The organism is Gordonibacter faecis, assembly GCF_030077735.1.
GTDB classification, from domain to species: domain Bacteria; phylum Actinomycetota; class Coriobacteriia; order Coriobacteriales; family Eggerthellaceae; genus Gordonibacter; species Gordonibacter faecis.
This window is the reverse complement of the sequence record NZ_JASJEU010000003.1, coordinates 1-56,247: the sequence shown is the minus strand read 5'-3', so window position 1 is coordinate 56,247 and position 56,247 is coordinate 1. Positions and strand designations below refer to the sequence as shown.

Annotated in this window: 51 protein-coding genes, 5 tRNA genes and 1 pseudogene (1 of these 57 only partly in view); 22 read left to right on the top strand and 35 right to left on the bottom strand. The window is 59.5% G+C overall.

Going from position 1 to position 56,247, the window contains the following annotated elements:
- Positions 1-179, bottom strand: partial view of a PadR family transcriptional regulator gene (locus tag QNJ86_RS00495; RefSeq protein WP_283830601.1) — the 5' portion only. Its footprint begins 139 nt before the window's first position; the window shows 179 of its 318 coding nt (coding positions 1-179); its start codon is at positions 177-179; its stop codon lies beyond the left edge, outside the window.
- 200 nt (positions 180-379) lie between these two features.
- Positions 380-1,228 carry an SAM-dependent methyltransferase gene (locus QNJ86_RS00490; protein ID WP_283830600.1) on the bottom strand — a complete coding sequence of 283 codons (849 nt, stop codon included), beginning with the start codon at positions 1,226-1,228 and terminating at the stop codon, positions 380-382.
- Between the two features lie 166 nt (positions 1,229-1,394).
- Here QNJ86_RS00490 and QNJ86_RS00485 point away from each other — a divergent pair, with 166 nt between their 5' ends.
- The 5 genes from QNJ86_RS00485 (at position 1,395) to QNJ86_RS00465 (ending at position 5,496) form a co-directional block, all read left to right on the top strand.
- A complete protein-coding gene (locus tag QNJ86_RS00485) occupies positions 1,395-2,294 on the top strand; it encodes a helix-turn-helix domain-containing protein (protein WP_283830599.1) in 900 nt (299 codons plus the stop codon).
- The gene (locus tag QNJ86_RS00480) at positions 2,291-3,307 is read left to right on the top strand and encodes a CPBP family intramembrane glutamic endopeptidase (protein ID WP_283830598.1); all 1,017 of its coding nucleotides are present in this window, start codon (positions 2,291-2,293) and stop codon (positions 3,305-3,307) included. Before QNJ86_RS00485 ends, QNJ86_RS00480 begins: the two co-directional genes overlap by 4 nt.
- Positions 3,285-3,752: a hypothetical protein gene (locus tag QNJ86_RS00475; RefSeq protein WP_283830597.1), complete on the top strand. Its 468-nt coding sequence runs from the start codon at positions 3,285-3,287 to the stop codon at positions 3,750-3,752. Before QNJ86_RS00480 ends, QNJ86_RS00475 begins: the two co-directional genes overlap by 23 nt.
- A 363-nt stretch (positions 3,753-4,115) precedes the next feature.
- Positions 4,116-4,730, top strand: coding sequence for a Type 1 glutamine amidotransferase-like domain-containing protein (locus QNJ86_RS00470; protein ID WP_283830596.1), 615 nt, complete (start codon positions 4,116-4,118; stop codon positions 4,728-4,730).
- Positions 4,731-4,770: 40 nt separating this feature from the next.
- Positions 4,771-5,496 carry an AAA family ATPase gene (locus QNJ86_RS00465; protein WP_283830595.1) on the top strand — a complete coding sequence of 242 codons (726 nt, stop codon included), beginning with the start codon at positions 4,771-4,773 and terminating at the stop codon, positions 5,494-5,496.
- A gap of 39 nt (positions 5,497-5,535) precedes the next feature.
- On the opposite strand, the gene QNJ86_RS00460 is transcribed toward QNJ86_RS00465, so the two are convergent.
- The 5 genes from QNJ86_RS00460 to QNJ86_RS00440 form a co-directional block, all read right to left on the bottom strand.
- Positions 5,536-5,871 carry a type II toxin-antitoxin system PemK/MazF family toxin gene (locus QNJ86_RS00460; RefSeq protein ID WP_283830594.1) on the bottom strand — a complete coding sequence of 112 codons (336 nt, stop codon included), beginning with the start codon at positions 5,869-5,871 and terminating at the stop codon, positions 5,536-5,538.
- Positions 5,871-6,170 carry an AbrB/MazE/SpoVT family DNA-binding domain-containing protein gene (locus QNJ86_RS00455; protein ID WP_283830593.1) on the bottom strand — a complete coding sequence of 100 codons (300 nt, stop codon included), beginning with the start codon at positions 6,168-6,170 and terminating at the stop codon, positions 5,871-5,873. Before QNJ86_RS00455 ends, QNJ86_RS00460 begins: the two co-directional genes overlap by 1 nt.
- A gap of 138 nt (positions 6,171-6,308) precedes the next feature.
- Positions 6,309-9,554 (bottom strand): carbamoyl-phosphate synthase large subunit, encoded by a 3,246-nt coding sequence (gene carB, locus QNJ86_RS00450; protein WP_283830592.1) that lies wholly within the window; start codon positions 9,552-9,554, stop codon positions 6,309-6,311.
- 2 nt (positions 9,555-9,556) lie between these two features.
- A complete protein-coding gene (gene carA, locus QNJ86_RS00445; protein ID WP_283830591.1) occupies positions 9,557-10,933 on the bottom strand; it encodes a glutamine-hydrolyzing carbamoyl-phosphate synthase small subunit in 1,377 nt (458 codons plus the stop codon).
- A gap of 240 nt (positions 10,934-11,173) precedes the next feature.
- Positions 11,174-11,992, bottom strand: a complete 819-nt coding sequence (locus QNJ86_RS00440; protein WP_283830589.1) for a hypothetical protein — start codon at positions 11,990-11,992, stop codon at positions 11,174-11,176.
- Between the two features lie 166 nt (positions 11,993-12,158).
- Between QNJ86_RS00440 and QNJ86_RS00435 the strand changes: the two genes are divergently transcribed.
- Complete coding sequence (locus QNJ86_RS00435) at positions 12,159-13,136, top strand: hypothetical protein (protein WP_283830588.1); 978 nt, start codon at positions 12,159-12,161, stop codon at positions 13,134-13,136.
- 123 nt (positions 13,137-13,259) lie between these two features.
- Here the strand turns inward: QNJ86_RS00435 and QNJ86_RS00430 are convergent, their stop codons facing one another.
- From QNJ86_RS00430 to QNJ86_RS00410, 5 genes are all read right to left on the bottom strand, one after another.
- The gene (locus tag QNJ86_RS00430) at positions 13,260-14,552 is read right to left on the bottom strand and encodes a dihydroorotase (protein ID WP_283830587.1); all 1,293 of its coding nucleotides are present in this window, start codon (positions 14,550-14,552) and stop codon (positions 13,260-13,262) included.
- Positions 14,536-15,480: an aspartate carbamoyltransferase catalytic subunit gene (locus QNJ86_RS00425; protein WP_283830586.1), complete on the bottom strand. Its 945-nt coding sequence runs from the start codon at positions 15,478-15,480 to the stop codon at positions 14,536-14,538. Before QNJ86_RS00425 ends, QNJ86_RS00430 begins: the two co-directional genes overlap by 17 nt.
- Positions 15,481-15,482: 2 nt before the next feature.
- Entirely contained in the window at positions 15,483-16,070 is a 588-nt protein-coding gene (pyrR, locus tag QNJ86_RS00420; RefSeq protein WP_283830585.1) for a bifunctional pyr operon transcriptional regulator/uracil phosphoribosyltransferase PyrR, read from the bottom strand.
- Positions 16,071-16,401: 331 nt separating this feature from the next.
- Positions 16,402-17,328, bottom strand: a complete 927-nt coding sequence (gene murB, locus QNJ86_RS00415; RefSeq protein ID WP_283830584.1) for a UDP-N-acetylmuramate dehydrogenase — start codon at positions 17,326-17,328, stop codon at positions 16,402-16,404.
- 27 nt (positions 17,329-17,355) lie between these two features.
- On the bottom strand, positions 17,356-18,177 hold the full coding sequence (locus tag QNJ86_RS00410) for a type III pantothenate kinase (protein ID WP_283830583.1): 822 nt from the start codon (positions 18,175-18,177) through the stop codon (positions 17,356-17,358).
- Positions 18,178-18,352: 175 nt separating this feature from the next.
- Between QNJ86_RS00410 and QNJ86_RS00405 the strand changes: the two genes are divergently transcribed.
- Entirely contained in the window at positions 18,353-20,080 is a 1,728-nt protein-coding gene (locus QNJ86_RS00405; protein WP_283830582.1) for an OPT/YSL family transporter, read from the top strand.
- A 793-nt stretch (positions 20,081-20,873) separates the two neighbouring features.
- Here the strand turns inward: QNJ86_RS00405 and QNJ86_RS00400 are convergent.
- From QNJ86_RS00400 to glf, 7 genes and pseudogenes are all read right to left on the bottom strand, one after another.
- Positions 20,874-22,022, bottom strand: coding sequence for an InlB B-repeat-containing protein (locus QNJ86_RS00400; protein WP_283830581.1), 1,149 nt, complete (start codon positions 22,020-22,022; stop codon positions 20,874-20,876).
- Positions 22,023-22,304: 282 nt separating this feature from the next.
- Positions 22,305-24,953 carry a leucine-rich repeat protein gene (locus QNJ86_RS00395; protein ID WP_283830580.1) on the bottom strand — a complete coding sequence of 883 codons (2,649 nt, stop codon included), beginning with the start codon at positions 24,951-24,953 and terminating at the stop codon, positions 22,305-22,307.
- A 33-nt stretch (positions 24,954-24,986) separates the two neighbouring features.
- A pseudogene (locus QNJ86_RS13855) lies at positions 24,987-25,085 on the bottom strand (hypothetical protein); the annotation flags it as partial.
- 898 nt (positions 25,086-25,983) lie between these two features.
- The gene (gene brnA / locus QNJ86_RS00390) at positions 25,984-26,247 is read right to left on the bottom strand and encodes a type II toxin-antitoxin system BrnA family antitoxin (RefSeq protein ID WP_283830579.1); all 264 of its coding nucleotides are present in this window, start codon (positions 26,245-26,247) and stop codon (positions 25,984-25,986) included.
- Positions 26,225-26,497: a BrnT family toxin gene (locus QNJ86_RS00385; protein ID WP_283830578.1), complete on the bottom strand. Its 273-nt coding sequence runs from the start codon at positions 26,495-26,497 to the stop codon at positions 26,225-26,227. The genes brnA and QNJ86_RS00385 overlap by 23 nt, the downstream gene beginning before the upstream one ends.
- Before the next feature lie 439 nt (positions 26,498-26,936).
- A complete protein-coding gene (locus QNJ86_RS00380; protein WP_283830577.1) occupies positions 26,937-27,959 on the bottom strand; it encodes a glycosyltransferase family 2 protein in 1,023 nt (340 codons plus the stop codon).
- Positions 27,960-27,970: 11 nt separating this feature from the next.
- Complete coding sequence (gene glf, locus QNJ86_RS00375; protein ID WP_283830576.1) at positions 27,971-29,185, bottom strand: UDP-galactopyranose mutase; 1,215 nt, start codon at positions 29,183-29,185, stop codon at positions 27,971-27,973.
- Positions 29,186-29,331: 146 nt separating this feature from the next.
- Here glf and pta point away from each other — a divergent pair, with 146 nt between their 5' ends.
- The gene (gene pta, locus QNJ86_RS00370; protein ID WP_283830575.1) at positions 29,332-30,327 is read left to right on the top strand and encodes a phosphate acetyltransferase; all 996 of its coding nucleotides are present in this window, start codon (positions 29,332-29,334) and stop codon (positions 30,325-30,327) included.
- A 153-nt stretch (positions 30,328-30,480) separates the two neighbouring features.
- Here the strand turns inward: pta and QNJ86_RS00365 are convergent, their stop codons facing one another.
- From QNJ86_RS00365 to rnd, 6 genes are all read right to left on the bottom strand, one after another.
- Positions 30,481-31,701 carry an acetate/propionate family kinase gene (locus QNJ86_RS00365; protein ID WP_283830574.1) on the bottom strand — a complete coding sequence of 407 codons (1,221 nt, stop codon included), beginning with the start codon at positions 31,699-31,701 and terminating at the stop codon, positions 30,481-30,483.
- A 135-nt stretch (positions 31,702-31,836) separates the two neighbouring features.
- Positions 31,837-32,187 carry a histidine triad nucleotide-binding protein gene (locus QNJ86_RS00360; protein WP_283830573.1) on the bottom strand — a complete coding sequence of 117 codons (351 nt, stop codon included), beginning with the start codon at positions 32,185-32,187 and terminating at the stop codon, positions 31,837-31,839.
- 14 nt (positions 32,188-32,201) lie between these two features.
- On the bottom strand, positions 32,202-32,450 hold the full coding sequence (gene xseB, locus QNJ86_RS00355; protein ID WP_283830572.1) for an exodeoxyribonuclease VII small subunit: 249 nt from the start codon (positions 32,448-32,450) through the stop codon (positions 32,202-32,204).
- Positions 32,447-33,898 (bottom strand): exodeoxyribonuclease VII large subunit, encoded by a 1,452-nt coding sequence (gene xseA / locus QNJ86_RS00350; RefSeq protein ID WP_283830571.1) that lies wholly within the window; start codon positions 33,896-33,898, stop codon positions 32,447-32,449. The genes xseB and xseA overlap by 4 nt, the downstream gene beginning before the upstream one ends.
- Positions 33,899-33,907: 9 nt before the next feature.
- Positions 33,908-34,582, bottom strand: a complete 675-nt coding sequence (locus QNJ86_RS00345) for a zinc metallopeptidase (RefSeq protein WP_283830570.1) — start codon at positions 34,580-34,582, stop codon at positions 33,908-33,910.
- A gap of 199 nt (positions 34,583-34,781) precedes the next feature.
- Positions 34,782-35,933, bottom strand: a complete 1,152-nt coding sequence (rnd, locus tag QNJ86_RS00340; RefSeq protein ID WP_283830569.1) for a ribonuclease D — start codon at positions 35,931-35,933, stop codon at positions 34,782-34,784.
- A gap of 77 nt (positions 35,934-36,010) precedes the next feature.
- On the opposite strand from rnd, the gene QNJ86_RS00335 reads away from it, so the two are divergent.
- Positions 36,011-36,934: a diacylglycerol/lipid kinase family protein gene (locus tag QNJ86_RS00335; protein WP_283830568.1), complete on the top strand. Its 924-nt coding sequence runs from the start codon at positions 36,011-36,013 to the stop codon at positions 36,932-36,934.
- A 382-nt stretch (positions 36,935-37,316) separates the two neighbouring features.
- On the opposite strand, the gene QNJ86_RS00330 is transcribed toward QNJ86_RS00335, so the two are convergent.
- Together QNJ86_RS00330 and QNJ86_RS00325 are read right to left on the bottom strand one after the other, a co-directional pair.
- Positions 37,317-37,694, bottom strand: a complete 378-nt coding sequence (locus QNJ86_RS00330) for a transposase (protein WP_283830567.1) — start codon at positions 37,692-37,694, stop codon at positions 37,317-37,319.
- Between the two features lie 573 nt (positions 37,695-38,267).
- Complete coding sequence (locus QNJ86_RS00325) at positions 38,268-39,380, bottom strand: TerC family protein (RefSeq protein ID WP_283830566.1); 1,113 nt, start codon at positions 39,378-39,380, stop codon at positions 38,268-38,270.
- Between the two features lie 290 nt (positions 39,381-39,670).
- Between QNJ86_RS00325 and QNJ86_RS00320 the strand changes: the two genes are divergently transcribed.
- The 6 genes from QNJ86_RS00320 to QNJ86_RS00295 all read left to right on the top strand — a co-directional run bounded on the left by QNJ86_RS00320 (position 39,671) and on the right by QNJ86_RS00295 (position 45,448).
- Positions 39,671-40,450: a teichoic acid transporter gene (locus QNJ86_RS00320; RefSeq protein ID WP_283830565.1), complete on the top strand. Its 780-nt coding sequence runs from the start codon at positions 39,671-39,673 to the stop codon at positions 40,448-40,450.
- Between the two features lie 142 nt (positions 40,451-40,592).
- Complete coding sequence (locus QNJ86_RS00315; protein ID WP_283830564.1) at positions 40,593-41,201, top strand: 4Fe-4S dicluster domain-containing protein; 609 nt, start codon at positions 40,593-40,595, stop codon at positions 41,199-41,201.
- Positions 41,202-41,304: 103 nt separating this feature from the next.
- A complete protein-coding gene (locus QNJ86_RS00310; RefSeq protein ID WP_283830563.1) occupies positions 41,305-43,869 on the top strand; it encodes a molybdopterin-dependent oxidoreductase in 2,565 nt (854 codons plus the stop codon).
- A 5-nt stretch (positions 43,870-43,874) separates the two neighbouring features.
- Complete coding sequence (locus tag QNJ86_RS00305) at positions 43,875-44,207, top strand: nitrate reductase cytochrome c-type subunit (RefSeq protein WP_283830562.1); 333 nt, start codon at positions 43,875-43,877, stop codon at positions 44,205-44,207.
- Between the two features lie 78 nt (positions 44,208-44,285).
- Positions 44,286-44,543 (top strand): chaperone NapD, encoded by a 258-nt coding sequence (locus tag QNJ86_RS00300; protein WP_283830561.1) that lies wholly within the window; start codon positions 44,286-44,288, stop codon positions 44,541-44,543.
- Entirely contained in the window at positions 44,540-45,448 is a 909-nt protein-coding gene (locus tag QNJ86_RS00295) for a 4Fe-4S binding protein (RefSeq protein WP_283830560.1), read from the top strand. Before QNJ86_RS00300 ends, QNJ86_RS00295 begins: the two co-directional genes overlap by 4 nt.
- A 38-nt stretch (positions 45,449-45,486) precedes the next feature.
- Here the strand turns inward: QNJ86_RS00295 and QNJ86_RS00290 are convergent, their stop codons facing one another.
- Both QNJ86_RS00290 and QNJ86_RS00285 read right to left on the bottom strand, forming a co-directional pair.
- Positions 45,487-46,131 carry a response regulator gene (locus tag QNJ86_RS00290; RefSeq protein WP_347278103.1) on the bottom strand — a complete coding sequence of 215 codons (645 nt, stop codon included), beginning with the start codon at positions 46,129-46,131 and terminating at the stop codon, positions 45,487-45,489.
- Positions 46,128-47,330 (bottom strand): GAF domain-containing sensor histidine kinase, encoded by a 1,203-nt coding sequence (locus tag QNJ86_RS00285; RefSeq protein WP_283830559.1) that lies wholly within the window; start codon positions 47,328-47,330, stop codon positions 46,128-46,130. Before QNJ86_RS00285 ends, QNJ86_RS00290 begins: the two co-directional genes overlap by 4 nt.
- A gap of 244 nt (positions 47,331-47,574) precedes the next feature.
- Here QNJ86_RS00285 and QNJ86_RS00280 point away from each other — a divergent pair, with 244 nt between their 5' ends.
- Both QNJ86_RS00280 and QNJ86_RS00275 read left to right on the top strand, forming a co-directional pair.
- Positions 47,575-47,727 (top strand): zinc ribbon-containing protein, encoded by a 153-nt coding sequence (locus QNJ86_RS00280; RefSeq protein ID WP_283830558.1) that lies wholly within the window; start codon positions 47,575-47,577, stop codon positions 47,725-47,727.
- A gap of 214 nt (positions 47,728-47,941) precedes the next feature.
- Positions 47,942-48,016: transfer RNA gene (locus QNJ86_RS00275), tRNA-Val, on the top strand.
- 60 nt (positions 48,017-48,076) lie between these two features.
- Here the strand turns inward: QNJ86_RS00275 and QNJ86_RS00270 are convergent.
- Together QNJ86_RS00270 and QNJ86_RS00265 are read right to left on the bottom strand one after the other, a co-directional pair.
- Positions 48,077-49,429 (bottom strand): ABC transporter substrate-binding protein, encoded by a 1,353-nt coding sequence (locus QNJ86_RS00270; RefSeq protein WP_283830557.1) that lies wholly within the window; start codon positions 49,427-49,429, stop codon positions 48,077-48,079.
- A complete protein-coding gene (locus QNJ86_RS00265; protein ID WP_283830556.1) occupies positions 49,416-51,584 on the bottom strand; it encodes a hybrid sensor histidine kinase/response regulator in 2,169 nt (722 codons plus the stop codon). Before QNJ86_RS00265 ends, QNJ86_RS00270 begins: the two co-directional genes overlap by 14 nt.
- Positions 51,585-52,125: 541 nt before the next feature.
- On the opposite strand from QNJ86_RS00265, the gene QNJ86_RS00260 reads away from it, so the two are divergent.
- The 3 genes from QNJ86_RS00260 (at position 52,126) to QNJ86_RS00250 (ending at position 52,451) form a co-directional block, all read left to right on the top strand.
- Positions 52,126-52,201 (top strand) — tRNA-Gly (locus QNJ86_RS00260).
- Between the two features lie 66 nt (positions 52,202-52,267).
- Positions 52,268-52,341, top strand: a tRNA-Cys gene (locus tag QNJ86_RS00255).
- Positions 52,342-52,375: 34 nt separating this feature from the next.
- A tRNA-Gly gene (locus tag QNJ86_RS00250) sits at positions 52,376-52,451 on the top strand.
- A 62-nt stretch (positions 52,452-52,513) separates the two neighbouring features.
- Here the strand turns inward: QNJ86_RS00250 and QNJ86_RS00245 are convergent.
- From QNJ86_RS00245 to secG, 4 genes are all read right to left on the bottom strand, one after another.
- A complete protein-coding gene (locus tag QNJ86_RS00245) occupies positions 52,514-53,206 on the bottom strand; it encodes an HAD family hydrolase (protein ID WP_283830555.1) in 693 nt (230 codons plus the stop codon).
- A 9-nt stretch (positions 53,207-53,215) separates the two neighbouring features.
- Positions 53,216-54,121: a cation diffusion facilitator family transporter gene (locus tag QNJ86_RS00240; RefSeq protein ID WP_283830554.1), complete on the bottom strand. Its 906-nt coding sequence runs from the start codon at positions 54,119-54,121 to the stop codon at positions 53,216-53,218.
- A gap of 284 nt (positions 54,122-54,405) precedes the next feature.
- Positions 54,406-54,493, bottom strand: a tRNA-Leu gene (locus tag QNJ86_RS00235).
- 70 nt (positions 54,494-54,563) lie between these two features.
- Positions 54,564-54,821 carry a preprotein translocase subunit SecG gene (gene secG, locus QNJ86_RS00230; protein WP_283830553.1) on the bottom strand — a complete coding sequence of 86 codons (258 nt, stop codon included), beginning with the start codon at positions 54,819-54,821 and terminating at the stop codon, positions 54,564-54,566.
- 210 nt (positions 54,822-55,031) lie between these two features.
- Between secG and QNJ86_RS00225 the strand changes: the two genes are divergently transcribed.
- Positions 55,032-55,808, top strand: coding sequence for an AzlC family ABC transporter permease (locus tag QNJ86_RS00225; RefSeq protein ID WP_283830552.1), 777 nt, complete (start codon positions 55,032-55,034; stop codon positions 55,806-55,808).
- Positions 55,805-56,134 (top strand): branched-chain amino acid transporter permease, encoded by a 330-nt coding sequence (locus QNJ86_RS00220; protein ID WP_283830551.1) that lies wholly within the window; start codon positions 55,805-55,807, stop codon positions 56,132-56,134. Before QNJ86_RS00225 ends, QNJ86_RS00220 begins: the two co-directional genes overlap by 4 nt.
- The last annotated feature ends 113 nt before the right edge of the window (positions 56,135-56,247 follow it).

Sequence of the window (56,247 nt, the reverse complement as noted above, 5' to 3'; positions counted from 1 at the left end):
TCCTCGATCCAGCCCTTGTCCACCAGCGTGCCGAGCGCGCCGTATAGCGTGCCCGCCGCCAAGCGCACGCGGCCGTTGCTGAGTGCCTCGGCGTTTTGCATGATGCCGTAGCCGTGCAGTGGCTCGCCGAGCGAAAGCAGGATGTAGAACACCGCCTCCGTAAGCGCAATAGGCTCCATGGCGCTCCCCTTTCTTTTGTATCTTCATCCGTTATATCGTGTGCCGATATATTTATATCGGAAGCCGATATACTTGTCAAGGAGCTGTGCCTGATATGATGGAATCTATATCCGAGCGAAGTTACACGAAGGGGAATCCGAGCATGGAAGAGATTATTGCTTTTATCATGTCGGTGGAGGAATAGGCTGCGAGCCTTGCGTTAAGCCTGGTTATGGGCTTGCGCTACGACGGCGAGGGTTTGACTGTCGCTTGAGGCAGAGGCTCCGGCCACGTCGCCAGCGAAGACGAGAGTATCGAAGCCAGCCGCAGCAAGTTCCGCGCTAAGCATCTCAGGCGTGAAGTAGGTGTTCCAAAGGTGATAGGCAGATGCGCCGTCGCAGTCGGCTACCACGATCTGTTCAAGCGTGGCCACATCCTCATACTTGAGGCGGTGCTGCATCTCGAGGTAGGGGCCTGGGCGCCAGAAGCCACCGTGCGGGTGATCCTCCCAGATGCGGCCTTCCTCGAACGCATCGAAGGCGCGCCGCGAGAACACGTCGAGTACGAGCAGGCCACCCGGACGCAGGTGCGCGCGGGCGCGGTCGAGCAGCGTGCGACGATCCGCGGCGGACAACGCGCCGTAATCGCAGTAGATCATGATGGCAACGTCGAACTGCTGCCCCAGGTCAAGCGCAAGGTAGTTTTCGCAGCAATAGTCGATGGCAAGCCCCTGCTGCTCGGCGGCGTCGCGCGCGTGGGCAATCGAGCGGCGCGAGAAGTCCACGCCGGTCACACGGTAGCCCGCACGCGCAAGGCGCTCGGCGTAGAGGCCGGGGCCGCAGCCCAGGTCGACCAGGCGCTGATACTCGGCGACGGGTGCCACGCGCGCAATCCACGCAACGGAGCGGTCGATGAACGTGTGATTCCTGCTGGCTCCCTCGAAGTTGGGGTCGAGATGCGCGGCCAGCATCTGCGCCGAGATGTGCTCGTCGTCCCAGAACGGCTCATCCGTGAATTCGTAGAGCGCGGGCGGTTCGAGCAGAGAGAGCAGCGTGTCGCAGGAGATCATGGGCTATCCTTCGATCATAAGGGGTACTTCGCTGTGACATTCTACCATTCGCCCTCAAAATGCCACGGAGCGTAGCATTTTAGAGGCGAATGCTATGCTCGGTTGCTTGCGTCGGCGAGCGCGCGTTGCCATGATGGGGCGGTCGAAACGAACAAAGGAGGCCATTATGTTGGCGGAGAATATCAAAGGACGGCGCGTGCAGGCAGGTCTCTCACAGGAGCAGCTGGCCGAGCAGCTGCAGGTATCGCGACAGGCGGTGACGAAGTGGGAAACGGGCGCGGGCATTCCGGACATTGAGAACTTGCGGGCCATCGCGGTGCTGTTCGGCATCACGCTTGATGAGTTGCTGGGCGACGTGAGCGAGGACGCGGCGGCACGCGGACATTTGCATGAGAGTGTGACCGAATACGACATCGACGGCGAGAAACGCTTCGACATCACCTTCGCGGGTGCCGCCTCCGTGGTGGTCGAAGGCTGCGACAGCGAGAAAGTGCGCGTTGAGCTGGCCTCCGACACCATCCCCGACGTGCAACGCGTCTGCAAGGTGAAGATAGACGACATCCGCAAGCGCATCGACATCGACGTGAAGCGACTTGAAGGACTGTCGGAGACGAAGGCGAAGGAGGGGCTGCGTCTGACCGTACGCCTCCCCCAGCGCTACGTAGACGAGGTTGAGCTTGCTGGCAATGCGGTGTCACTTGCTGTGCGTCACCTCGCGGCCGAGCGCTTCGAGTTCTCGGGCAGGCTGAGCGCGGTGGAGCTGGACGACGTGTCTGGACACGTCGAGTTGAACTGCAACGATGATCTGGACATTCGTTGTGTCGCGCTCGATGGCCGCTTGGACGTGAACCAGCTTTCTGCCACCTCGAAACTACGCATTGCCGAAGGCACGCCCTTCGAGAGCATCGTGCGCGGCATCGGCAACCACATTCTGTACCAGCGCGCGGGCGCGCCCTGCGACGACTTCTCACTCCACGGCGACGAGGCAACCGCGTGCACCACGGTCATTGAACTGAACGGCATGCGAAGCGAACTCACCATCAGCGTCGACGCACCAGGCGCGTGAGCTTCGTGATAGCCATGACCCCCACTGCTTCCAAGACCTCCGCTGCCCCTTACCGCTACCGACCCTTCCGCTACTACATCCTTGTGTTCGCCCTCACCTGGGCGTTCTGGATAGCTGCTATCTTCGCGAACACAAGCACAGATACAATGGCGGAGGGCTCCGATGGCGGCGCGGGTCTGTCGCTCACGCTTATGTTTCTTGGCCTGTGCGTGCCGGCTGTCACGTCAATCATCTTCGTGCTGGCCTCTAAAAGCCCAGAACTCAAGCGTGACCTGAAACGTAAGATCATCGGATTCCACCGCATCAAACCCCTCGTCATTATGCAGGCCATTGCACTGTTCGGCGGGATTATCGCAGTTTCTATTCTTGCATCGACGCTGATAGGGCAGCCGCTTTCGCAGTTTTCATTCACGGAAGGGTTCTCGTTTTCTATCGCGGGAACCTCGGCGCTGCTGACCATTCTCGTTGCGTCGGTGATTGAGGAAGTGGGTTGGCGCGGCTACGGCGAGGATGCCATCGCGCAGTACCATCCATGGTTTCGTGAGTCGCTCATCTTCGGCGTCGTGTGGGCGTGCTGGCATCTGCCGCTGTTCTTCATCCCCGGTACCTATCATGCAGGACTGCTCGACTTCGGGTACGGCTACGCACTGAACTTCCTTGTCAGCGTCGTGCCGCTGGGGTTTCTCACCACCTGGGTCTACACGAAGAATAACCGCAGCATGCTTGCGTGCATCGTGTTTCACCTGTTCGTGAACTTCTTTCAGGAGAAGATCGCGCTCACCCCGGAGACGAAATGTATTGAGACGGTAGTGATTACCGTGGCGGCGGTGCTCGTAGTACTGGCGAACCGCGACCTGTTCTTCGAAACGCGCCATGTGGGCAGACTACTTGCGTACCGTACGGGCGAGGCAAGGGCGGAAGCGGAATCGTTCCTTGCATGCGACGTGCCGATGAGGCACCATAGGGACAGGCCGCAATCGGAGGAGCCCCATGGAGAAACTGCCACCCCTTGAGAAAGTGTACGAAGCCTGGAGCGCGCTGGCTGACGGGCGCGTGAGCGTGTGCGCAGATGAGCGGCGCGCGACCGTCGCGTCGTCGAACGGGCAGAAGGAGTACACGGTTGCGTGGGACGCTGACGGGCATGTGTACTCATCGAATGACAACGCCACATACTGGCAGGGCTACGCAGGCTACCCTGTGCTCGCCGTGCTCATGGAGCAGGGGCAACTGCCGCTTGACCACGCGGCCGCCGAAGCGTTCACAGGCGTGAACTGGACCGAACTCAACGAACGCTTCAAGCGCAACTATGCTGCCGCCGTTGCGCACGTCACTAATGAACGCGATCTCGACGCCACACAGCTCGACGCCTCGGCGCACGCCGTCATGGACGCGCTTGCCGCCCTCGATCTCACCATCAAGCGCGGCCCCACGCGCCCGCCAAAGTCGAAGAAGGCGTAACAGCATCAACACTACGTTCGATGCACTCAAACAATGCTCTGAATCACTGTTTTCACCGCTGTGAAGCCCTGCACGGCGAAAACTTGCAAGAAGACTTTCTGCGACCTGGAAAAACGCCGAAACCCGCACCGCAAAAACCCACCGAACGACCGCCCAAAGACTTCACAGCGGTTGAAACGGTGACTTTCCGAAGGCAATCGACGCATGCTCCTACCGCAAAGGCCGAACAGACGCCATGCGAAAGCCAATGCAGCGATCCCTCTATTCGAAAAGCGCATTGCATTCAAGGAGGAGTTGTGCTGCAATGAATCCCAGCTTCAACTCGTGTTTTACTTGCGGAGCCGCGCCTGAAAGGAGTGTGCCGTGACCAAGTTGTTTCTGGTGTCGATGTTTCAGAACGTGGCGAAGCTACTGAGAACAGTTGAGCCGAATTTGCAGCACAAGACCGTGACCTACATCCCAACCGCCAGTAACGTCGAGAAGCTGGGCTTTTTTACCAAGATAGGCAAATGGCATCTGAAGCGCCTGGGGCTTGCCGTCGAGGAACTCGACATCTCAACCGCCTCGCCCGAGGTCATCGCAAGCACGCTGACGAGCAACGACTTCATATTCGTTGCAGGCGGCAACACGTTCTATCTCCTGCAGGAGCTGAGAAAAACCGGAGCCGACAAAATCCTGGTCAACGAGGTGAGAAACGGCAAGCTTTACATCGGCGAGTCTGCCGGGGCGATTGTCACAGCGCCCAACATCGCGTACTCTGCCGACATGGACTGTCCTGAAAAGGCGCCCGACTTGAAAGACTGCGCCGGTTTGAGACTGGTGGACTTCTTCGTCGTGCCACATGACAAGAACTGGGAGATGGGAAAGGCCGCGCAGACAATACGGGACACGTTCTCAGAAACCCTGGACTTGAGAGTGATCAGCGACAACCAAGCCATCGTGGTTAGCGGGGACGAGGTTAGGATTCTGGAGAGATAAGCGTTCGCACTGCGCCGAGAACAAGCGGAGGGAGGACACCATGCGCGACGATGTGTATGTGAACTCGGTTGCTATTGACTGGGAGTCGGTCACAAGCAGGGGCGAGTACCCCTTCGCTATTCCGGCCATCGCGAGCATCGACGTACTTGATCTTGGGCAGTCGGTCACCTTCTTCTGCGGGGAAAACGGCACGGGGAAATCTACCCTGCTTGAGGCGCTGAGTGTAGCATACGGCCTCAACGCCGAGGGCGGGACGAAGAACCACCGCTTTTCCACGGTGGACGCACCGAGCGAATTGGCTGAGCACCTCGTGCTGATGAAGAGCATCTTCAAGCCAAGCGACAGCTTCCTTGTACGCTCCGACACTATGTTCAACCTCATCACGGAAATGGACCGCTTGGGTGACGGCGACCTCTACCGCGAAGGCCGCGCGCTGCACACACGGTCGCACGGCGAGGGCGTGCTTGCGCTCGTGTCGCAGCGGTTCCACGGACGCGGTTTCTATGTGCTTGACGAACCGGAGTCCGGCCTCTCGCAATGCGGCCAGGTGGCGCTGTTGGCGCAGATCATACGGCTGGCACGCGAAGGCGCGCAGTTCATCGTTGCCACGCACTCGCCCATCTTGCTCACGGCACCGGGCGCGACCATCTACCAGTTCGACGACGAGGTGCGCAAAGTGACAGTTGAAGACACCATGGAATGGATCATGCTCCACCGCTTCCTTGAAAACCCCGCCCACGAACTGGCATTCTTTTTGGAAAAGTGATCATTCGCAATGTCGAAAATCACAGCACTACCTACTGCACTACCGCAACTCCAGCATGCCGCGGATGGTGCTGAGGATGGAGCGCATGGTGGCGTCGTCGGCGGTTCCTTTGAAGTGGCAGCCACGATGTGCGAGGTCGATGTTACGCAGTTGCTCGACGCAGGCGAAGCCAACAACTCCTTTCGACCCTGTTACGGGTATGTGCAGCGGGTAACCGTTATCTTTGCTGGTCACCGGCACGACAGACACCATACTTGAACGGGAATTGAAGCCATAACCACTCACGATGACGGCCGGTCTCACCTTTGCCGGCTCATGCCCGACGGAGGGACTAAAGTCAACTTCAACGATGTCTCCTTGCTCGTATGCACGCATTAGTCGATCACCTCGCCACCGACGTCTTTGCCCCAGTCGGGCTCGGTGGGCCGATAATCGCCCTCGTACTCGGCAAACAGTTCATCCATTGAACGATAGGACACGTCACGCACCATTCGGTGAGACTGTTCCTCGGGGCGAATAAGGATAAAGGAACCGCGCTCATCATGGCCAACAAGCATATTGAGCATCGACCCTACATCCACCCCCAAGCGCTCACACACCTCACGAGGCACACGAACCGCACGCGAAGTCCCCCACGAGCAAAGCCGCGTCAGTTTCTTTATCACTTCAGGCATGGTGTCACCTCCTAGATATCTCAATAGATATCTTAATGCGGAAAGCAACAAAAAGCAAGAGAACTCGCAGGTTGGTGGTGGGTTGGGGCGAAAGTTTGCCCTTAACCTACGGGTGACCTGCGAGTTCTTGAGGTTAGGTTATGCTTCGGCAGTCGTCGGTTCCCATTGGGGGAGATCTTGCAGGGCTACTACCGTGAGGCCGCTGCCGCGGGCTACTTCCATGCCGGCTACCATGGCTTGGGCGCCGGCGAGATTGGTTACGTGGGTGACGCCGTGCTTGACGGCCTCAAGGCGCAGCTCGTAGCCGTCGGCGCGGGTGGCGTGGCCAAATGGGGTGTTAATCATGAGCGCAATCTCGCCGGCGGCGATGCGATCCACCACGTTCGGCGTGCCCTCGTGCACCTTCTTCACGTCCTCGCAGTCCACACCGGCGGCACGCAGGGCGCGAGCGGTGCCAGCTGTCGCTACCACGTGGAAGCCCAGGCGTACGATGTCGCGCGCGATGCTCACAATGGCGCGCTTGTCGCGGTCACACACGCTGATGAACACCGTGCCGCCTTCAGGCAGCGCGTAACTGATAGCCAGCTGGGTCTTCGCGAACGCCGCGGGGAAGTTGCGTGCAATGCCCATGACCTCGCCCGTTGACTTCATCTCGGGGCCGAGCACCGTGTCGGCACCGGGGAAGCGGCCGAAGGGCATGACGGCTTCCTTCACGCTGTAGTGCTCCAAGCGGCGATCATCGGCCGGCAGTCCCAAGTCAGCGATGCGCTCCCCCGCCATGATGCGGGCGGCGCACTTCGCCAGTGGCACGCCGGTGGCCTTCGACACGAAGGGCACGGTGCGGCTCGCGCGTGGGTTGGCCTCGATGATGTAGATGACCTGGTCTTTAATGGCGAACTGGATGTTGATGAGCCCCACCACGCCCAGGCGCAGCGCCAGCTGCCGCGCAATGGAGCGCAGCTGTGCCACCACGGCCTCGGACAGCGCGAACGGCGGCGTGCAACACGCCGAGTCACCCGAGTGGATGCCCGCCATCTCAATGTGCTCCAGCACACCTCCCACATACACTTCCTCGCCATCGCAAAGCGCGTCGAGGTCAACCTCCACGGCACCCTCAAGGAAGCGGTCGAGATACACCGGATGATCAGGCGAAATCTTAGCGGCCTCAGCCATGTACTTCTCCAGCTGAGCGCCGTCGTACACAATGCCCATGCCGCGCCCGCCCAAGACGTAGCTCGGGCGTACCAAAAGCGGGAACCCAATCTGGTCGGCCACCACGCACGCCTCTTCGAACGTGGACGCCATACCCGCAGCCGGATACGTGATACCCAGCTCGTCCAAAATGGCGCTGAAGCGGTCGCGATCCTCCGCCAAGTCGATGGCCTCCGGCGACGTGCCCATGATAGGCACCCCCGCCTCGGCCAGCGCATTCGCCAGCTTGAGCGGCGTCTGGCCGCCAAGGGTGACCACCACACCGTCGGGCTGCTCCACATCCACAATGTCCATGACGTCTTCGAACGTGAGCGGCTCGAAGTACAGCTTGTCGGACGTATCGTAGTCGGTGGACACCGTTTCGGGGTTGCAGTTCACCATGATGGTTTCAAACCCGGCCTCGGCCAGCGCATACGACGCGTGCACACAGCAGTAGTCGAACTCGATGCCCTGACCAATGCGGTTCGGCCCGGCACCAAGAATCATCGCGCGGCGGCGCGTCTTAGGCGCCACCTCCGTTTCGTCGGCGTCGTAGGTCTTGTAGTGGTAGGCCGTCTGACTGGGGAACTCGGCCGCGCACGTGTCCACCGTCTTGAACGAGGGCACCACGTGCAGCATCTTGCGACATGTACGCACCGTAAGCTCGTCGGAGCCGGTCAGGTGCGCAATCTGCGCGTCGGAAAGCCCATAGCCCTTGAGCAGGCGGAACGCATCGGCGTCCAGCTGATCGAGCGGCGAGCCACGCAGGTTCTCTTGCACGCGCACAATGTCCGCCATGCGCGCCACAAAGAACGGATCGATGCGGCTCACCTCGGAAGCGCGCTTCACCGTCCAGCCGCGGCGCAGCGCCTCGGCCAGGTAGAAGATGCGGTCAGCCGTGGGTCGACGCACGAGATCCTCAAGCTCCGCGTCAGCCGCAGCGCCCTCGTCCCCCTTGCCATCGGCACCAAGGCCTGCGCGGCCGTTTTCAAGCGAGCGCATAGCCTTGCCAAGTGCTTCCTCAAAGGTGCGGCCGATGGACATAACCTCGCCCACCGCCTTCATGCGCGTGGACAACGTATCGTCGGTGCCCTGGAACTTCTCGAACGCGAAGCGCGGCACTTTCACCACGCAGTAGTCGATGGACGGCTCGAAGCACGCGGGCGTGGCCTTCGTGATGTCGTTCACAATCTCGTCGAGCGTGTAACCCACGGCAAGCTTCGCCGCCGCCTTCGCGATGGGGAACCCGGTGGCCTTCGAGGCCAGCGCCGACGAACGCGACACGCGCGGGTTCATCTCAATTACAATCATGCGGCCGTTTTCCGGATTGACGGCGAACTGCACGTTGGAGCCGCCGGTTTCCACGCCGATCTTCTCCAGAATGGCGAGCGAGGCCGCGCGCATGCGCTGATATTCTACGTCCGAGAGCGTCTGCGCTGGCGCCACGGTGATGGAGTCGCCCGTGTGCACGCCCATGGCGTCGAAGTTCTCGATGGAGCACACAATGATGCCGTTGCCGGCGTGGTCGCGCATGACCTCCATCTCGTACTCTTTCCAGCCCTCAATGCTTTCCTCCACCAGCACCTCGCCGGCCGGGGACAGCTCCAGTCCCTGGCCCACGATAGCCACCAGCTCGTCGTGGTCGTGCGCGATGCCGCCACCCGCGCCGCCGAGCGTGAACGACGGGCGCAGCACCACGGGGTAGCCGAGCTCGGCCACGATGGCCTCGGCATCGGCCACGGAATACGCGTAGCCTGAACGCGCCGTCTCGATGCCAAGTTCCGCCATGCAGTCGTTGAAGAGTTTGCGATCCTCGCCGCGCTCGATGGCGGCCAAATCGCAGCCGATCATCTCCACGCCGTACTTGTCAAGGATGCCCGATTTCGCCAGTTCAACAGCCGTGTTGAGGCCCGTCTGACCACCGAGCGTGGGCAGCAGAGCATCGGGACGCTCCTTGGCGATGACCTGCTCCACGAACTCGGTCGTGATGGGTTCGACGTAAGTGCGGTCGGCCAGTCCGGGATCGGTCATGATGGTGGCAGGATTGCTGTTTACGAGCACCACGCGGTAGCCGTCGGCCTTCAGCACCTTGCACGCCTGCGCACCCGAGTAGTCGAACTCGCACGCCTGCCCGATGACGATGGGGCCAGACCCAATAACCAGGATAGTTTTAATGTCGTCGCGCTTCGGCATGCCTATCGCCCCCCTTCCGTCACCGACGCCGTTGCTCCCGGAACCGTTGCCTGTTGTGCGCCGAACGTCCAGCCGGCCAGGCGATCTTCGGCGATGTCGATGTCGAGGTAATCCGCACGTCCATCCATCAAGCGCGTGAACGCGGTGAACAGGTAGTGGGCGTCGGTTGGCCCCGGCGAGGCTTCGGGGTGGTACTGCACGGAAAACGCCGGGATGTCCAGAAACGCGATGCCCTCGGCCGTGCCGTCGTTCAGGTTCACATGCGTCAGCTGAATGCGGCCGAAGCGCTCGTTCTGCACGACGGGCGCGATATGCGCGTTCGCCCAAAAGCGCAGGTCGTCCTCATGGCCCTTGAAGCCGCCCGAAAGTTCCGGCACAAGCGCGCCCAAGCTGGGGAACACCAGGCTGAAGCCGTGGTTCTGCGCGGTAATTTCCACGCGGCCGGTGAGCAGGTTCATAACGGGGTGGTTGCCACCGCGATGGCCGAACTTCAGCTTCTCGATGTCGGCGCCGGCAGCCTTCGAAATCATTTGGTGCCCCAGGCAAATGCCGAACACCGGCACCTTGCCCAGCAGCTGCTCTACCTGCACATACGTACCCTCAACCGCCTCCGGGTCGCCGGGGCCGTTCGACAGAAACACGCCGTCGGGTTCCATGGCCAGCACGTCGGCTGCTGGGGTATCCCACGGCACCACCGTAAGGTCACAGCCCGCGCGCACGAGGTTTTCCAAAATGGAACGCTTCGCGCCGCAGTCATACGCCACCACGCGATGGCGCGGCGCCGCGCCCCCGGCCACGGCAAACTCATGGCTTGCCGGTAACTCAGCGAACGTGTGCGGCGCGTCACACGACACGGTGGCCGCCAGGTTCACGCCCACAATCGACTCACTCGCGCGCACCTTCGCAAGCAGGCTGGCCTCGTCGGTATCCACGGTTGAAAGCACCGCACGCTGCGCGCCATGGTCGCGCACGTGACGCACGAGCGCACGCGTGTCCACGCCTTCCACAGCCACCACGCCGTGTTCGCGCAGGTAGTCGGGCAGCGTGAGCTCGCTTCGCCAGTTCGACGGCGTCGCGCACATGTCGCGCACCACCAGCCCGCGCAGCGCAGGCACTTCCGCCTGGGCGTCTTCGCGGTTCACACCGTAATTGCCAATCTGCGGATACGTCATGGTGATAATCTGGCCGGCATACGACGGGTCGGTAATCACCTCAAGGTAGCCCTCAAGCGACGTGTTGAAGCAAATCTCGCCGTACACCTCCCCCGCCGCCGCACACGACGTGCCGCGAAACACCGCGCCGTCTTCCAACACAAGGAGCGCCGCCGCGCCCGCAGGCTTCGACACACCCCTCATTAACCGCTCGCTGATCTGGCTCAAAGCTCTTCCTCTCGCTCGGGCAACGCGCCTACAAAAAGCGCCTCCATCTGATGACGAGGCGCACGGATGCAGGAATATGTTGCGCACCTTGTCGGTCTCTCCGTACCGCCCTTAAAGGTCGAACGCTAGTATACGACTATCACGCGTATTACGCAGGCAAAATGCAGTATTTTCTTAGTTTCGCGCAGAAATATGCAGAATGTGGCGAAGGTTGGCGAACGGGAACCACGCGCGGCGTGCCTACCCCAGCTCTGCCAGACGCTCGCGGGCCTCACGCACGACAGGCAAGCGGTTTCCGTGCTCCACAACGAACGCAAGCGCCGCCCGCTCACCAGCAGCATCGCCGCGCCTGCGCTGAATGGCGGCCACCTCCGCCGCTGCCTGCACGCGCATACGCGGCAGATAGGATGCCGACGGGTATATCTGCGTGTAGCGGCTCAGCAGTTCCTCGTCGTTTCCATCGCGGCGCGCCTGCAGAATGGCGCGCTCCCACGAAAGGAAGTTCTCGCGATCGTCGAGCTGTGCACCTGCCTGCTTAAGGGCCGCCTCGGCCTCGTCGATCACGCCAAGCGCCGCCTCCGGCCCGAACAGGCGCACAACCACGGGTTCCATGTTTATCAGCAACCCCGCGCGCATCGCCGGGTTGGGCGCGTGCTTAGCACCCTCCACCATGGCGGTGCCGATAGTAGCCGCCTCACTAGTGCGCCCCATATCGTCCAACGCCAGCGCATAAAATGACAGAAACCACGAGCCTGCCTCGGTATACGGCGGCTCAATGACCTGGGCCAACGGTTCACCCTGTTCCAAAAACGCCGGCGGGTCGCACGCATCGTTGTAAAGCGAAACCAGCGCGTCAGCCTTCTGATCGGCCTTGCTCCCCAGTACGCGCGACAACCCCAGCAAGCAGGCGAAAAACACCACGACCAGCGCTACCATACCCTCAAGCGTCGCAAACATGTTGCGCCCCGCAAGCGCCGACCACGCATACAACACCGCAAAGGGAGCTATCGCCGCCACCACATACACAGCCATCTTATATCCCTTAAAGTAAGGCAGCATGCCATTCCTTTCGCCAGACCCATCCACGCACCTGTTCCCCACCAGCATACCCCAGCACGCAAAAACGTGCACAAATCGTTCGGGTGAGACTATCTTTTAGGGGAATATATTCGTATAGTACTCAGTAATCGTACAATCGTGCGACTTCGTCCGAGAATCGGAGGTCATGATGGCAACGATGGTAGTCGGGCACTATCCTATCAACGGCGACACCGCAGAACACGCATTCGCGAAAATGAAAATCGGGGAAACAGAGTACCGCTTCCAATGCTACGGAGGCACGAACGACAAAGGTACGGAATGCCCCGCTCATTACTTTTTACGTCGCAGTTCATTTTACTTTCGCATCGCCTGCGAAACCGCAGAAAGAGAACTGACCTGCCATGCGAGAATCGCGCTATGCCTCGCTCAGTGGACCCGCCCCATCTACTTTGATAGGTACGATTACAATAGCAAGAAAGGCGGCTACCGAAACCGTGGCGATTCTGCGGGCATTATCTATGGGTTGACGGGGTTGTGCCATCAAATGTGCAACACCATAACGTGCGCAACAGACGTGACCGATCCGCTGCATGCGCTCATTAACTGGCCCCCATCGCTGTCGGCCTCAAAAATCATATATGGGAATCGGGGAATCTGGGGGCATGAGCGCGCCATCTCCAAATACGTGAAAACGCTGGTAGCGTGCTACGGCGAGAATATGAGTGATGACCATATTCTGGATGAAAACTTCGATTCCGCAGCCCTTGATGCCGAACTAGCGGCCATCAACGAAGAGCAGGATGCTGCCATACGATGGGGTCTGACAAATGGCCCCGATACAGATGAGCGGCGTGATTTTCTAAGCGAACTTGTGCCCAACCTCAACGAATCTCAGCCGATCCTCGACGCCGATTTTGAAACCATGTCACTCAAGCACGAATTGGATAATCTGCTGATACGAGGGCAACTCTCCAATGAAGAATACGCTGCCCGGATGAACGAGGCCACGCGCACCCTGCTCTTCCGCTATGCCGAGGTTATGGGTGAGAACGTATTCACGGATGCCTTTGAAACAAGACCAGATGATATTCAGTACAACATCATCAACCCTGAATACATGCTGGATGATTATGAGATAGTGAAAGAGGAATTAGGTTTGTAGTAACGCACACACCCGCCCGCTGAACGGGAAACATGCAAGTTGAAAGAAAAGAAGCCGGGGCAGCATGTCCCGGCTTCTTCGTGTTTTATGCGTGTGTGGCGTGGGTAAATCACACCCCCGCGCTTACTCGACGATAGCGCCGTCCTCCAGGGTGGCGTAGCCGGCTAGGTAGACGTCGGTGGCGCGGCCGGTGAGTTCGGCGCCGATGAAGCCGGAGTTCGTGGCTTTACTGAGGAAGTCGTCGGCCTCCACCGTCCAGATGACCTCGGGGTCGATGACCGTGAGGTCGGCCACAGCGCCCGGCTCAAGCGCCACGCGCTCGACGCGTAGGATCTCGCGGGGCTTCGCGCTCATCAGCTCCACCGCGCGCTCCCAGCTGATGATGTCCGGCGCAACCAAGTGCGTGATGACCAGGGCCAGCGAAGTCTCCAAGCCGGTCATGCCGAAGGGCGCCAGCTCGAACTCGCAGTTTTTCTCGTAGTGCGTATGCGGCGCGTGATCGGTCACGATGGCGTCCACCGTGCCGTCTTTCACTCCTTCCACCAGCGCGGCGGCGTCCTCGGCCGTGCGCAGCGGCGGGTTCACCTTGAGGAAGGTGTTGTAGTCGTCCCCTATGGCGTCCTCGGTAAGGAACAGGTGGTGCGGCGTGACTTCGCAGGTCACAGGCAGGCCCTCGGCTTTCGCGGCGCGCACCAACTCCAGGCCACGCGCGGTGGTCAGGTGCTGAATATGCAACGGGCAACCGGTAAGACGGCACATGGCAATGTCGCGGGCAATCTGAATCTCTTCGCCCTCGGCCGGCCAGCCCAGCATGCCGAGGCGCGTGGAGGCCACACCCTCGTTCACCTGGCCGTCGCCCACCAAGTCCTCGTCCTGGCAGTGGCTCATGACCACGCGGTCGAACTGCGAGGCGTAGTCCATCACGCGGCGCATCATGCCCGCGCCCTGCACGCCGCGCCCATCGTCCGTGAAGGCCACGGCACCGTGGGCCACCATATCGCCCATCTCGGAAAGCGTCTCGCCCTTAAGCCCCTGCGAGCAGGAGCCGGCCACATGCACGCGGCACTTGCCAACCGCCGCTGCGCGTGCTTGCACATACTCCACGCCCACCGCGCTGTCGATAACGGGCTTCGTGTTCGGCATGCAGCACACCGCCGTGAAGCCGCCATGGGCCGCCGCGCGCGTGCCGGAGGCGATGTCTTCCTTCTGCTCAAAGCCGGGCTCGCGCAGATGCACATGCATGTCTACCAGGCCGGGTACCACAATCTTGCCGCCCAGGTCGCGCTCGACGCCCTTCTCCATGGTGAGGCCGGTACCAATTTCGACAATCTTACCGTCGCGCACGAGGATGTCGGCCGTTTCATTCAGACCCACCTGCGGGTCAATCACGTGGGCGTTCTTAAGCAGTAAGGCCATCTTCGCTCCCTCCAAGCAGCAAATACATTTCGGCCATGCGGGTGAGAATGCCCGCATACACCTGATCGAGAATGACCGAGCGCTTCGGGTGATCGGCCATGTAGCTGTCCAGTTCGACGCCGCGGTTGATGGGGCCGGGGTGGCAGATGAGGGCGTCGGGCTTCATGAGCGGCTCGCGCTCCTTCGTGAGGCCGTAGAGCATGTTGTACTCACGCAGGCTCGGGTACGGCGCGCCTTCAAGACGCTCGCGCTGGATGCGCAGCATGTACACCACGTCCAGGTCAGGCAGCACTTCGTCAAGCTTCGTGGTCACGCGGTCGGCGCCGAGCACGTCCGGGCGCGCGGGCAGAAGCGTCGGCGGCGCAATCACCGTCACGTCGCAGCCCATAATCTTGAGCGCCGGGATAAGCGAACCACACACGCGGGAGTGCCCGATGTCGCCAACCACGCCCACCTTAAGGCCGGCGAGGTCGCCCTTGACCTCCCAGATGGAGTACAGGTCCAAGAGCGCCTGCGTCGGATGCTGATGCTTGCCGTCGCCCGCGTCAATCACGTGCGCGCCAGACACATCCGCAATCTTGCGCGGCACACCGGCGTGCTTATCGCGCACAATAATCATGTCAATCTTGTAGGCGCAGAGCGTCTCCACCGTGTCCACCAGGCTCTCGCCCTTCACCGTGGACGTGGAGCTGCCGCCGAAGTTCAGGCTGTTCGCACTCAGGCGCTTCTCGGCAATCTCAAACGACGAGCGCGTGCGCGTGGACGGCTCGTTGAACATATTTACTACCGTGACACCCTTCAAGGTGGGCACCTGCTTGATGCGGCGCTCGTTGACCTCCTTGAAGCGAGTGGCCGTCTCCAGGACGGTCATGATGTCGTCGGCGGAATACTCCGTGATATCAATCAGGTGCTTGTGATTGAACGCCATGCCTATTCACCTCCCAGCGGTGCCGAACCCACGTGAGAGCCCGGTGCTACTTCCAGAATTTCCACCTCAGACTTGCCGTCCACCTCTTCAAGGAACAGGCGCACGCTCTCGTCGGCCGACGAGGGCACATTTTTGCCCACGAAGTCGGCGCGGATGGGAAGTTCGCGGTGGCCGCGGTCCACGAGCACCGCCAGCTGCACCGTTTTCGGACGACCGATGTCCATAAGCGCGTCGAGCGCAGCGCGGATGGTGCGGCCCGTATACAGCACGTCGTCCACCAGCACGACATCTTTGCCGTCGAGGTCGAAGAGAATGTCCGTGGAATGCACCTCCGGCGAGAGATGCGTCGCGAAGTCGTCGCGATAGAAGCTGATGTCCAGCTTGCCGAGCGGCACCTTGGTGCCTTCGATGGCCTCAATCTTTTCGACCAGGCGCTTGGCGAGCAAATCGCCCCGCGTCACAATGCCGACGAGCGCGATGTTCCCCGCGCCCTTGTTCGCCTCGAGGATCTGATGCGCAATGCGCGTCAACGACCGCTCGATCTCGTCTGCGTCCATGCAGACGGTCTTGACCGTGCCTGTTTCGGTCATGCACCCACCCCTTTCGTCGGGATGGTACAGGCGGACCTCGTCCCGCTGGGCGGGCGCCTGCCGCGGGCATGAAAAAAGCCTCCGCGACAGACAAAGGCTTCGACTCGTCGCGCCCTTGTGTGAGTGGGCGCTTGGGGTTCTACCTTGTCGGTCTCTCTGTACCGCTTTTAAAGGACTGGGGGCAGTATAGGCGCTTTGGATCAGTTTGGTAACCCCTCTTGCACGGTTTTCTTCGAAATGTTGCACGAGGGGTAGAAACGGTGTGGTGCGGAAGAGGGCGAGAGGTAGGGAACGTGCGGAAGAGGGGGCGAAGGGGTGAAGAAGCCGGGCGTTAGCGTTCCTCGTCTTCGAAGCCCCAGCGGCGAACCTCCGGCTCAAGCTGCACGCCTGTGTGTTCATACACGCGCTCTTGCACGAGCTCGATAAGAGCACAGACATCAGCGGCCGTGGCATCACCTGCGTTGACGAGGAAACCCGTGTGTTTTTCCGACACTTGCGCGCCGCCCACACGCACGCCGCGCAGGCCTGCCTCTTGCACGAGCTTCCCCACAAAGTGACCCTCAGGGCGCTTGAAGGTGCTGCCGGCGCTGGGCATATCGAGCGGCTGCTTTTCGGCGCGGCGACGAGCGAGGTCGTCCATGCGCTCTTGGATGACTGCAGGGTTATCGGACGTGAGGCGCAGCGTTGCCGCCAGCACCACATAGCCCGCCGCGTCCATCATGGAGTGGCGATACGACCAGGCGGCCTCTTCGGCGCTGACGTCCACCACCTCGCCTGTGGGCGTGAGGCAGCGCAGGGCCACGGCCACGTCCTTGAATTCGCCGCCGTAGGCGCCGGCGTTCATGATGGCCGCGCCGCCTATGGTGCCCGGGATGCCGCTTGCAAACTCATAGCCGGCAAGTCCCGCCGCACACGCCACCTGCGCAACATCGGCATTTGAGGCGCCCGCCTGCACCTGCAACACGTTTCCCTGTCGCTCGATGGTGGCAAAGTTTTCCGCCAGGCGCACCACCACACAGCGCAGGCCCGCATCAGCCACCAAGAGGTCACTCCCCAGGCCCAGCACACGCACCGGCACGTCCGCCTGGCGGCAGAGCATAAACGTTGCGCACACGGCCTGTTCCGTGCGCGGCTCAACGAACACGTCAGCCGGGCCGCCAATCTGAAACGTCGTATGAGCGGCCATCGGCTCGTCTGAGCGTACCGCGTCCTCACCTGCGATCTTCTTGAGTTCGAGCACCAGCGCCTGTGCGTCCATGCATCCCCCTTCTTCGCGCGTGCGCGCCTACTTCTTCCGGTTCGCTTCGTAGAGCTTATGCAAGCCGCGCAACGTGAGCGTGTCGTCGGCCTGCGCATCGTGGCGCAACAGGGCCGCAAGTGCCGCCGCATGCGTGCCCGTGACCACCACCGTAGGCGTGCTACCAAGTTCGGCTTCCACCAGGTCAAGCAAGCCATCGAGGCGCGCAACCTCGCCCATCACCACGCCGGCCTGCATGGCCTCGCGCGTATTCTTCCCAATGACCGACTGGGGTGCCTTCAGCTCCACCACCGGCAGGCGCGCGGCAGCGTTGGCAAGCGAGCGCGCGCCCAGCGCAAGCCCGGGCGCTATGATGCCGCCCACAAACACGCCGTCGGCATCGACCACTTCTAAGTTGGTGGTGGTACCCAAATCAACCACCACCAACGGACCGGTGAATTCCGCAAGGGCTGCCACCAGGTCAGCTATGCGGTCGGGCCCAATTTCAGCCGGGTCGCTGTAGCGCATGCGCACGCCCGTCTTGAGGCCCGGGCCCACCACGAGCGGACGACGGCCACACTCGGCGCGCAACGCCTGCGTCCACACCTCAACGAAGTCAGGGACAACGCACGACAAGACCGCGTCGGCCGGCGCGGCAGGCAGCACACCCACACCAGCAACGCCCGCGCGCCTCACCCGTTCCCCCAAAAACGCACCCACCGCACACCGCGCTTCATCAACCGTCAAGCGCTCGGGCGTGGACGCTTCCCACGTATCACCTAAGGCGCCGTCCACGAACAGCCCAAAGCGCGTCGAGGTGTTGCCCACGTCCACCGCCAGCACACCAGTTGGTTCGGGCCTCGCGTTCATGCGCCCTCCTTTCGGCACCGTTCGCTCATCGGTGCACCCATTTCTCCGTCTTGCGCGCACACTACTGCATTTTTTGCGATGCCGCGCGCGCCTTGCGTGATTATACTGTACCCGTCCCAACGGTAACCCGACTTCCCGAAACGAGGGGAAGCGGATATACGAAAAGGAGAAGGACATGGACTCTGTCAAGGGGCAGCTCACGCTGCGCGGCATCCTCATTGGGTGCGTCGGTTGCATCATTATTACCGCCGCCTCGGTGTACACGGCCCTCAAAATGGGGGCGCTTCCCTGGCCCATTGTGTTTGCGGCCATCATTTCACTGTTTTTCTTGAAGGCGCTCGGGCGCAGGCGCGCCAGCCTAAACGAGGCGAACGTCACGCACACCGTCATGAGCGCGGGTGCCATGGTGGCGGGCGGCCTGGCGTTCACCATCCCCGGCATTTGGATGCTGGGCTTTGCCGATGAGGTGGGCTGGTTCGAGATGCTGTTGGTGGCGCTGTCGGGCGTGGTGCTGGGCCTGGTGTGCACCGTGCTGTTACGTCGCCACTTTATTGAAGACGCCGATTTGGAATACCCTATTGGCGAAGCGGCTGCTCAGACGCTTATTGCGGGTGACGCGGGCGGCAAGGTTGGCGTGAAGCTGTTCGGCGCGATGGGCATTGCGGGACTCTACACGGCGCTGCGCGACTGGGTGGGCGCTATTCCCGCCATGCTACTGGGGAACGTGAGTATTCCAGGCGTGGCGTTTGGCATATACAACTCCCCCATGCTGCTGGCCGTGGGTTTTCTGGTGGGAACCGGCGCGGTGCTGGTGTGGTTTGCAGGCGCGGTGCTGGCGAACTTCGGCATTATTGTGGGCGGCAGCGCAGCGGGGCTTTGGGATATCGCGAGCGCGCAGGGCATCGTGTCGAGCCTAGGCATGGGTGTGATGATGGGCGCCGGCGTGGGCGTAATCTGCAAGAACATTTTGCCGAAGGCTGTGCACATGCTGAAGGACACGCGTGGGTCGGTGGTGCTGGGCGCGGTGGTGAGTGCGGCTGACGCAGCGGACGCTGGCGCGGACGCGGATGTGCGTGCGCCGAAGCGACGGATGCGCCTGACGGCTGGCCTTGTGGCCTGCGCGGTGGCAGCGGTGGCGCTGGTGATTTGCTTCGGGTTGCAATTGGGCCCCGTACCTGCCGTTATTGTGGTGGCGCTTGCATGGGTGGCCACCGCCATGAGCGCGCAGAGCGTGGGGCAAACGGGCATCGACCCCATGGAGATATTCGGGCTCATTGTGCTTCTGGCCGTGGCCGCCGTGTCGAACGTGCCGCAGGTGCAGCTGTTCTTCGTGGCCGGTATTGTGGCCGTGGCCTGCGGTCTTGCGGGCGACGTGATGAACGACTTCCACGCAGGGCATGTGCTGGGTACCTCCCCCAAGGCCCAGTGGATCGGCCAGGCTATCGGCGCCTTACTGGGTGCCGTGGTGGCCGTGGCCGTGATGGTAATTCTCGTGAGCGCATACGGCCCCGAGGCGTTCGGCCCGCAGGCGTCGTTCGTGTCGGCGCAGGCCTCGGTGGTAGCCACTATGGTGTCGGGCATCCCGAGCGTGCCGTCATTTGCGCTGGGCCTGACGGTTGGGTTTGTGCTGTACCTGGTGGGCTTTCCCGCGATGATGCTGGGACTGGGCATCTACCTGCCCTTTTACATGTCGTTCACCGCATTTCTGGGTGCCATGGCGAAGGTGGTGTACGATGCCGTGTGCAAGCGCCGCCGCGCCCACCTCTCCCCCGACGAACAAGCCGCTCGCGAGAAGGCTCAAGCCGAAACCGGCCTCGTAGTGTCAAGTGGCCTGCTCGGCGGCGAATCCATCATAGGCGTCCTCGTAGCCCTCACCGCCGTAGCCACCGGCTTGGGAGCGTAAAAGGTAAATGCAGGTACGCTTCCTTCGAAATGCCCGAAGATATCACCAACAACCAGGTTGAGCGGAAAACTCATTTCAACCTGTCCGGCTGGGAGGTTTGAGAGGATTCTTGGCGCGCCGCTCCGCTGCTCAAATGCTCTTCCACGCATCGCGCGGAAGAGCATTTTCGTGCGCTGCACTCCTTCATGCTTTAGCATGCGCCCTTCGGGCGCGAAGAAGACAGTGTTCAGAAGCGCCAAGAACCCTCCCAAACCCCCCAGCCTACGTTGCTCCACTAGAGTGACGCGCTTACGCGCTACCTATTTAGTCAAAGGCATCCCACATCCCACACTTTATGACGCAGGCTGACTGACTTGTAGGCATTGACTTACAGCTGGCATAATGCCCGTAGCGGCGTTCTCCAGAGCGCCGTTCGCGCGTAAGCGCGAAAACGCAGGTCATGGTTATATTTTCATCTTCAGCGGAGTGCTTTAACCACTGCACTTCTCTATCAACCAAAACAACAACGTCAACGCCACCGGCCCCCCTTTGTCATTCTGAGCGGAGGCGCGAAGCGCCGTAGTCGAAGAATCCCGTGTGGCGCCAGCAAGAAACCGCCAGAAGAATGCCCACGTCATAATGCGAGGGAGTCGAATGTCTCTTAACGTAATCAGTAGCGCGAAGCGCGTCACACTTTTTCGCGCAATAGAGACGCAGAGGCCCAAAACCACGCAGGCACGCCCGTGATGGGAAGGCGCGCCTGCGAGTTATGCGGCCGAGCGGGTGGTTCCTGCCGCGAGTAGGTGGAGTGAGCCTAGGAAGCGTCTGCTGCTTCCACCACATAGGAGAGGTTAGCAACAGCAACATCACCTTCTGGGAAGTAGTTCAATTGGGTACCACTAGGAAGAAACAGACTGAAATCCACCGCAAATGTGGTTGGATTGCTGGTGCTACCCGCAGCTAAAGTCCAGCCGCCATTGGGTATGGACGTATCGGCTGAAGTAAGCGGAACCCTCACTTCCTCGCCAGAACCCGCTTTCGGGGTAAGCAAGACGCGAAGTCCATCAGGGATAGTACCCTGAGCAAAAAGTGAGGCGGCACCACTGGTTGGAGCACCCTTTACGGCAGTAATCTTGAGGGGCTTAACGGTTCCAGACGAGAAGGTAAAGTTCCCCTGACCAGTAACATTACCCGTAGCATCAATCTGAATAAGAGCATCACTTGGAAAAGTGAAATCTATTTTCAACGTCCAGTGAGCAGTCAAAGTAACGTTGTCCTTATCCTTGTCCCACATTACACCGCTTACGCCTTTACCCTCTGCGTCGTAGTACTGCTTGTTTTGGTCATCGAAGTATCCAGCAAAAATATAACCATCCTTATCATTTGGCACTGTCACCTGCGGCATAGGGGCATCATATGTCGCAGTTGTCGAGGTATCGCCGCCCTCACCTCCGTCTGGATCAAGCGTGACTTGATAGGACTTAGCCTTCCAGCAAGCAAACCACATAGCAGGTTCCACGGTGGATGTTGGCAGACTTACGGCCTCTCCTTTTGGTGTCGTGGACCAGCCATCGAGTTCGTATCCTGTCCTTGACAGATTCTCAAGATCAGGAGGCACCGTGGGCTTAAGGAGTTCTATGTCAACCGTCTTGGTTTGAGCGCCATCGCGCCAAGTGCCCTCATTGCCGAGGAATTGAACAGAAACCTTGATGGGTTTAGTGCTATTTGAGTTGGTTACACGAAGACCCACTTTGACGGAACCTGGTTGGCCATCTGCCTCCGAATGCTGGTTCTTAGACGAATCGGTCACCCGCAAACCCATAAGCGTAGTGCCAACGTTGGCTTCCTCCGCAAGTGCAGGCACAGACACTAAGGCTGCCAGAACCAGCGCACAGGTAAGAACGCACGCAACCACCCGCCGAGTAAGCCGCGAAGTACTTGATATGTTATACCTGATAGACATGCTTATTGGTATCCCTTCCGATAATCAACCCGCATGGGATTTGTCGCAAAAGGTTGGTAGTGCGTATTTGTTAAAACTCACTGCAAGCTACCTCTCACTTGTCCTCCGTAGGCAGGGTTCTACCTTTGCCGTCAACCATGGGTGACTTGCCAGGTTAGTCGTTGCCGAGCGGCAAGGGCAGAGCCCTTGCCCTACGGAGGACTAACACTTCGCAACCTTCAAGCCCTACCCCGTCGTAAACTCCTGTCGAGGACACAGTCCGGGCAGATTCTAGATACTAGATTAGAGGCAGAAGCAAGGACAAATACCCCAGGAGACACTCGCGCCATGGGTGACAACCAAGTCGCCATCTGGCGACACACGAAGAAAGTCTGCATCACTGTAAGGGCTAGCAGTGCGCTGCCACCAGTAGGTTGCCATCTGAGCCGAGTCTTGGGCATTCTTTTGGTATTTCTTAACAAGGCAATCGTTTGTACCTTTGTTTTGAGTCACTTTGCCGTTCCAGTAGGCGTATTGGGTGCCTTCTTGAGATGTCCAGTGACCAGATCCCCAATAGCTTTCAGAAACAAATTCGGAGTAGCTTGCAAGGAAAAGTTTGTCTTTTGTAGTAGCGATAGTAGAGGTATCACCGATTCGCGAAGGCTGGTATTTTTTCTTGACAAGTTCGATAGCGTTTTGCAATTCGTCAGGAACCTGCTTCCAGATGAGATCCTTGTCGAATCCATAGGAACAATTGTCAATCCCTGGGTTCATGTTTGAGCGGAGTTCGCTCGCACCCCAGCCACCATCATTGGAGCTTATCACGCTATTTAAACTGTAGGCTAAGTTAAGCAAATTCTTAAACTGGAACGTGAGACCCGCCTTACCACCAGAGGCCTTGTCATCGTGAAGAACGTCGATGATGCGCAGGTCATAGGTTCCGTTCGTCCACGTAGACTTGCATTCATACTTGGTGTCATCAGTGGCATAAGCTGCGTACATATCGTAGTAGAGAGAGCCTTTACCCTTGTTAGAGATGTCGTTGGCATGTGCTTTGACATCGGTAAGGGAATAGACTGTGCTTGTTTTCGCATCTTGCAAGTAGAAAGCATCGTCTGTTTTGCCGTGGCCCGTGGGTGTAAACGTAAACCCTGCAAAGGTGCACATGACGGTGGCAAGGGATACTGTGTTGCCACTGGTATTAGCTATATCTTCTTTCACCTCAGCATTCGCAAGTTCAATTTTGTTTGTCAGATTCAAGCGGAACGTATAGGGAGCTGAGGCATTGGGAGCGATGCCGAAAGCTTCATTATCAGTTGGGATAGCGCTATTTACATCAGTGCCGTAGCCGAAGTTCACAGCTGCGTCTTCGTATCCTTTGGGATAAAGGCTAAAGATTCTTTGGCTATCAAGGCTTCTTGAGGTGTCGAGCGTTTGGATGTTGTTTTCAACGCTAACATTAGTACATTCAACACTATCAAGCTGCACAGATTGACCAACGGAGTTGTTCTTGAAGATAGCAGTACCCGTAGCACACTCGGGTTTTGTGGCTACGTCGTAGCCATCTCCGTCTCCCAAGGTTACTCGTGTGGGAGCGGTGACGCTAATTTGGTTGTTGCGTGCATCGGCGAGATAGGCAGCAGGCAGGGATGAGTTGGTGTTCATGAGAGCGATGTTGGATTCTGCATCAGGGTTCGGAGAGACTTCTACGGTGCGGCTGGCGCGAGTGAGTTCCACATCATCCAACGTGAGCACGGCGGTAACATCGGAGGTGCCTGCTTTCTTAGCGTTTACTTGGCCAGCATCCACCGACAAAGGAGCAGCCGCGTAGGAGTAAGAAGCCTCAACGGGGTCAGGAGCTTGGAGGTTGCCGCCTTCTAACAGGTTGGCTTCTTGTCCAGCTTCAATAGTGAGGGGTTCTTCGGAAAGCGTGACGCCGTAGGGCATGAGGTGGTTGTTGTCGGAAGGAAGACCGAGGTTCCAAAAGTTCTCGGACCCAGAGGGGATATAAACCGAGACATTTGCGCAACGAGAAATGGTATCGTTCGCAATTTCGGGAGCACCGAGAGCAACGATGCGCTCAAGCGATGAGCAGGAAGCGAAGGCTCGGGAGCCGATTGTTTCGATGCTGGCCGGGAGCCAGAGGTTCTTGAGGGAGGTGGCTTCGAAGGCGCGCTCCCCTATGGTGCGCAGGGTGTTGGGAAACTCGATAGCTGCGAGGTTCGCGCAACCGGCAAAGGCTCCACTATTGATGGTGGTGAGGGTGGAAGGGAGCTTTACGCTCGTGAGTGAGCCGCGGTTGGCGAAGGCGTTTTCGGCGACGGTACTCACGCGGTAAGGTACGCCGTTGATCTCGGCAGACGACGGGATTTCGAGGTCTGCTTGCGGGTCGTCTTTGCCTTGCCAGGAGACGGAGAGGGTGTAGTTCTCAAGCAAGGTGTAGGTGAGGCCGCTAGCTACGTTGTTGTCCGGAGTTGTGGTTGAGCCAGGTTTGGCAGGTTCAGCAAAGTGCTTGAAGCCAGCCGCTTCCCAAACGGCCTTGCGAGCTTCGTAGCTCTGCCCTGCGGGAAGGGCTACAACTGCGGACACCTTAACTTCGTCAGCGAAAGCTGTCGGGTCGATTGATTGCACGTTGCCCAGAACGGTGATCGACGCAAGATCCTTGCAACCTGCAAGGGCATATTCGCCGATAGTCTCAGTTTCGGTTGGCAGTACGACGGCTTTCCCGTAAGCCGGCGGGCAGGCAACCAAGGTCTTCATATCTTTAGAGAACAACATTCTGTCGTAGCTAGTAAATGCGGTGCTGCCATCCCCGGAAGAGAGTGAGGTACCCGAACGGCACAGGGACAATGCCTGGGTGAGAATGGATTGAGTGAAGCCGGGGATGGTAACAGCACCCTCCTTACCCTCGGGAATGAGCAGGAGATGCGAGTAATCTTTGGTGAAGATCATGCCGTCAAACGACGAAAAGCCCTCACACTTGGGGCTTATCTGGACATGCTTGAGTGACGAGATACCTTTGAGTGCCTCATCGTCGATATCTTTGATTGTTTCAGGAAGAGAGAGTGATTCTACAGAATACTCAGTGAATGCCCCCCCCCCGCAAGGGTTTTGAGGGTAGTCACCATGTAGGTGTCGCTACCACTTACAACCTGGGTGGGGACGGAGATGGTTTTGAGATCGGTGGCATGGATGCCAACAAGAGCGACGGAAGTTCCGTCTTCGTTTACCTCATATACGAGACCTTCGGACACAAATGTGCCGAGGGTTGCTTTGGGAATTCCTTGGACGAGAGGCAGAGCGCCTGTGGTTTGGGATTGAAGAAGTGCGACTGAGGTCGCAAGAGATTCGTCGCTTGTAGGAGTTCCTTGGGTTTCTCCTTGGGCGGCTAAAGGCTCAGAAAGCCCCCCCCCCCCGGAGATTTTTGGATTCCGCAGTATCTGCGAAAGCAGGCAATGGGCCGGCAACCAAGGTGCACGACAACGCGAGAGCGCAAGCCGTCTTGCCGTACCGCAACATTCGGTTTCGCATGGTTATCCCTTGTCCTTTTGTAGTGCTTCTTCCCGTCTACACCGCCACGACATCGTTTCCCGGTCCGTCGCTCAGTGCGGCATATATCCGGCATAGTAGCACGCGATTTTCGATTGTGAAGAGTGACCTTTCTTGACCGCTGTAAGAAAAGCCAGCGTTTCAGCAGTACATCGCCGCAGGTGGGACATATACCCCACCCCACTTCAGAATCTATCCCCCGCACCTACTAGCCTCCATACTTTCTCCATAAACAGTGACACGCTTCGCGCTACCGATTACGCCAAATGCATCACCACCTACCCTCGCATTTTAACGCGGGCCGACTATTGAGAAAACATAGACAACGATCAGTATAACCAGCACTGGGGTGCTGCCCGCAATAGCGCACAGCACCCCAGTTCTTGAAAGAATTACCGCTTCGTAGAAAGAGACCCTCTTAAAGAGAACCTCGCTAGACCGCTACGGCTCTCATTCGACGCTTTTCTTCCGCCTTTTCCGAAAGCCACATATTGATGATTGCTTGCCTACTCACGGAAAGATGACGGGCTTCTTGATCAAGTTCATCAACGAGCCAGCTTGGCATCGTGCCATTTACCTTGCGCGGCTCGTCGCCCTTTCCTGGCTGGCAAATAGAATCTTCAATGATAAATTCAGTAATATCTTGGCCTTCGTCGACCATACGATCAAATTCTTCAGCAGTTATTGATTTTGTCATAAAGGCTCATCTCCTTACGCGTCGCTTTTCTCACCGATATGATGCGTATGCGATCGCTTCGATAGGTAACTACCGCAAGCCAACACGTTCCTGCAAACCGAGCCAAAACACCGTACCGCTGCTCACCAGAGTGAGCGACTTTGAACTCAACTCGATCTTCATCTAGCCAGAGATCTTGCGCCAGTTCAAAATCCATACCATACTTTTCAAAGTTTTGCTCGCTTTTATAAGGGTCATATTCAAATTGCATGATTCGACCCCATTTCTATAGCGATTATACCTCTTTTAGACATATAATCAATGTCATATTCATGGTATTTCCTGCCTTGAGAGACAAAGCAACATAAGACCATGATGGCTCCTTTGCCTTGTTCCTGGGTTGAGAGGATCTTGCAAGCATGGTACGGACAATGAGGAACACCATTGTCATCTATGGCCCGTCGCCCTTTTCGAAAGGATTGTAACGGCACTTGCACTGGCTCTATTGTGTAGAGTAGTATAGCATAAATACACGTACAAATGTTTCTATTTTTGGAAGAAAAATAGAAACACGTACCCTGCTCAGTAAAGAAAACCAAAAAAGAAAGCCCTCGTCATAATGAGAGGGAGGGCTTTCTCATTTGGCTTAATTAGTAGCGCGTAAGCGCGTCACATTTTTATCGGCGGTGTGGCGATGCCCTGGCACCTCGTTAGTTAAACTTGAAAATCTTTTGGGCCATGCGGTAGCCGGTGATGCCTATTTTGCGGCCGAGTTCCGTGGGGAGGTTGGTGCCCATGTTGAGGGCGCTGCGGCGGATGCGGCGGTAGACGTCGGGGTTCTGCGCCTTTAGGTAACCCCAGATGGCCTCGCGTTTATCCTCCGCCTCATCGGTGTCAATCATGCGCAGGAAGATGGAGCAGATGCACATCATCATGGAAAGGTAGTTCTCCATATAGCGCTCGAGGCGCTTCTCAGGCACACCACCCGGCAGTTGCACCGCGTCAATCATGAGACGCGTCACGCGCAGTTGCTGGTCGATGCGGCCCATCATGACGCTTTCATTCACACTCTGATCTTCGCGGCCAATGAAGTAGCGGTACATGTCCACGTCGCGATAGTAGATGGTCTTCACGTGCGGTAGCGGCACGTACACGAAGATGTTGTCCACGTAGAACGTATGTTTCGGCAGTTGGAGGCCCATTTCGTGCAGCAGCTCGGTACGATAGATAACCGAATGCATGAGCAAATATTGGCTCTGACCGAAGTGGCCCACCTCGTCCCAGCCGAACTCGCGCCCCTCGGGAAACACGTTGCGGTAGTGCATGACCGTGCGGGCACCTTCCGCCACCTTCTCGTACACATAGTTGCCGATGACCAGGTCGGTGGCGTCTTCAAGCTCGTTTTGGCGGCGCAGATACGTCATGATCTCGGCCATGGCGCGCTCGTCAAGCCAGTCGTCGGAGTCCACCACCTTGAAGTAGCGACCCGTCGCGTGCGCCAGGCCCGTGTTCACGGCCTGGCCATGCCCGCCGTTTTCTTGATGGACGGCGCGAATGATGTCCGGGTAACGGCGCTCCCACTCGTCGGCCTTCGCGGGCGTGTCGTCTTTGGTCGACCCATCGTCAACGATGATAATTTCAATGTCATCACCGCAGGCAAGCAGCGATTCGATACATTTATCCATGTAGGCGGCCGAGTTGTAGCACGGCACGGCAAACGAAAGGGTTTTCATGGTGCGCTGCCCTACCCCACCAGCTCATCGGCCAGCGCCAGCGCGCGCCCGATGATAACGTCCATGTTGTAGTAGCGATACTCCGCCAGACGCCCCAGCGGGTGGAAGTTGTCCAGCGTTGAGGTGAGGGCGCGGTAGCGCTCGTAGTGCGCCGTGTTCTCGTCGGACAGAATGGCGTAGTACGGCGTTTGCGTCTTCGGGTCGTCGTAGGAGTGGCTGTACTCCTTCATGATGGTGGTCTTGTCGGCGGTCTGGCCGGTGAGGTATTTGAACTCCGTGATGCGCGTGTAATCCTCGGTCACCGTGAAGTTCACCGTGCCGCAGGGCAGCACGTGTTCGGTGTCGTGTGTCTCGTACACGAAGTCCAGGCTGCGGTACGGCAGGCGCCCGAAGCGCGACAGGAAGAGTTCATCCAGCGGACCCGTGTAGATGATGGGGCCCGTGAACGGACGCTCCTTCATGTTGATGGCCGACAGCGGTGCGTCTTCATCGTCGCTTTCGAACTCCAGGTCAAACACGCTTTCTGCCTCGGTGTTCAGGCACACCTGAATGCCTTCGTGGTCGAGCATGCGCTCAAACAGCGGCGTGTAGCCATGCAGCGGCATGCCCTGGTAGGCGTCCTGGAAGTAGCGGTTGTCGCGCGAAACGAACACGGGCACGCGCGCCGTGACGGAGGGGTCAACCTCTTCGGGCGTGAGGCCCCACTGCTTCTGCGTGTAGTACAGAAACACATTCTTGTAGATGAAGTCGGCGATTTCGGCCAGCTCAGGGTCGTTCTGGGCGCGCAGCTCGGTGATGGTAACCTTGCGCTCGTCGCCAAACGTGTCGATGAGTTTCTGGGTGAGATGCGCGGCCTTCTCTTCGCCAAAGGCAATTTCCATCGAGTTTTTGTTGAACGGCACAGGCATATAGGTGCCGTACCAGTCGGCGAGCACTTCGTGCTGGTAGTCACGCCATTCGGTGAAACGACGTACGTAGTCGAAGGCGCGCTTGTCGTTGGTGTGGAAGATGTGAGGCCCGTAGCGGTGCACGAGGATACCCGCTTCGTCCAGCTCGTCGTACATGTTGCCGCCGATGTGCGGGCGCTTCTCAATGACTAACACGCGCTTGCCGCCGCGTTCGGCCAGCTCGCGCGCCATCACGCTGCCGGCAAAACCGCTGCCTACAACAACAGCGTCCACCTCGTCGATGTCGACGTCCTTGAAATCGCAGTACTGCACACCCATGGGGGCACCTTCCTTTATCCTGAGGTTTACCAGGGCCGCGCCGGCCCGAACTATATGCTTATTACACCGAGCAGCTATTTTACCGGGAAGCCGAAACGCTGCGTGGATTATCATACAAACCGGATAACTTACGAAAGGATGGTGCTATGAGTTCATTCCTCGATTCCATGCTCGCGCGTGCCGCGGCCGACAAGCAGACCATCGTGCTGCCCGAAGGCGACGACGAACGCACGCTGGTTGCCGCCGAGCGCATTCTGGCCCAGGAGACGGCTAACCTGATTATTCTTGGCGACGCGGATGCCATACAGGCGAGCGGGTATGCTCTCGACGGGGCCCTTGTTGTTGACCCTCGCACCTCCGATATGCGCGAAGAGTTGGCCAACAAGCTGTTCGAACTGCGCCAGCACAAGGGCATGACGCCTGATCAGGCGCTTGCACTTATGGACGACGTGCTGTACTTCGGCGTGATGATGGTGAAGATGGGCCGCGCCGACGGCATGGTGGCGGGCGCGTGCCACGCCACGGGAGACGTGCTGCGTCCCTGCCTACAAATCTTGAAGACTGCGCCGGGTGTGGCGCTGGTGAGTTCATTCTTTGTGATGGTGGTGCCGAACTGCGAGATGGGCGAAGCGGGCACGTTCATCTTCTCCGACTGCGGCTTGGAGGTGCAGCCCGACGCCGAGCGCCTGGCGCACATTGCCGTGAACTCGGCGAAGTCGTGGCGCACGCTGCTGGGCACCGAGCCGAAGGTGGCGCTGCTGTCGCATTCGACCTATGGGTCGGCGAAGAACGAGGACGCCGCCAAGGTGGTGGAGGCAACCGCCATCGCCAAAGAACTAGCGCCGGAGTTGGCGCTGGATGGCGAATTGCAGCTGGATGCCGCCATCGTGCCGTCCGTGGGAGCGTCGAAGGCACCGACCTCTGCGGTGGCCGGGCAGGCGAACGTGCTCATATTCCCCGACCTGGATGCCGGCAACATTGGCTACAAGCTGGTGCAACGCCTGGCGAAGGCCGAGGCATACGGCCCCATCACCCAGGGCATCGCCGCCCCGGTGAACGACCTCTCGCGCGGCTGCTCCGCCGACGACATCGTAGGCGTCATTGCCATCACCTGCGTACAAGCACAGGCGGCGAAGGCGTAGGAGTTTCACCGGGTGTAACCCCCGTTGTCATCCTGAGCGGAGCGCCGCAGGCGCGTAGTCGAAGGATCCCGAGCGGCGATAGCAGGAAGTCTCACTGCTGGCACCACACGGGATCCTTCGACTCGCTTCGCTCGCTCAGGATGACAAAATTATTTACTCAGTAAAAAGTGGTTCGTTGACGCGTTCGTGAACTATTTCATAGGTGTCGCGGGCGATCATGTATTCCTCGTTGGTGGGGATGATAATGATCTTCACCTGCGAGTTGTCGGACGAAATCTCGCGCTCGAAGCCGCGCTGGCGGTTCTTCTCTTCGTCGAGAATGATGCCGAGCGGCTGCAGGCCCGTGAAAATCATGCGGCGCATCTTCTCGCAGTTCTCGCCCACGCCGGCCGTGAGCACGATGGCGTCCACGCCACCCATGACGGCGATGTACTGGCCGATGTACTTCTTCACCGAGTTGGAGTACATGTCGTAGGCCAGCATGGCGCGCTCGTCGCCCTTCTCGGAGGCGTCGCGCACACTGCGCAGGTCGTTGGAGATGCCGGAAATGCCAAGCAAACCCGACTTCTTGTTCATAAGGTCGTTCATCTCAGCGGGCGTGAGGTTCTCGTGTTCCATGACGAACGGCACGATGGCCGGGTCGATGGCGCCGCAGCGCGTACCCATCATGAGGCCGTCAAGCGGCGTGAGGCCCATGGAGGTGTCCACCGCCACGCCGTGGTCGATGGCGCTGATGGAGCAGCCGTTGCCCAGGTGGCAGGTGATGAGCTTCAGGTCCTCAAGCGGTTCGTCGAGCACCACTGCCGCGCGCTCGGAGATGTAGCGGTGCGACGTACCGTGCGCGCCGTACTTGCGGATGGCGTACTTTTCGTACAGCTCGTAGGGCAAGGGGTACATGTAGGCCTTCGGCGGCAGCGTCTGGAAAAACGACGTGTCGAACACTGCCACCATAGGCACGTCCGGCATGTGCTTGAGGCAGGCATGGATGCCCATGAGTGCCGCCTTGTTGTGCAGAGGTGCGAGCTCGGCCAACTCGTCAATCTTGCTGATGACGTCGTCGTCGATGAGCACCGAGCGGTCAAAGTATTTGCCGCCCTGCACGATGCGGTGCCCCACCGCGTCAATTTCATCCAGCGATTCAATGGCCTTCGTCGCGCCGCTTGTGAGCGACTCCAACACCAGTGCCATTGCGTCGTCGTGGTCGGCCATCTTCGCGTCGATGACCACTTCGTTTTTATCCAGCCCGTGCTTGTGAAACGCCTCGGCAGAACCCACGCGCTCACAAATACCCTTGGCGAGCAGTTGGTGATTTTCCACGTTCACCAGCTGATATTTCAAGGAAGATGATCCTGCATTGATAACTAGTACGTTCAACGACCCGCCTCCTTTTAGGTGTTATTCCCTAAATTAACAATTGTACGGATGCGATATGGTCATCGAATGATTGGCCCCCTATGTTTCGGCAAACGGCGTGCCACTCACCGAAAAGGCTTGAGGTTACTTCACCAGTTACTTCGAAGGATTACCAGAGTTCATGGGCGCGCCGCCGAGCACATGGACGTGAATATGATGCACGGTCTGCTGGGCATCGTCGTTGGTGTTCACGATAACGCGGTAGCCGCTCTCGGCAATGCCCTTGATCTCGGCCACCTTTTTCACGGTGTTGAACAGATAGCCCATCTCTTCATCGGGAATGCCATCCCCGATGTTGTCGTAGTGGTTCTTCGGCACAATGAGCGTGTGTACGGGCATCTGTGGGTTGACATCCTCAAACGCGAGCACGCGGTCATCCTCATACACCTTCGTCGAAGGAATCTCCCCCGCCACAATCTTGCAGAACAAGCAATCATCTTTACGCATAATAAACCCCTTCTCTAAGACAAGCTAGAATCACGCGATGCGTCGTCCGCTTCGCCTACAAGTTCGCCCATCAGCACGTCAACCTTCTGCTGCGCCTCGGCGAGCCGGCCCTGCAAGGCCGCAAGCAAAGCAACGCCGCGCTCGTAGCTTTTCAGGCTGTCTTCCAGCTCCAGCGTGTTGCTCTCCAGCACCCCCACGATGCCGTCCAACTCAGCCATAGCCTCGCGAAACGTCATTTCCTCGATAGGCTTTTGCTCGGTCATGCTTTCTCCTCCCACGTAAGTACGGTCGTCTCGATGTGCCGCGTTTCCTCCACGCGACATGCCAGTTCACCATCAGCTACAGCCACCACAACAGGTGCGCCGGGCGGAGCCTGATCCACGCTCTTCACCACCGCGCCCTCTTCGGTGCGCGCCACCGCATAGCCGCGCCCAATGATGGCCAGTGGCGAAAGGTCATGCAGGCGAGCAGCCGCAATACCCGTCTGGGCGCGGTACGGCGCAATCATCTCACCGCCGCGCACAATGAGGCGGCCGCGCAGCGATTCAACACGCGCCCGCTCGCGCTCCGTCGCACGCGGCAACATATGAGTAAGGCGTGCGCGAGCCGCCGCCAAGGCCGCCCCATCGCGCTCAAGTGCCCGCGGAAGGGAGCGCGCCAGACGGTCGGCGTAGATATCGAGCGTCTGGGCTTCCATCGCAAACAGCAAGGTTGCGTCACAGAATACCGGCCGGTCAGCCAGCCGAGAAAGCGCGGCACCTTCGCGCTCCAGAGAGCGCGCAACACAGGTGGAAAGCGAGCGCGCCCGCGCCTCGAAGAAGCGCTCCAAACTCTCGCGCGCCGGCGCCGCCGCCTCAGCTGCGGCCGTGGGCGTAGAAGCACGCAGGTCGGCCACCATGTCGGCGATGGAGGTGTCCGGCTCATGGCCAATGCCCGTCACCACAGGCACAGGGCACGCCGCAATGGCGCGCGCCAGCCCCTCGTCGTTGAATGGCATGAGGTCCTCAAACGAGCCACCGCCGCGCACCACCAGCACCATTTCAGCACCCGCAGCACACACGCACCGGATACCCTCAACTATACGCGCTGGTGCCTCACGGCCTTCTACCGGCACGCCGGCCACCAGCACGCGCGCCAGCGGGAAACGACGGCGCAGCGTGCGCAAAACGTCGTGCACGGCCGCACCGCGCGGCGAGGTCACAAGCCCAATACACTGCGGCAGTTTCGGCAGCGGCCGCTTGCGCTCGGCGCGCATGAGCCCTTCGGCTTCCAGCTTGCGGGCCAGGTCGGCCACCTGCTGGCGCAGCATACCCTCGCCCGCCAGCGAGAGGGAAAACACATCGAAATTCATGCGCCCTTTCGGCGCATAGAGCGTAAAACGGCCGGTCAACTCCACCAGCTGACCCACGACCAAGCGCACACCCGAGGCCTCGTAGCGGTTGTTCCACATCATGCACGGCAACGACGCACTCTTGTCTTTCACCGTGAAATAGGCGGCCTTGTAGCCCGGCTTGCACGACACCTCGGACACTTCGCCCACAAGGCGTACCACCACGCCTTCCAGCGCGCCTTTCGCAAGCGCCATCGCCGCCGACACCGACAGCGTTTGCGCGTCCCGAGATTCACCACCGGCAGTTCCCGAGGTCGCAGCGCGGGCACGGCTCAGTGCCGCATCTACGTTCGCGCGACCCCCTTCTCCTCGCTCCCCCATGGCGCGCCGCTATTCGCGGTTCTGACCAAGCAGCCACAAAAGCTGCAGGATGGAGGTGAGCGCCGCCGCCACGTAGGTGAACGCGCAGGCACGCAGCACGCTAAAGGCACCCGCCTGCTCGCCCTGCGGAAGTCCGATGGTGTTCATGTACGTCATCGCGCGACGCGAGGCGTTGAACTCAACCGGCAGGGTAACCACCTGGAAAAGCACTGCCACCGCATACAAAATAATGGCGAGCGTGATAAGCGAGGGGAAGCTCATAAGGATGCCGATAAGCAGCAGGAAAATCCAGGCGTTTGACGCAAGGTTCACCACGGGAACCAGCGCGCCGCGAATCTTCATGGGCGCATAATTCTGGGCATACTGGCACGCATGACCCACCTCGTGGCAGGCCGTGGCCGTGGCCGTGATCGACCGTCCATCGTAGGCGTCTGCCGAGAGCGTCACCGAGTTCGTGCGCGGGTCAAAGAAGTCTTGACCAGGCCCGCCGCGGCGAATCTCAACGTTCGTGATGCCGTAGTACGCCAGCATCCGTCGCGCCGCCTCCGCGCCCGTCAGCCCGTTGGACACCGGCACATGCGTGTACTTCTTCAGCTGGGAATTGACGTACCACGTGGCACCCAGGCCAATGACCAGCGTCACCACGATGAGCGCCAAATAGCTCGCATCGAATCCGTAGAACATGGTTTACACCACTCCTTCAGAGGAATAGTCTCGCGCGGCCACGCAGGGCCGCTTTTATACGTACATCCGTAGTATACCGGAGCCCGAATGCGGGCGAAAAACGGCTTGCAAACACCGCTGAATCACCAAACGCTTGTTGCCAATTCGTGAACTAGTTGCAACCGCGCCGCAACGGTGCCGCAGCGCACGTTACGCCGTCCTAGGCGGGGTTATGGCCCTCGATAACCAACTCGCCCTCACGCAAGCTGAGCGCAAGCCGCCCTTCCAGCAACTCCAGCAGTTCCTCACCCACAATGGTGCGGCGCCAGCCGCGCAGAAGGTCGATATCTTCGCGGTAGCCGCGCGCCACGCGCGCAAGGTCATCGTGGCTGGCCAGCGTGGGAAACGCAATGCCGTGCTGCTTAGAGCGCAGGCGCACGATGGCGCTCATGAGGTCGAGTTCCGCATCAACATTCGGCTCGCTTTTCGAACAGCGATCCATCTCGGGCCACGTGTCGGGCGGCGCATCGAGCGCCGAGGCCATGAGGCTCACCACGGCGCGCGCGTCCTTGGTGGACAGGCGCTCGGACATGCCGCGCACCATAAACAGCTCGTCAATTGTGCGCGCCTCACGCTTGCAGGCTTCCACAATCTGCTCGTCGGTGATCACCCATTTGCGCGGCACGTCGCGGCGCTGCGCCTCCAGCTCGCGCCACGCCGCCACCTCGCGCGCGGCGGACAGCTGCCGGCGCGACAACTGCGACACGCGCTTCAACCGGCGGTAGCGGTCGCGCTCGTTCGTCTCGTAACGCTTGGGGTCAGACAACTCCGCGAAGTCGTGGTCAAGCCAGGACAGGCGCCCCTTCTTGATGAGCGCCGCGCGCATGCTGTTGTAGAGGCGCGGCAGATACACCACATCATCGGCCGCATAATCGCGCTGCGAGGCCGAAAGTGGCCGACGCGACCAGTCAGTGAACGAGTCAATCTTCTTGAGCGACACCCCGCATTCCGCATGCACAAGCGCCGCATAGCCAATTTGCTGCGTGTGCCCCAGCAGTGCGGCGGCAATCTGCGTGTCGAAGATGGGACGCGGCAATACGCCCACTTCACGCAGGATAATTTCCAAATCCTGTCCACCGGCGTGGAACAGCTTCACCATGTTTTCGTCCAACAGCAGAGGCACCAACACGGAAAGGTCGTCCACCTCAAACGGGTCAACAATGACCACCTCGTCATCGGTCGCCAGCTGGAGCAGGCACAACTTTGCGTAGTACGTTTTCTCTCGGAGGAACTCGGTATCGATGGCGAGCACATTCGACGTACGGGCGCGTTCAACAAACGCCACGAGGTTTTCTTGAGTAGCAATATACATGTACGAGATTCCCTGCCTTGTCATCCGCGCCTCATGTTGTACCATGCCATCATAGCAAACCATCGGGAAGGGAAACCGTGAAACTGCTCGTCATCAATAACCTCGCGTCGGGCTTCGGCGAAGGAGCCGTGTACGATTTCATCCGTTCGTTCGTGTGTGATGGCGACGAGGTGTGCATCCGCTCAACCGACGGCACCACCGACGTGCGCGATTTACTCCACGATGCCGAGGACTTCGACGCCGTGGTGGCAAGCGGCGGCGACGGCACGGTAGCCACGGTGAGCTACCGGCTGGCGAACACCGGCGTGCCCATCCTGCCCTTCCCCGCTGGCACGGCGAATTTGCTTGCGCTCAACCTGGCTTCGCCGCTTGAGCCCCACGCACTCGCAAAGCTGGTGCGCGAGGATCGCACGCTCGACTTCGACCTGGGTGAAATAGAGGTAGACGACCGCCGCTTCGGCTTTGGCATCATGGCCGGGGCGGGCTACGATGCCGCCATCATGCACGGCGCCGCACCCGCGAAGCGCCTGCTGGGGCCCATGGCGTACCTTTCGGCCGCCATTGCCAACCCGCTTCCGCAAACCTCCAAGTTCAAGCTGACGCTTGATGGCGAAGAGGTGGAAAGTGAGGGCCTTGGTATCCTGTTGGTGAACTTCTCAAAGATCCAGTTCGACATCACGGTCACGCACGAAAACGAGCCGCGCGACGGGGTGTTTGACGTGGTGGTACTGAAAGCGCAAAACGCCTTTGAGCTGATCCCCGCCCTGTTCGCGGGGCTGCTCGACCGCGGCGGCGACTTCCCCGACCGCACCGATTCGCTGGAGTTGCACCGCGCCAGTGAGGTGCGTGTGGAGGCTGACCCGCCCATGGAGGTGCAGTACGATGGCGAGGCAACGCGCCTCACCACCCCCTTCACCGCCCACATCATGCGCCGCGCCGCCCGCTTCTTCATCTCCGAAGAAGGCTACAGCCTCTTCGCAGAAGGAGTAAGTGAAGCGTAGTTGAGGGGACTGCAAAAGCCCCCGCGCAACAAAAGTGTGACGCGCTTCGCGCTGCTGATTACGCCAGAAGACCCCCGCCTACCCTTGCATTATGACGCGGGCATACGCAGATAACGTTAACCTTACCTGTTAGGTTACCCCCGTGAGGGATGCACTCCAGTGCATCCGCTCCGCCGAAGGCGGAGAATGCAACCGTGACCTGCATTTTCGCGCTTCGCGCGAACGGACGCTGGAGAGCGTCCCTACGGAGGTTATGCCTCTTGCAAGTTAACGCCTACAGGTCAGTCAACCCGCGTTGTAAGGATAGGGATGTTGATCATCTTATGGTGTACTAGCCAGCGCGTGAGCGCGTCACACTTGATCTGCGTTGGGAGATTTCTGCTTACTGCCCATCCCCTTCGTCAAACCAATAGCGATCCTGCGCCCAACGTGCGGGATTATTCTCGATGTATTCCCAAATGCGCAGATAATCGGCTTCATCTCTTACAACATGGTCATAAAAGTATTTCTGCCAAATCTGCGCTTCGGGCCATGTCTTTCGCGCCTCACGGGTAACGCGTCCCTTAATAAATCCCACAAATCGAGACAGCAAACTCCGAGGGGTACCATCTTGCAAACTATCTTGAAGATGAACAAGCAAGTGAATGTGATTAGGCATGACAACAAAGGTATCGACATCTACTTGCCCATACGTTTCGCTGGCGGACAAAATGGCAGACTTACACAAACGACCTTGGTCACTCAAGCGCATCCTAGCCATGTGCGAAAAGCCCTCATCAATCACCTCAATATAACCAAACAGAGGCAATCGCTCGAAAGTACAAGCAGTGACAAAATAACAGCCAGGATTCGAATAATCCCAACTCCTGAGCCGCAAAGAATTTCTTACTTCATAAGTCATAAATGTATGGTAGCACGCATAGAGGGAAAGTGTGACGCGCTTCGCGCTACTGATTAAACCGCAAGGTATCTCTTTTCCCTGTCCCTATGACGAGGGCGCATACTTGTAAGTTTTTCTCACAAGAACGGTAACCTCCGTAGGGGTGCTCTCCAGAGCACCCGCTCCGCCGCTAGGCGGAGAATACGAGCACGACCTGCGTTTTCGCGCTTCGCGCGAACGGATGCACTGGAGTGCATCCCTACGGGGGTAGCCCCAATTGTAAGATATCGCCTTCAAGTCAGTCAGCCCGCGTCATAAGGGTAGGGATGTTGGTCGCCTCTTGGTGTAATCAGGAGCGCGAAGCGCGTCACACTTTTTGCGAAGCGAGGAATGCGGCGGCGCAGACTCGCCGCCGCATTCCACAGCCCCCACAGTTAACCTGCGAGGCAGTGCTTACTTGCTCGCGGGTTCCTCGTACGTGGGCTCGGCGTCTTTTACTTCCACATTGCCCGCGTCGATTTCGAGGGGCTGGGAGAACGTGTCGCCTGCCGAGGTGGAGCTGGCCATGAGCTCCTTAAACGACGCGGCATCTTCGCCGGCCATGGGCATCATCACATATACGTTGTTGCCAATAATAACCGGCGTGATGCGCTCAGGCCGCGGCTCGTCGCTCTTCTGAGACTCCGTCTTCGCCGTTTTGTCGGCAGCCGCCTCGCGCTCCATCTGCTCCATCATTTCGCTGCGCACGGTCTCAATCTGCGCAGCCGTCTCATTCGCCCAGCGCTCTTTGCGCCACGCGAGGAAGTTCGCGTTGTAACGCATCTGAATAAGCTCCAGCACAATGCAGAACACCATGGCGAAGTACACGATGAGCTTCTCCAACGGCATGTGCAAAAGCTCAATACCCGTGTGGAAGCCGGCGGCATCCATCACCAAGAGCGCACCGATGGCCACGATAAACGTCAGCGCGAGCATCTTCATTTCCGGGTGGCCGTTGATGAAGTTTGAAATAGGATCGATGAAGACCATCATGAGGATAACCGCCAGCATGACAGCAATAATCATGATGATAAGGTGGTCGGCCATGCCCACGGCCGTAATGACCGAGTCAATGGAAAACACCAGGTCCATCACCATGATAGTGCCCACGGCCTGCGGCAACGTGATCATGTGCAGCGCCTTGTGTTCCTCGCAGTGCTCGGCTTTGATCTCGGTGAGGCGCAGCATGTCAACAAGTTCTGAGATACCTTTATATATAAGGTAAGCGCCACCAATGAGCAACACGAGGTCACGCACGGAGAACCCGTGCTGATAGGGGCCCAAATCCACGGTGAACAGCGCCGTGGTCATATGCACCAGGTAGGACGCGAAGCACAAAAACACGATGCGCATCACGAGCGCGCCCGCCAAACCGAGCTTGCGACCAATGTGCTGCTTGTCTTCGGGAAGACGGTTGGTGGTGATGGAAATGAACACCAGGTTGTCCACACCGAGTACTATCTCCAAAAAGATAAGGGAGATCAGGCTGATCCAGGCTTCGGGTGTCGTAAATATCGAGAGATCCACTGCTTGTCTACTCCTTTGTCGAATACCTTCCCCCCGGCCGTTATAAGCGGGGTCCCGCGCGGGTGTGGGCACAAAAAAACTCATGGTACGAAGCGGGTATGAACCGGCCTCGTACCATGAGTCTCGTTGATTAAGGTACGCCAGACGCTCGTAAGCGCCATGATGTTGAACGCACCGCACGACCTGTCGTGCCAACTACTCCCCCATGGGCGTGGCGTATCCTATCATGAGGCGTGCTGGCGAACAATGCTATAATGCGCAAAGCACACAAACCCCTCAGGAGTATACTCATGTTTTTCAACGCGCGCAAAAACGCTTATAACGCGGGTGACGGACCCGTTCGCTACCTGGACGGAAGCTCGCTCGCGCGCCCCCTTGACGCGCCAAAACCCCAGATGATGGTCATGATTGGCTTCATCGTGGCGGCGGCCATCATAGGGGGAATATTCCTCTTCACCATCATTGATACGGTGACCCATTCAGCCGAGCGCACCCAGGCAAGCATCGAGCAAAACCTCGCCCGCCCTGCTTCAACTGAAAGCTTACCGAACCTCGCCTCCCTGGCGGCCCTCGACGATGAGGGCATCCGCGGCACCTTTGCCGAAGCGGGCTACACCGTGCTTGATCTCACTGCCACCGAAGGCGACGACGCAGGCGTGCTCGACGTGGTAAAGTTGCCCGACGACGTGAGCGAACTGGAGGCCGCCGCCTTCTACGCGAAGGGCATTTCCAGCCTCTCGGCCGCCGATGCCACACTTTTGCTCAACGGCTCGTGGCGCTTGACGAAGGATTCCGACGGCTCTTCCGGCCTGCGCGTGAAGTACGCCGACTTCTCTTCCGGCAGCGTAGTGGGCGCTCTTCAGGCCGCTGCAGCCGCCGAGGGCTTCGACCTTTCTACCGCGGGCGAGCCCGCCGAAGACGAGGCGGGCAACACCTATTTGGCCGGGTCAATGGACGCAAACGGCACCACGTACAACTGGCGCATTTCCGCCATCGCGCTCTCTGACGTGTATAGCGTGAAAGGCTTGCCCGAAACCGCCGTGTACGTGGGCATACGCATTTCTCAGTAACGCACTTCTTTCACCCACTGAAAGAATAGGAAAAAACCCTCGCCTCTTTGAGGGGGTTCCCTCAATGCGCCCCGGGACTGCCCCGATAGGCAGCGGGCCTGCTTTAGCGCATCATAAGATGCACACAAAGAGGGAGCAGTGGATGAAACTTTCGAGCATCATAGCAGGCCTTTCGGCCGCAGTCGTTGCCTTCCAGGGCGTTGCCTACGCCGCGCGTGGTCAGGCAAGCCTCCTGCGCCCGCCCGGCGCGCAGAGCGAACAGGACTTCCTCTCCCGTTGCATCAAGTGCGGCAAGTGCATTGAAGCATGCCCCTACCTGGCCCTTTCCCCGGCCCGCGACGATGCGGGTTTTGCCGTGGGTACGCCGGTCATCGACGCGCGCGCCCAGGCGTGCCGCCTCTGTGAAGATTTCCCCTGTGTTTCCGCCTGCCCCACCGGCGCGCTCCGCGATATTAGCGCGCGCTCGGAGGTGCGCATGGGCGTAGCCGTTATTGATGAGGATGTCTGCATCGCCTTCCAAGGCATGCGCTGCGAGGTGTGTTACCGCACCTGCCCCCTCATTGACCAGGCTATTCATATTGATTACCGCCTGCGCGAGGGCGACGCCATCCATTCGGTGTTCGCCCCCGTCATCGACGAAGACGCGTGTGTTGGATGTGGCCTCTGCGTAGAGCGCTGTGTGGTGGACGACCCCGTGGTGGCCATTCGCATTGCGCCGGCCGCCGAGCGCGCCGAGCAGGCGTCTGGCTAGCGCATCACGCGCGCGGCCAGCTTGAGGTTTGCGTTACTCCGTTTGAGGAAACGGGTGGAACAGCATGAAGAGCGTACAGGGAGCGAATAGAAGGAGGGGTGTCATGGACATCTCAAGACGAGCATTTGTCAAGGCGACCGCCGTCGCACTGGCAAGCGCCGCTGCAGCGGGAACGCTCGCGTCGGCAACCGGCTGCTCAAGCGGGTCCCAGCCGGCAGGCGCCGCATCGGGTGAGGGTCAGAAGTACACGGCAGTCTGCCGCTTCTGCGGCTGCGGCTGCGGTGTGTTGTGCGAGGTGAAAGATGGCAAGCTGATCAGCGTGACCGGCGACCCAGACAACCAGTCCAACAAGGGCCTGAACTGCGTGAAGGGCTACTACCTGGGCAAGATTCTCTACGGAGACGACCGCCTGACGAAGCCGCTCATTCGCGAGGACAAGTCCACCAAGGGCACCGACGAGGGCCTGCGCGAGGCCACGTGGGACGAGGCGCTTGAGCTAGTGTCGTCCAAGCTGAAGGAAACGTGGAAGAACGATAAGAGCCGCCTGGCGTTTTGGCTCTCCGGCCAGCAGCCCATCACCGAGGGCTATGCGTGCGCCAAGTTCATCAAGGCGGGTCTTTTGTCCAACAACGTCGACCCGAATGCACGCCTGTGCATGGCAAGTGCTGTGGTGGGCTTCATGAACGTATTCCAGACCGACGAGCCGGCTGGCTGCTACGCTGACCTTGACACCGCTGACGTGTTCGTCACCTGGGGCGCCAACATGGCCGAAGCGCACCCCATGCTGTACTCGCGCCTGACGGCCCGCAAGCTTTCCGGCCGCAACGTAAAACACTACGACCTGGGCACGTTGCGCACGCGCACATCCGTGAGCGCCGACACCGTCATGCTATTCAAGCCTGGCACCGACCTTGCCATAGCCAACTGCATCGCAAACTACCTCGTGCAGAACAAGAAGTACGACGAGGCCTTCGTGAACGACCACTTGCAGTTCAAACAGGGTACCGAAAATATCGGCAACGCCACCGAGGACGGCTACGATGCGAGCGAAATCGGCCAGTCCGTCGACAAGGTGAGCAACATCACCTTTGAGGAATACGCCGCACGCCTGGCGCCCTACACCTTCGAATACACCTCCGAGCTTTCCGGCGTGCCGGTGGAGGACTTGAAGGCGCTCGCGCTGGAGTTCGCCGACCCGAGCAAGAACATTATGTCGCTGTGGACCATGGGCGTGAACCAGCACAACCGCGGCACGTGGATGAACCACAACATCTATAACATCCACCTGCTCTCCGGCAAGATTGCCCGCCCGGGCTGCGGCCCGTTCTCGCTCACCGGCCAGCCGACCGCCTGCGGCACGGCGCGTGAAGTGGGCACGTTCTCACACCGCCTGCCGGCCGACCTGCTGGTGGCCAACGCGCAGCACCGCCGCTACACCGAGGCCATTTGGGATTTGCCCGAGGGCTACCTCGACGCCATCCAGAAGCCCGGCATGCACACGGTGAAAATCTTCCGCGAAATGTCCAAGGGCAACCTCGACTTTCTGTGGTCGGCCCACAACAACTGGGCACAGTCCATGCCGAACCTCACCCGCTTCCTCGGTCGCGGTGACAAGAAGGGCATCTTCGACACGTTTATCGTGGTGAACGAGGTGTACCCGACGCTGTCCACCCAGTACGCCGACGTGGTACTGCCCGTGGCGCTGTGGGTTGAGCGCGAAGGCCAGTTCGGCAACGCCGAGCGCCGCTCGTCGGTGTTCGAGAAGGCCGTGGATCCGCCGGGCGAGGCCAAGTGGGACTTGTGGGCGTTCATGGAAGTGGCGCGCCGCGTACTCGACGGCGAGCAGATTGACGGTAAGGACGCGTTTGACCACCTGTTCGGCTTCATCTACGACAAGGATGCCGCGAACTTCAAGAACGACGACCGCGAGACGAACCGCCTGCTCTGGGAGGAATACCGCATCTTCTCGAACCCGAGCATGAACGACAAGGCCAAGGCTATCAACGACGACGCCGACGGCACGTTCGGCGCGAAGCTGAAGATGGAAGCCAAGCAGCTGGCCCCCTACGAGGAATACCTGACGCATCACGGCATGACGTGGCCCGTGCGCGAAGTTGACGGTAAGTGGCTTGAAACGCACTGGCGCTTCGCCGACGGCAAGCAGACCGACGGCTTCGACGAGGTGGGCGTGGCCCAGTACGGCAAGAAGGGCCTGGCGAACAATATCAGCTTCTACAAGTCAGCCAACACCAAGCCCTCCGTGGTGTTCCGCCCCTACGAGCCGCCGGCGGAAACACCCGACGAGGAATACCCGTTCTACTTCTGCACCGGCCGCTTGCTGGAGCACTGGCATACCGGCACCATGACCCGCCGCGTGCCCGAGCTTGACCGTGCACTGCCCGAGGCGCTGCTGAACATTCATCCGAACGACGCCTCCAAGCTGGGCGTGAAGGATGGCGACCTCGTACACGTGAAGTCGCGCTTCGGCGAGTTCGACATCAAGGCGTCCACAGCCGGGCGCACCGAGCCGCAGGAAGGTATCGTGTTCGCACCGTTCTTCGCCGAGGAAGCGCTGATTAACCTGGCGGTGCAGGACACGTACTGCCCGCTATCGAAAGAGCCGGACTACAAGAAGACCTGCGTCTCTATCACGAAGGCTGAGGGGTGAGTGCCATGAGAAAGAACCTGGTAACGGGCGCGCTCGTGCTGGCAATGGCCATGGGGTCGCTGGCGGTGGCAGGCTGCGCGAGCGAAGCTCCTGCAAGTAACAGCGGCGCAGACACCCCGGCGGGCGCTCCTCCGGTCATGCCGCCGACGCACGAGGGGCGCTTCGAGACCTTGGGCGCTTCGGGCTGCTACGGCTGCCACGGCGCGAACGAGAACGCGAACCCCATGCTGAACGGCTCGGTGGCGCTGCCCGACGACCACTATGTGGACGGCTCGGCGCAAACGCTTGAGATTGACCCAACGCACGAACAGTGCAACACCTGCCACGTGCAGGGCTAGCACCTTTCATTGTTCCTCCCCCGCCGGGGCGACCCCCTCCGTCGCCCCGGCACCACTAGGCTAAACAAGGAGCGCACCATGGTTATTTCAAGCCTCGTCGTAGAAACGGCACCGCAGCTCACCGTACAAGTGGCCGAGGCGCTGGCGCACATTAACGGCGTTGAGGTGCACGAGATCAACAACTACAAAGTGGTGGTGACCGTGGAAGCCGACACGCTGGATGATTCACACGACATCGCCAGCACGTTTATTGGTATTGAAGGCGTGACCGGCGTCAATTTGGTATACGCCAACTTTGAGGACGACCCCACGATTCAGAAGGCATCAACGAAATGAAACGCACCCCGAACACCTCGCACTCATTCAAATGGTCCTGGCTGCGCCATGGCGTACAGGTAGTCGCGCTCGTATTGTTTGCGGCGCCGGTACTTCTGGCTGGTTGGAGCCTGTTCGGGGTGTCCGTTGGCGGCGACGACCCTGTTTCCACTCCTGCCGACCTCCCCTTTTTCGGCAGTCTTTCCTCTTCAACCGTGGGAGGGGTAACCCTCCTGGACCCCTTCGGGGCCCTTCAGGTCGTCGCCGCCTCAAAAACGTTCGAACTTGACTGGCTCTTGGCGGCACTGCCCGTACTCATTGTGTACGGACTGGTGCGTGGCCGGGCGTTTTGTGGGTGGATTTGCCCGGTGAACTTGCTGCTGGAGCTGGTTGATGCGGTGCGCCGCAAGCTGGGGCTGAAGGTGCGCGAAACGCCGGTGCCGCGACATGCGAAGCTGTGGATTGCACTGGCGGTGCTGGTGCTGTCGGCCCTGACGAGCTTTCCTGTGTTTGAAGCGTTTTCACCCATCAGCGCGCTCAACAAGGGTATCGTGTTCGGCGCCGTGGCTGGCGTGTGGGTGCTTGCCGCCATTGTGGTGGCCGAGCTTTTCTGGGGACACCGCGTGTGGTGCCGAGCACTCTGTCCGCTCGGCGGCTTCTACGAGGCGCTCGGCCGCGTGGGTATGGTGAACGTGAAGTACGACCGCGAGGCGTGCATCCACTGCGACGCGTGTCGGAAGGCGTGCCTGGCCGACCCCTCCATCCTTGACCCGGTACTCACCGAGCGCGACATCCTCGTGCGCGCCGGCGACTGCATGGCCTGCGGGTCGTGTGTGGATGCGTGCCCCACGCGCGCACTGGCGTTGGGCCTGGTCAGAAGCGCAAAGCCTGCCGAAGCACCTGCGGGCGAGCGGGTGGAAGCGTAGACTTGCGGGCCCCTTACCCGCGCGTGTAACCTGAGGCGTTACACATCCAGCAGCTTGTGCTTGAGCGCGTAGGACACCAAGTCGGCACGCGACGCGAACCCCAGCTTCTTGTAGATCTTCGAACGATGCGCCTCCACGGTTTTTACCGAGAGGAAGATACGTTCGGATATTTCCTTGTTCGTGTAGCCCTTGGCCAGAAGCTGGAGTATCTCCAGTTCACGGTTCGACAGGTGCTGGTACGAGCGATCTTCTTCCTCGCTCGCGCCCACCAGCTGCTTGGTGAGCAGGCTTGCCATCTTGGGATGAATGTAGCTTCCCCCGCCCGCCACGGCGTGCACCGCGCTGAGCAATTCCTCCGACGTGGAGTTCTTCAACACATAGCCCGACGCGCCGCCGCGCAGCGTGTAGAACAAATATTCCGGCTCGGCAAACATCGTGAGAATTACTATCTTGGTGGACGGAAAGTCCCGCGCAATCTTTTCGCAGGCCACAAGCCCACTTTGCCCCGGCGGCATGGAGATATCCATCAGCAGCACATCCGGATGCTCGCGCGCCACGATGGCGTAAGCCTGCTCGCCGTCGGCCGCTTCCGCCACCACCGAAATCTCGGCATCCTGTTCGAGAATCATCTTGAAACCGGCACGCACCACCTCGTGGTCGTCGGCCAATACAATGCGAATCACCGCTGCCCCCCTTCGCCTATGGACAAGGGTGCCACCAGCGTCACGCAGGTACCCTCTGTACTCGATTCCATCGTGAGCGACGCCCCAATAAGCCGCGCACGCTCGCGCATGCCCGAAAGGCCGCACCCTGAACCTTTAATGGTTGGCCGCTCCACATCAAAGCCGCAGCCGTGATCGACCACGGTGGCATGCAGCCAGCCGTCGGCATCTTCCAGCGTGACGTACACCGTGTCGGCACCCGAATACTTGCACGCGTTAAGAATGGCCTCTTGGCAGATGCGGTACGCCTGCGTTTCCAACGCCGGGTCGAAGCGCTTACGCGAGAGGTTACCTTCAAACACAATCTCGGTGCCATACGTCTTCTCAAACACCGCCGCCTGCGAGCGCAGCGCGGGAATGAACCCCAGGTGGTCAAGCGCGGAGGGACGCAGCTCAACCGAGAGGTTGTGCAACTCGTCCAAGATGCGGTCGATGTCGTTGTTCGCCTCGAAGAACAGCTGGCGCGCTTCGTCATCGTGCGACAGATGTGGCTCAAGACGCTTCAGCAGAAACGAGATGCCCAGCAACTCCTGCGCGATGCCGTCGTGCAGCTCGCGCGAAATGCGCTTGCGTTCGGCCTCCTGAGCAGCAATAACGCGCGATATTTCGGAATGTACCAGCACGGGGCTGTCGGCTGCGTCGTCTTCGCGCTTTTCTTCGGCTATGCGCTCAAAGTCCATAAAGTCGTCGGTGACTACGTCGAAGTCGGCCAGATGGCCGCCCAAGTCAGCTATGAAGCGCTCGTAGCACCCACGGTGCGCGTCACTCACCGTGCGGAAGGCGCACAAAATAGCGCCCACCACGCGCCCCTTCTTCACGAGCGGCAGCGCACAGAAACTATGCAGGTCCTCGGCGAACACGATGGGGTACGACGAATACTCGCGCGGGTCAATCTCGGCGTCGATGTTCGTGAACATCATGGGCTTGCCCGCCTTGATGGTGATGCCACCAATGCCGTGACCAGGCGCAAGCACAATGCGATGGTGCCGCTCGTCGGAGGCGCCAGCGCTGTAAATCCACTTGAGCGGCGCGCCGATGAACGCTGTGAGCCCCATGGCCACGAAGTCGAAGTGGTAGCGCGCCCTCAAGTCCTCAACGACGCGCCCGTAGTGCTCGCTTTTGCCCGCGAGCACGTCCTCGCTGAAATTTGATGCGCCCATGCGCCTCCCCTTCGCTGCCTCTTCGCGAACCCGCACACCCGCCCTTACGACGACGCGTTTCGCGACCCCTCTCTCCTGCCTATTATATCCGTCCTCGTGCTCAGCGCGGCGCGTTTTCGCCCACATCGAAAGAAGCGTCGTCGCCGAATGCTCGACGAAGCGTTTCCCCCGCGCCACCGTACGCAACGCAACCCATGGTAGGCTCGCTGCTGACCCACTGCCCGCATACGAAAGGAGATCGGCCATGGAGTTCAAAACAGGTGACCAACCCGGCGAGGGACGCTACCGCTGCGAGAACTGCGGCTACATTGTAAGAATTACCAGCGACACAGAGAAACTTCCCGCCTGCCCCAACTGCGGCCATCACGAGTTCGAGAAACTCGAGGAAGAGAACTAGCACGCTTCCAGGCGCGTCTCCCCCTCCTTCGCGCCTTGCAGCGCACGGGCGGGATGGCAATGGAACATCCGCCGTCCCGCCCGATACGCACCGCGAGAGCACTTCCTGCCCACAACCCTTATAATTCCAGAAAATAATGCTTTGACAGACGCTTCTGTTCTGGTAGACTATCTGCTTGCTGGAACGGAAACGTTTCAGCATCTTTAAGCTACGTGGGCGATTAGCTCAGGGGGAGAGCACTACCTTGACACGGTAGGGGTCACAAGTTCAAATCTTGTATCGCCCACCACGTACTTGCAGGCCGCCGGTTTTTACCGGCGGCCTTTTTTGTACCGTCTTTCGCGCGTTTCTATGCTGCGGCAGCTGCATAGCCCTCGTCGATGGCGGCGTTGCATGTTTCGTCGAGAGTGGCTGCGGTTTCCTCGGGAGTTGCTGTGCCGCGCAGCAGTTCTTGAATACCCACGTAAAATACGTCGCGCACACCCGACCAGTTCGGCGTGTTGTTAAGGAAGTCATACACGTTGCCAGAGTTGGCAACAAACGCCTTGTCCAACTCGGCAGCTACGCCCGTCTCTCCACTGCGTTCAATAAACGACTTGTTCACCGGCGTACCGGAGAACGTATAGCGCAGATAGTCGTCGTCGCTTACGATAAAGCGCACAAAATCCTTAGCGACCCGCACCTTATCGACATCGCCATTATCAAACACCGTGAACCCGGTAAGAAACGTCGTGGCACACCCCTTGCCATCAGGCGTGGGGAAGTTCGCAGCAAACGGCGTGAAGCCGGCTGCACGCTCGCTCAGCATGGTTGTTTTGTTGCCGGGACAGAAAGCCAACTGCCCGTTGTCGAAGAGCTTAATGACCGAGGCGAGTTCCAGGTTCTCGGCACCTTTCGGAATGTATTCCATCTTGTTGAGCCAGTCGAACCACGCAAGGCCCGCCACCCCCTCAGGCGTCTCAAAGTTAAAGCGACCGTTTTCGTCATAGATGGTTGACCCCTGTGAACGCAAGAGCGCCATCGTGTGCGTGTCGCCCTGGTTGTTCGCCGCCCAGAGCGCCATCGGGTAGGTGGAATCGTCCGGCATCGACGCCTTAAGAGCCGCGAGAATTTCTTCGAACTGGGTGGTGGACCACTGGGCCACGGAGCCGTCCTCGGGAATGAAGCGCTCGAGGCCCGCTGCGCGCATGAGGTCAGGGTTCACCATAATAATGTTTTGTAGCTGGTAGAACGGCAGTACATAGGTGCTTCCATCCTGCGAACACTGGTTCCAAATAGCTTCGTCCACATCCGCTCGCAGCCCCTCATCAATAACGTCGTCGAGCGCAGCGGCGCGGCCTGAGTGCAGGTAGGTGGGCACGTTGAACTGGCCAGCCAGCACCACGTCAGCCGCATCGTCGGTTCCAAACGAGCCAAGCACGGCCTGATCTTCCTCCACATAGGGAAAGCGCGTAAAGGTAAAGGTGACATCGGCATCTTCATAGGAAGCAGCGAACGCCTCTGCCGCTTCCTGCAGCAAATCAATGGCCTCGGTGTCGGTATGCTCCCCGTCGTAGGGCAGCGCCAAGGGCGGGCACTTTACATTGATGGTTACCTGCTTCTTCTCGGCAGGCGGTGCCGCTCCTTCCCCGACGGCGCATCCAGCCGTCCCCAGGCACAACGCGCCTGCCAGCACCACCCCCAACAGTTTAGTCCCTTCCACCGTCTTCTCCCTTCGTTGTTGGCGTCACCGAACCAAGCGTTTTGAGCTTTTCGAACAGCAGCCCGACATCGAGCGGCTTGGTTATCACATCGTCCATCCCGCTGTTGAGCGCACGAGCAACATCGTCTCTGAACGCGTTTGCCGTGAGTGCAAGGATAGGAATGCGCGCAGCGTCTGGTCGCGGCAGCGCACGGATAGCCGCTGCTGCCTCGTAGCCGTCCATCACGGGCATCTGCAAGTCCATGAGCACGGCATCAAACGAGCCCACTTCGCTGGCCTCGAAGCACTCAAGTGCAACGCGCCCATCGCTCGCCTCGGTCACCACACAGCCCTCGTCTTCCAAGATGTCGACCAGAATCATGCGGTTCACCGCGTTGTCTTCCACAACCAGCACGCTCGCGCCCTCAAGCGTGTCCACCGATTCCTCGTTGCCTGCCGCATGGCCGCCCACCTCATCACGGGAAACGGGCAGAGGCAGCGTCACCGTAAACGTGGTTCCCTCCCCTTCGGTGCTCGCAACGTCAATGGAGCCACCCATGGCATCCACCAATACCTTGGAAAGTGCCGTACCAAGGCCGGTGCCATTTTGCGAACCGGGGCGTTTCTCCTGCTCAAACGGCTCCCAAATGCGAGAAAGGAATTCGGGGCTCATGCCGCGCCCCGTGTCGGACACCTCCATGATAGTAAGCACCTCGTCATCGCGCGGTTGCTGCGACACGGAAAGTGTCACACTCCCGCCTTCTGGCGTGAACTTGACAGCGTTGCCCAGCAGGTTCACCACTACCTGTTTGATGCGCATTTCGTCGCCCACCACGTCGGGCACCATCACGTTGTTAAGATGAACCGAGAACGCAAGCGAGCGCGAGCGTGTCTGCGGAATCATCAGCGCTTCGATGTCACCCACCATCGACGTGAGGCTGAAGGGTTCTTCGTACAGCGCTAGCTGCCCGCTTTCAATCTTCGACATGTCAAGCACGTCGGTGATAACGCTCTTCAAAAACGTTGCCGAGGCGTCGGCCTGATCGAGGTACTCGCCCAGACGCTTGCGGTCGTCGAGGTTTTGGCGCATGAGGTACAAAAGCCCCACGATGCCATTAAGCGGCGTGCGTATCTCGTGACTCATGTTGGCAAGGAAGGTTGATTTCGCCTGTTCAGAGGCACGAGCTACGCGCGCATCACGCACCGAACGCGTGATGATCACAATGACCGCAGCCAGCAGAACGGCCATAACTCCGAAGAACGCGAGCGAGCGCATGAGCAGCCCGTTCACCTGATCAGCCATGACTGAAGAGTTCACCTTAACAGCGACAAACCAGTCGCTATCCTCGATAGGCTTGATGGAAGCATAGTAAGTACCATCGGACAGTTCGTATTCGATGAAGGCATCTTCATCGCGCGAGACGGAAGTGAGCAATTCTTCGTAAGACCCCGTAAGAAAGGTTGCGTCATGAAGAATCGAGAAGAAGTTCTCGTTGCCAGCACGCTTGTAATATTTGCTTGCCGTCACCACATCGCCCGAGGCCTGCACTACGATTGCCAGGCCCTTGCCGTCGAAACTTTCGAAGCGCAGCCCTTCTTCGATGTCGTGCACCGGCGAAAGACCTACCACCCCTTCAATCAGCTCACCTTTGCAGTGCACCGGTTTCTCTAGCTTCACCACGTAGAGCAGATACTCACCCCAAAGTTCTGGCTCATCCAAGTCATAGCGCACCACCGAGCGCATGCGCGTCGAGCGATACGTATCGGCCCAGTCCATGCGGTCAAGTTCGGTGGTGAGATACGCGCTGTCGTGCACCGTCCCCTTATCCGACACCAGGAAGAACTTACCGAACGTGGAAGCCTGCGCCTCAACGCTCATCAGGTACGATATGTCGGACAAGTCCTCTTCGCGCGTAGTGGCCAAACGGTCAAGAAGCGTGTCGAGCGAATCCCACTGGCGCGATATCTGGTTGTAGATACTCTGAGCATCGTGGTCGGCAATCTGGTTCATAAACGAGGTGGTGGTGAAGTTCACGGCCTGCGTGATGCTCTGGCGATAGAACCAGTAACCGCTCCCGATAAGGAGTGCCGCCACCACAACAGTGATAGCGTACGGAAAGATTCGGCGAGATTGACGCGGGGACTTCGCAGCGCCACGCCGCCACATCCCCGTCATTGGCTTTCATCCGTTGCAACGAGATGGTCAAACGGCGCACCGCTGGTCAAAGTAATGGATGAGGTACCTTTTTGACATTCGCGCTCACCGGGCAACGCGCGCCTCTCAACGGCGCTCATGAAGCGCATCCGTACGTGCCGGTCGCCTCCGCACTGTCGGAAAGCCCGACATTCGCACTAAGACAGGATAAGGAAAGAGTGACGAACGTGTGCGTATGAAGCTGGCGGGTCAGGGCCCCTTCACACGGAAGAGGGGGTGTGTCGTTGAGTTCGACACCAAACCGCTGAGAGGGCGCGCACGCGTCCATATTGTTCCCTTCAGAATGCAGCACTCACTCCCGATGCTGCCAGCAATCGCTCAAGTATATCCTCAGGTTGCGCAACTGACTAGAGTGCACTTCGTAAAACGTTTCAACAGTTTTTTGAAGCACGCCTCAGCCTGCGGTTGAGGTTCGTAGCTGTGAATGCCGGCGAAGTTTACAAATTTCCAAAATTAAGGCTTGCGCGCAACCGTTCGTTCCAGTATCATATTTCCTCGCGATGCGGACGTGGCTCAGCTGGTAGAGCACGACCTTGCCAAGGTCGGGGTCGCGGGTTCGAACCCCGTCGTCCGCTCCATCGTCAACGCAAGGCCGGTCATACCCATTGAGTTTTGGCCGGCCTTTTTATGACGGATCGCTAGGTGGCGACGTGGCCAAGTGGTAAGGCAGAGGCCTGCAAAGCCTTCACCCCCGGTTCGAATCCGGGCGTCGCCTCCAACTACTTCCCCCCTGGGAAGTGCTTTTTGAAAATGCGGACGTGGCTCAGCTGGTAGAGCACGACCTTGCCAAGGTCGGGGTCGCGGGTTCGAACCCCGTCGTCCGCTCCACAAGGTACCGCCCCTCGGATGCCGCGTCCGGGGGGCGTTTTTTGTGCGCAATGAATTGTTGATTAGAGCAGCTCTAAGAGGTCGACGAGGCTTTCCACGCGCTCATAGGGGCACGAGGATTCGGCGTTGTGGCGGTCGATGATGACGGGGCGAATGCCCGCAGCCGCAGCACCCACACCATCGGCGTCCGGGCGATCTCCCACATGCATGGCCTCGGCGGGCTGCACGCCCAGCTCTTCGCACGCAAGATCGAAGATGACGGGGTTCGGCTTGCGACAACCCACCGCCGCGCTTGACACCACCACGTCGAAGTACGGCAGCAGGCGCAAGTCGCGCAGCAAGTTTTCCAGTCCGGCATCCCAATTCGATATGACGCCCAGCTGTAATGTGCGCGCCTTCAGGCCTTGGAGGCACGCTTTGACATCCGGGTAAGTTTCCCAGTGGTCGGCGCGGCGGAAGGCGGCATGCACCTGGGCGGCCATGCCATCGGCGTCGTGGCCGATGCCAGCCAGATGGCACACATAGCGGTACTGGTCGAGCCAAATGGCCACCGAGCCCTCATGCGAGCACCAGAAGTCCCCGTCGCGCAGGTATTCGGCCTCATAGAAGGCATCCATGGCGGGCATGTGCTGCTCGAAGTCACGCGTTGTGAGCGCATGGCCGCGCGCGGCCGCCACCTCAGCCATGGTTTCTGCCACCGAGGGGCACGGGCGCAAGAGCGTGCTGCCCACGTCAAAGAAGACCGCCTTCGTCATGCGCACCGCCTAGTCCTTATGGCCGTCGTCGGGCTCTATATGCACGAGTACATCCACTATGTTGGGGAAGCGCGCTTGCACAGCCGCTTCCACCTGCTCTGAGAGGCCGTGTGCCTCCCCCACCGTCATCTCAGGCGCCACAAGCACATGCAAGTCGGCGTAGACCTCGCCCTCGGTTCCGCGCGTGCGCACCTGGTGTGCATCGCGGACGCCCGTCACGCTGAGCGCAGCCGCACGCAGGTCGTCTTCGGGGATGCGCGCGCGATCCGACAGCGTGGCCAGCGCGTGCTTGAACACATCAAACGCCGTGACAAGGATGGCCACCGTCACCACCAGCGCCATGAGCGGGTCAGCCATGGGAAAGCCGAGCGCCACCGCCACGAGCCCCGCGATAACCCCAATGGATACAAAAGCATCGGAAAGCGTGTGGTTGGCATCGGCCGCCAGCACCTCGCTCTTGAGGCGCTTGCCGCAGCGGCGCTCGTAGGCTGTCACCCCTATATTGATGATGAGCGTGCCCACCATAACCACAAACGACACCGGCGTGACCTCAGCCGTGTAGGAGCCTGCCACAAGCTTGCCCACCGCGCTCGTACCCACCTCAAGCGCGGCCAGCAGCAAGAGCACCCCTATGGCAAGGCTTGCATACGTTTCGAACTTGGCGTGGCCATACGGATGACTCTCATCCGCCGGTCGCGACGCAAGCGCAATGCCTATAAGCCCCACGACGTTTCCAAACGAATCAAACACCGAGTGAATACCATCGGCCTGCATGGAGGCAGACCCACTGAGCGCGCCATACGCATACTTCGCCGCCGCCACCGCCAGGTTGAGCAGCAGCACCACCCACAGCACCCGCCGCACCTCACGCATACGAGCCGAAACCGCATCCTTAGTAGCAAGCGTTTTGCCCATGAGCCGCACCCCCTTTCGCTAAAGCAATGGTAACAGTACAACAACCCCAACCCCCATTCGCGCGAAGCGCGAACATAATCCCCCAGGTTGGCGTAGTAAGTCAGCGAGACCGCCTGTGGTGCCTGAGATTCGTGGGATCGCGGGGACGAAGCGTACTGCGGTACGCGAGTTCCCGTGATCGCGCGAAGATTGGGTACCACAGACGGCCGCAGCGTCGGTTGATTCCGTCGGCTGACAAGCCGACGGAATCAAAAAAGTCGGCCGTTAGGCCGACTTTCAACATTTGGTGTCGGAGGCGGGATTTGAACCCGCACACCCTTATACGGGCACTAGCACCTCAAGCTAGCGTGTCTGCCGTTCCACCACTCCGACAAAGTGCTGCTCGTAAGCAACGGAGGTTATTCTACCGGAACCTCTATCGCTTGTGAAGAGCGAATTTTCACTAATTCTGAGCGATCGTGCCCTGGGGGTACACGAACATGAGAATAATGAGCGAAACCAAAAAGATAATCGCAAAGATAATGGTAATGCGGTCGAGGTTCTTCTCCACAATACTGGTGCCGGTTTGCGTGGAATACACCGAACTGGCAATCATATCGGAGATGCCGGTGCCCTTGCCGGAGTGCAGCAAGATGAACACGATAAGGCCCAGGCCCGACACGATGAGCAGGATAAGCATAATGATGAGGAGCGGATTCAAGGTTTCCCTCTTCTTTCGTTTGTTTCAGTCTGTACACAAGTTATTGAGTATAGCGGAGCAAGCTAGTAAGGGCAAGAAGAACCCGTTGCAACACACCTTCCATTCATGAAATGAAAACGCCGGAAGGGCGTGTTAGCTGTGCGCGGCTTCGGTTGCATGGTTTTCGGGGTCACTATACCATAGGAGTGGCAATCATCGATAAGGAGCATCATGGAAGAAACTTCAGCCGCGCCGGTGAAGGTGACGGATCCTGGCCGTGAGGCGCAGTTAGGCACGGGTCGCCGCGCTCGCGCATTCGCGGCGCTGCCGTTCGCGTTCAAGCAGACGCTGCCGCTTATGGCGGGCTTCGCGTTTTGCGGACTGTCCTACGGCGTGTACACCACTTCCCTCGGCCTGCCGCCGTGGGCCGCACCCCTCATGGCGGTGTCCATCTTCGCGGGGTCGGCGGAGTTCGTGGCGGCCGACATGCTGACGGCAACGTTTGCGCCGCTCACGCTGTTCCTTGTGGTGTTCATGATCAACGCGCGGCATATGTTCTACGGCATTAGCATGTTGGAGAAGTACCGCGGCGCCGGGCGTAAGACGGCGTTTCTGCGCTATGGCCTGATTGACGAGACGTTCGCGCTTTGTCAGCCGCTTGAGGTGCCGCACGGCATCGACCGGTTCTGGGTGTACACGTGGATAAGCGCGCTCAACCTGGTGTACTGGGCGGGGTTCGCGGCCGTGGGGTCGTATGTGGCATCCGGGCTGCCGATTGATTTGACGGGCATTGACTTCATCATGAAGGCGCTGTTCATCGTTATCTTTTTGGATTGTTGGATGAAGGAGCACGACCATCGTGCCTCGCTCATTGGCTTTGGGGCGGCACTTGTGAGTTTGCTGGTGTTCGGCACGGACGGGTTTTTGGTGCCGGCGCTTCTGGGCATTGTGGCGCTGCTGTTACTGCTGCGCCGCCAGCTGGAACCGCGAGCGGAGGTGGACGCATGAGCGCGTTTGAGATGGTGGTCATGATAGCGGCGGGCGCACTGGCTACGCAGCTCACGCGGTGGCTACCGTTTTTAGCCTTCCCCACCGTGGAGAAAACGCCGAAGGTGATTACCTATTTAGGGAAGGTGCTACCCGCCTGCATGTGGGGCCTGCTTATCGTGTATTGCTTCCGCACGAGCGACCCCCTGACCGGGTGGCACATGGCCCCCGAACTGATTGCTGCCGGCGTGGTGGTGGCGCTGCACGTATGGAAGAAGAACATGTCCCTGTCGATGATAGGCGGCACCGTGGTGTACATGCTGCTGATACGCACGGTATTTGTGTGAGGCGGGGTGCTATTCCGGCACGTTATATACCGTAGTGCAAGGGCTCTGCCCTTGCCGCTCAGCATCAGCAAACCTGCAGGTCAAACGTAGTTGTCGGCAAGGGCAGAGCCCTT

What these genes read in the sequence shown, in the direction of transcription:
- QNJ86_RS00490 (WP_283830600.1), bottom strand. Translation starts at nt 1,228, where the DNA reads ATGATCTCCTGCGACACGCTGCTCTCTCTGCTCGAACCGCCCGCGCTC.
- QNJ86_RS00485 (WP_283830599.1), top strand. Translation starts at nt 1,395, where the DNA reads ATGTTGGCGGAGAATATCAAAGGACGGCGCGTGCAGGCAGGTCTCTCA.
- QNJ86_RS00475 (WP_283830597.1), top strand. Translation starts at nt 3,285, where the DNA reads ATGGAGAAACTGCCACCCCTTGAGAAAGTGTACGAAGCCTGGAGCGCG.
- QNJ86_RS00465 (WP_283830595.1), top strand. Translation starts at nt 4,771, where the DNA reads ATGCGCGACGATGTGTATGTGAACTCGGTTGCTATTGACTGGGAGTCG.
- QNJ86_RS00460 (WP_283830594.1), bottom strand. Translation starts at nt 5,871, where the DNA reads ATGCGTGCATACGAGCAAGGAGACATCGTTGAAGTTGACTTTAGTCCC.
- QNJ86_RS00455 (WP_283830593.1), bottom strand. Translation starts at nt 6,170, where the DNA reads ATGCCTGAAGTGATAAAGAAACTGACGCGGCTTTGCTCGTGGGGGACT.
- carB (WP_283830592.1), bottom strand. Translation starts at nt 9,554, where the DNA reads ATGCCGAAGCGCGACGACATTAAAACTATCCTGGTTATTGGGTCTGGC.
- QNJ86_RS00440 (WP_283830589.1), bottom strand. Translation starts at nt 11,992, where the DNA reads ATGCTGCCTTACTTTAAGGGATATAAGATGGCTGTGTATGTGGTGGCG.
- QNJ86_RS00435 (WP_283830588.1), top strand. Translation starts at nt 12,159, where the DNA reads ATGATGGCAACGATGGTAGTCGGGCACTATCCTATCAACGGCGACACC.
- QNJ86_RS00430 (WP_283830587.1), bottom strand. Translation starts at nt 14,552, where the DNA reads ATGGCCTTACTGCTTAAGAACGCCCACGTGATTGACCCGCAGGTGGGT.
- QNJ86_RS00425 (WP_283830586.1), bottom strand. Translation starts at nt 15,480, where the DNA reads ATGGCGTTCAATCACAAGCACCTGATTGATATCACGGAGTATTCCGCC.
- pyrR (WP_283830585.1), bottom strand. Translation starts at nt 16,070, where the DNA reads ATGACCGAAACAGGCACGGTCAAGACCGTCTGCATGGACGCAGACGAG.
- murB (WP_283830584.1), bottom strand. Translation starts at nt 17,328, where the DNA reads ATGGACGCACAGGCGCTGGTGCTCGAACTCAAGAAGATCGCAGGTGAG.
- QNJ86_RS00410 (WP_283830583.1), bottom strand. Translation starts at nt 18,177, where the DNA reads ATGAACGCGAGGCCCGAACCAACTGGTGTGCTGGCGGTGGACGTGGGC.
- QNJ86_RS00405 (WP_283830582.1), top strand. Translation starts at nt 18,353, where the DNA reads ATGGACTCTGTCAAGGGGCAGCTCACGCTGCGCGGCATCCTCATTGGG.
- QNJ86_RS00400 (WP_283830581.1), bottom strand. Translation starts at nt 22,022, where the DNA reads ATGTCTATCAGGTATAACATATCAAGTACTTCGCGGCTTACTCGGCGG.
- QNJ86_RS00395 (WP_283830580.1), bottom strand. Translation starts at nt 24,953, where the DNA reads ATGATCTTCACCAAAGATTACTCGCATCTCCTGCTCATTCCCGAGGGT.
- brnA (WP_283830579.1), bottom strand. Translation starts at nt 26,247, where the DNA reads ATGACAAAATCAATAACTGCTGAAGAATTTGATCGTATGGTCGACGAA.
- QNJ86_RS00385 (WP_283830578.1), bottom strand. Translation starts at nt 26,497, where the DNA reads ATGCAATTTGAATATGACCCTTATAAAAGCGAGCAAAACTTTGAAAAG.
- QNJ86_RS00380 (WP_283830577.1), bottom strand. Translation starts at nt 27,959, where the DNA reads ATGAAAACCCTTTCGTTTGCCGTGCCGTGCTACAACTCGGCCGCCTAC.
- glf (WP_283830576.1), bottom strand. Translation starts at nt 29,185, where the DNA reads ATGGGTGTGCAGTACTGCGATTTCAAGGACGTCGACATCGACGAGGTG.
- pta (WP_283830575.1), top strand. Translation starts at nt 29,332, where the DNA reads ATGAGTTCATTCCTCGATTCCATGCTCGCGCGTGCCGCGGCCGACAAG.
- QNJ86_RS00360 (WP_283830573.1), bottom strand. Translation starts at nt 32,187, where the DNA reads ATGCGTAAAGATGATTGCTTGTTCTGCAAGATTGTGGCGGGGGAGATT.
- xseB (WP_283830572.1), bottom strand. Translation starts at nt 32,450, where the DNA reads ATGACCGAGCAAAAGCCTATCGAGGAAATGACGTTTCGCGAGGCTATG.
- xseA (WP_283830571.1), bottom strand. Translation starts at nt 33,898, where the DNA reads ATGGGGGAGCGAGGAGAAGGGGGTCGCGCGAACGTAGATGCGGCACTG.
- QNJ86_RS00345 (WP_283830570.1), bottom strand. Translation starts at nt 34,582, where the DNA reads ATGTTCTACGGATTCGATGCGAGCTATTTGGCGCTCATCGTGGTGACG.
- rnd (WP_283830569.1), bottom strand. Translation starts at nt 35,933, where the DNA reads ATGTATATTGCTACTCAAGAAAACCTCGTGGCGTTTGTTGAACGCGCC.
- QNJ86_RS00330 (WP_283830567.1), bottom strand. Translation starts at nt 37,694, where the DNA reads ATGGCTAGGATGCGCTTGAGTGACCAAGGTCGTTTGTGTAAGTCTGCC.
- QNJ86_RS00320 (WP_283830565.1), top strand. Translation starts at nt 39,671, where the DNA reads ATGTTTTTCAACGCGCGCAAAAACGCTTATAACGCGGGTGACGGACCC.
- QNJ86_RS00315 (WP_283830564.1), top strand. Translation starts at nt 40,593, where the DNA reads ATGAAACTTTCGAGCATCATAGCAGGCCTTTCGGCCGCAGTCGTTGCC.
- QNJ86_RS00310 (WP_283830563.1), top strand. Translation starts at nt 41,305, where the DNA reads ATGGACATCTCAAGACGAGCATTTGTCAAGGCGACCGCCGTCGCACTG.
- QNJ86_RS00305 (WP_283830562.1), top strand. Translation starts at nt 43,875, where the DNA reads ATGAGAAAGAACCTGGTAACGGGCGCGCTCGTGCTGGCAATGGCCATG.
- QNJ86_RS00300 (WP_283830561.1), top strand. Translation starts at nt 44,286, where the DNA reads ATGGTTATTTCAAGCCTCGTCGTAGAAACGGCACCGCAGCTCACCGTA.
- QNJ86_RS00295 (WP_283830560.1), top strand. Translation starts at nt 44,540, where the DNA reads ATGAAACGCACCCCGAACACCTCGCACTCATTCAAATGGTCCTGGCTG.
- QNJ86_RS00285 (WP_283830559.1), bottom strand. Translation starts at nt 47,330, where the DNA reads ATGGGCGCATCAAATTTCAGCGAGGACGTGCTCGCGGGCAAAAGCGAG.
- QNJ86_RS00280 (WP_283830558.1), top strand. Translation starts at nt 47,575, where the DNA reads ATGGAGTTCAAAACAGGTGACCAACCCGGCGAGGGACGCTACCGCTGC.
- QNJ86_RS00265 (WP_283830556.1), bottom strand. Translation starts at nt 51,584, where the DNA reads ATGACGGGGATGTGGCGGCGTGGCGCTGCGAAGTCCCCGCGTCAATCT.
- QNJ86_RS00245 (WP_283830555.1), bottom strand. Translation starts at nt 53,206, where the DNA reads ATGACGAAGGCGGTCTTCTTTGACGTGGGCAGCACGCTCTTGCGCCCG.
- QNJ86_RS00240 (WP_283830554.1), bottom strand. Translation starts at nt 54,121, where the DNA reads ATGGGCAAAACGCTTGCTACTAAGGATGCGGTTTCGGCTCGTATGCGT.
- QNJ86_RS00225 (WP_283830552.1), top strand. Translation starts at nt 55,032, where the DNA reads ATGGAAGAAACTTCAGCCGCGCCGGTGAAGGTGACGGATCCTGGCCGT.
- QNJ86_RS00220 (WP_283830551.1), top strand. Translation starts at nt 55,805, where the DNA reads ATGAGCGCGTTTGAGATGGTGGTCATGATAGCGGCGGGCGCACTGGCT.